51 protein-coding genes and 6 pseudogenes (1 of these 57 running past the window's edge) are annotated in these 55,436 nt (G+C 69.9%); 33 read left to right on the top strand and 24 right to left on the bottom strand.

Translation table 11 applies throughout. The features are described from left to right. Nucleotides 1-766 carry the 5' portion of an arsenite methyltransferase gene (gene arsM / locus ACIRD8_RS35890; RefSeq protein ID WP_404001382.1) on the bottom strand. Its footprint begins 68 nt before the window's first position, so the window shows 766 of its 834 coding nt (coding positions 1-766); its start codon is at nt 764-766; the stop codon falls past the left edge of the window. 104 nt (nt 767-870) lie between these two features. On the opposite strand from arsM, the gene ACIRD8_RS35885 reads away from it, so the two are divergent. The 4 genes from ACIRD8_RS35885 to ACIRD8_RS35870 all read left to right on the top strand — a co-directional run bounded on the left by ACIRD8_RS35885 (nt 871) and on the right by ACIRD8_RS35870 (nt 3,856). Then, nucleotides 871-1,260 (top strand): ArsR/SmtB family transcription factor, encoded by a 390-nt coding sequence (locus tag ACIRD8_RS35885; RefSeq protein ID WP_404001379.1) that lies wholly within the window; start codon nt 871-873, stop codon nt 1,258-1,260. Beyond that, nucleotides 1,257-2,378, top strand: coding sequence for an ACR3 family arsenite efflux transporter (gene arsB, locus ACIRD8_RS35880; protein WP_404001376.1), 1,122 nt, complete (start codon nt 1,257-1,259; stop codon nt 2,376-2,378). The genes ACIRD8_RS35885 and arsB overlap by 4 nt, the downstream gene beginning before the upstream one ends. Next, nucleotides 2,371-2,790 carry an arsenate reductase ArsC gene (locus ACIRD8_RS35875; protein ID WP_404001373.1) on the top strand — a complete coding sequence of 140 codons (420 nt, stop codon included), beginning with the start codon at nt 2,371-2,373 and terminating at the stop codon, nt 2,788-2,790. Before arsB ends, ACIRD8_RS35875 begins: the two co-directional genes overlap by 8 nt. A gap of 139 nt (nt 2,791-2,929) precedes the next feature. Further along, nucleotides 2,930-3,856, top strand: a complete 927-nt coding sequence (locus tag ACIRD8_RS35870) for a MerR family transcriptional regulator (protein WP_404001370.1) — start codon at nt 2,930-2,932, stop codon at nt 3,854-3,856. A gap of 200 nt (nt 3,857-4,056) precedes the next feature. Here the strand turns inward: ACIRD8_RS35870 and ACIRD8_RS35865 are convergent, their stop codons facing one another. Together ACIRD8_RS35865 and ACIRD8_RS35860 are read right to left on the bottom strand one after the other, a co-directional pair. After that, nucleotides 4,057-4,422, bottom strand: a complete 366-nt coding sequence (locus ACIRD8_RS35865; RefSeq protein ID WP_404001367.1) for a DUF4440 domain-containing protein — start codon at nt 4,420-4,422, stop codon at nt 4,057-4,059. Between the two features lie 204 nt (nt 4,423-4,626). After that, nucleotides 4,627-5,538, bottom strand: coding sequence for an alpha/beta hydrolase family protein (locus ACIRD8_RS35860; protein ID WP_404001364.1), 912 nt, complete (start codon nt 5,536-5,538; stop codon nt 4,627-4,629). A 103-nt stretch (nt 5,539-5,641) separates the two neighbouring features. Here ACIRD8_RS35860 and ACIRD8_RS35855 point away from each other — a divergent pair, with 103 nt between their 5' ends. After that, complete coding sequence (locus ACIRD8_RS35855) at nt 5,642-6,211, top strand: TetR/AcrR family transcriptional regulator (RefSeq protein ID WP_404001361.1); 570 nt, start codon at nt 5,642-5,644, stop codon at nt 6,209-6,211. A 126-nt stretch (nt 6,212-6,337) separates the two neighbouring features. Here ACIRD8_RS35855 and ACIRD8_RS35850 read toward each other — a convergent pair whose 3' ends face one another. Continuing rightward, on the bottom strand, nt 6,338-7,618 hold the full coding sequence (locus tag ACIRD8_RS35850; protein ID WP_404001358.1) for an MFS transporter: 1,281 nt from the start codon (nt 7,616-7,618) through the stop codon (nt 6,338-6,340). A gap of 86 nt (nt 7,619-7,704) precedes the next feature. On the opposite strand from ACIRD8_RS35850, the gene ACIRD8_RS35845 reads away from it, so the two are divergent. Further along, complete coding sequence (locus tag ACIRD8_RS35845) at nt 7,705-8,682, top strand: winged helix-turn-helix domain-containing protein (protein ID WP_404001356.1); 978 nt, start codon at nt 7,705-7,707, stop codon at nt 8,680-8,682. Nucleotides 8,683-8,761: 79 nt separating this feature from the next. Here the strand turns inward: ACIRD8_RS35845 and ACIRD8_RS35840 are convergent, their stop codons facing one another. Continuing rightward, nucleotides 8,762-9,478 carry a VOC family protein gene (locus ACIRD8_RS35840; RefSeq protein ID WP_404001353.1) on the bottom strand — a complete coding sequence of 239 codons (717 nt, stop codon included), beginning with the start codon at nt 9,476-9,478 and terminating at the stop codon, nt 8,762-8,764. 367 nt (nt 9,479-9,845) lie between these two features. On the opposite strand from ACIRD8_RS35840, the gene ACIRD8_RS35835 reads away from it, so the two are divergent. Beyond that, the gene (locus ACIRD8_RS35835; RefSeq protein ID WP_404001350.1) at nt 9,846-11,198 is read left to right on the top strand and encodes a serine hydrolase domain-containing protein; all 1,353 of its coding nucleotides are present in this window, start codon (nt 9,846-9,848) and stop codon (nt 11,196-11,198) included. 118 nt (nt 11,199-11,316) lie between these two features. Beyond that, nucleotides 11,317-11,804, top strand: a pseudogene (locus ACIRD8_RS35830) (nucleotidyltransferase domain-containing protein). 36 nt (nt 11,805-11,840) lie between these two features. Here ACIRD8_RS35830 and ACIRD8_RS35825 read toward each other — a convergent pair. Continuing rightward, nucleotides 11,841-12,770 (bottom strand): AraC family transcriptional regulator, encoded by a 930-nt coding sequence (locus ACIRD8_RS35825; RefSeq protein ID WP_404001347.1) that lies wholly within the window; start codon nt 12,768-12,770, stop codon nt 11,841-11,843. Nucleotides 12,771-12,883: 113 nt separating this feature from the next. Between ACIRD8_RS35825 and ACIRD8_RS35820 the strand changes: the two genes are divergently transcribed. Next, on the top strand, nt 12,884-13,564 hold the full coding sequence (locus ACIRD8_RS35820) for an NAD(P)H oxidoreductase (RefSeq protein WP_404001344.1): 681 nt from the start codon (nt 12,884-12,886) through the stop codon (nt 13,562-13,564). 173 nt (nt 13,565-13,737) lie between these two features. Here ACIRD8_RS35820 and ACIRD8_RS35815 read toward each other — a convergent pair whose 3' ends face one another. After that, a complete protein-coding gene (locus ACIRD8_RS35815; protein WP_404001341.1) occupies nt 13,738-13,866 on the bottom strand; it encodes a hypothetical protein in 129 nt (42 codons plus the stop codon). Nucleotides 13,867-13,871: 5 nt separating this feature from the next. Here ACIRD8_RS35815 and ACIRD8_RS35810 point away from each other — a divergent pair, with 5 nt between their 5' ends. Further along, on the top strand, nt 13,872-14,456 hold the full coding sequence (locus ACIRD8_RS35810; protein ID WP_404001338.1) for a DinB family protein: 585 nt from the start codon (nt 13,872-13,874) through the stop codon (nt 14,454-14,456). Nucleotides 14,457-14,755: 299 nt separating this feature from the next. Here the strand turns inward: ACIRD8_RS35810 and ACIRD8_RS35805 are convergent. Continuing rightward, nucleotides 14,756-15,085, bottom strand: a pseudogene (locus ACIRD8_RS35805) (MerR family transcriptional regulator); the annotation flags it as partial. 841 nt (nt 15,086-15,926) lie between these two features. On the opposite strand from ACIRD8_RS35805, the pseudogene ACIRD8_RS35800 reads away from it, so the two are divergent. Then, nucleotides 15,927-16,313, top strand: a pseudogene (locus ACIRD8_RS35800) (ATP-binding protein); the annotation flags it as partial. 745 nt (nt 16,314-17,058) lie between these two features. On the opposite strand, the gene ACIRD8_RS35795 reads toward ACIRD8_RS35800, so the two are convergent. After that, entirely contained in the window at nt 17,059-17,910 is an 852-nt protein-coding gene (locus ACIRD8_RS35795) for a hypothetical protein (protein ID WP_404001335.1), read from the bottom strand. Nucleotides 17,911-18,331: 421 nt separating this feature from the next. On the opposite strand from ACIRD8_RS35795, the gene ACIRD8_RS35790 reads away from it, so the two are divergent. Beyond that, nucleotides 18,332-18,973: a nucleotidyltransferase domain-containing protein gene (locus ACIRD8_RS35790; protein ID WP_404001332.1), complete on the top strand. Its 642-nt coding sequence runs from the start codon at nt 18,332-18,334 to the stop codon at nt 18,971-18,973. A gap of 157 nt (nt 18,974-19,130) precedes the next feature. Further along, complete coding sequence (locus ACIRD8_RS35785) at nt 19,131-19,388, top strand: hypothetical protein (RefSeq protein ID WP_404001329.1); 258 nt, start codon at nt 19,131-19,133, stop codon at nt 19,386-19,388. Nucleotides 19,389-19,402: 14 nt separating this feature from the next. Here the strand turns inward: ACIRD8_RS35785 and ACIRD8_RS35780 are convergent, their stop codons facing one another. The 3 genes from ACIRD8_RS35780 to ACIRD8_RS35770 form a co-directional block, all read right to left on the bottom strand. Further along, nucleotides 19,403-20,773: a hypothetical protein gene (locus tag ACIRD8_RS35780; RefSeq protein WP_404001325.1), complete on the bottom strand. Its 1,371-nt coding sequence runs from the start codon at nt 20,771-20,773 to the stop codon at nt 19,403-19,405. Between the two features lie 22 nt (nt 20,774-20,795). Continuing rightward, complete coding sequence (locus ACIRD8_RS35775; RefSeq protein WP_404001322.1) at nt 20,796-21,515, bottom strand: recombinase family protein; 720 nt, start codon at nt 21,513-21,515, stop codon at nt 20,796-20,798. 541 nt (nt 21,516-22,056) lie between these two features. After that, entirely contained in the window at nt 22,057-22,752 is a 696-nt protein-coding gene (locus ACIRD8_RS35770; protein ID WP_404001319.1) for a TetR/AcrR family transcriptional regulator, read from the bottom strand. A gap of 92 nt (nt 22,753-22,844) precedes the next feature. Between ACIRD8_RS35770 and ACIRD8_RS35765 the strand changes: the two genes are divergently transcribed. The 3 genes from ACIRD8_RS35765 (at nt 22,845) to ACIRD8_RS35755 (ending at nt 25,636) form a co-directional block, all read left to right on the top strand. Further along, complete coding sequence (locus tag ACIRD8_RS35765; protein WP_404001316.1) at nt 22,845-23,792, top strand: NADP-dependent oxidoreductase; 948 nt, start codon at nt 22,845-22,847, stop codon at nt 23,790-23,792. Nucleotides 23,793-23,945: 153 nt separating this feature from the next. Continuing rightward, nucleotides 23,946-24,416: a peroxiredoxin gene (locus tag ACIRD8_RS35760; protein WP_404001313.1), complete on the top strand. Its 471-nt coding sequence runs from the start codon at nt 23,946-23,948 to the stop codon at nt 24,414-24,416. 14 nt (nt 24,417-24,430) lie between these two features. Then, a complete protein-coding gene (locus ACIRD8_RS35755) occupies nt 24,431-25,636 on the top strand; it encodes an FAD-dependent monooxygenase (protein WP_404001310.1) in 1,206 nt (401 codons plus the stop codon). Between the two features lie 77 nt (nt 25,637-25,713). Here the strand turns inward: ACIRD8_RS35755 and ACIRD8_RS35750 are convergent. Both ACIRD8_RS35750 and ACIRD8_RS35745 read right to left on the bottom strand, forming a co-directional pair. Beyond that, nucleotides 25,714-26,281: pseudogene (locus tag ACIRD8_RS35750) on the bottom strand (hypothetical protein). Nucleotides 26,282-26,291: 10 nt separating this feature from the next. After that, nucleotides 26,292-26,729 (bottom strand): DUF6545 domain-containing protein, encoded by a 438-nt coding sequence (locus ACIRD8_RS35745; protein ID WP_404001308.1) that lies wholly within the window; start codon nt 26,727-26,729, stop codon nt 26,292-26,294. Between the two features lie 27 nt (nt 26,730-26,756). On the opposite strand from ACIRD8_RS35745, the pseudogene ACIRD8_RS35740 reads away from it, so the two are divergent. Beyond that, nucleotides 26,757-26,944: pseudogene (locus ACIRD8_RS35740) on the top strand (Tn3 family transposase); the annotation flags it as partial. A gap of 537 nt (nt 26,945-27,481) precedes the next feature. On the opposite strand, the gene ACIRD8_RS35735 reads toward ACIRD8_RS35740, so the two are convergent. Continuing rightward, nucleotides 27,482-28,282: a maleylpyruvate isomerase family mycothiol-dependent enzyme gene (locus ACIRD8_RS35735; RefSeq protein ID WP_404001305.1), complete on the bottom strand. Its 801-nt coding sequence runs from the start codon at nt 28,280-28,282 to the stop codon at nt 27,482-27,484. Nucleotides 28,283-28,814: 532 nt separating this feature from the next. Between ACIRD8_RS35735 and ACIRD8_RS35730 the strand changes: the two genes are divergently transcribed. Then, complete coding sequence (locus ACIRD8_RS35730) at nt 28,815-29,507, top strand: DUF1062 domain-containing protein (RefSeq protein ID WP_404001302.1); 693 nt, start codon at nt 28,815-28,817, stop codon at nt 29,505-29,507. Nucleotides 29,508-29,718: 211 nt separating this feature from the next. Here the strand turns inward: ACIRD8_RS35730 and ACIRD8_RS35725 are convergent. The 3 genes and pseudogenes from ACIRD8_RS35725 to ACIRD8_RS35715 form a co-directional block, all read right to left on the bottom strand. Next, nucleotides 29,719-30,336 (bottom strand): annotated as a pseudogene (locus tag ACIRD8_RS35725) (TipAS antibiotic-recognition domain-containing protein); the annotation flags it as partial. Between the two features lie 299 nt (nt 30,337-30,635). Beyond that, nucleotides 30,636-31,313: a response regulator transcription factor gene (locus ACIRD8_RS35720; RefSeq protein WP_404001299.1), complete on the bottom strand. Its 678-nt coding sequence runs from the start codon at nt 31,311-31,313 to the stop codon at nt 30,636-30,638. Next, nucleotides 31,310-32,470: a sensor histidine kinase gene (locus tag ACIRD8_RS35715; RefSeq protein ID WP_404001296.1), complete on the bottom strand. Its 1,161-nt coding sequence runs from the start codon at nt 32,468-32,470 to the stop codon at nt 31,310-31,312. The genes ACIRD8_RS35720 and ACIRD8_RS35715 overlap by 4 nt, the downstream gene beginning before the upstream one ends. Before the next feature lie 218 nt (nt 32,471-32,688). On the opposite strand from ACIRD8_RS35715, the gene ACIRD8_RS35710 reads away from it, so the two are divergent. The 3 genes from ACIRD8_RS35710 to ACIRD8_RS35700 are packed head-to-tail and all read left to right on the top strand — an operon-like array spanning nt 32,689 to nt 36,043. Continuing rightward, a complete protein-coding gene (locus ACIRD8_RS35710) occupies nt 32,689-33,636 on the top strand; it encodes an ATP-binding cassette domain-containing protein (RefSeq protein ID WP_404001293.1) in 948 nt (315 codons plus the stop codon). Continuing rightward, nucleotides 33,633-35,210: an ABC transporter permease subunit gene (locus tag ACIRD8_RS35705; RefSeq protein WP_404001290.1), complete on the top strand. Its 1,578-nt coding sequence runs from the start codon at nt 33,633-33,635 to the stop codon at nt 35,208-35,210. Before ACIRD8_RS35710 ends, ACIRD8_RS35705 begins: the two co-directional genes overlap by 4 nt. Next, entirely contained in the window at nt 35,207-36,043 is an 837-nt protein-coding gene (locus ACIRD8_RS35700; RefSeq protein WP_182455997.1) for an ABC transporter permease subunit, read from the top strand. The genes ACIRD8_RS35705 and ACIRD8_RS35700 overlap by 4 nt, the downstream gene beginning before the upstream one ends. 226 nt (nt 36,044-36,269) lie before the next feature. On the opposite strand, the gene ACIRD8_RS35695 is transcribed toward ACIRD8_RS35700, so the two are convergent. Together ACIRD8_RS35695 and ACIRD8_RS35690 are read right to left on the bottom strand one after the other, a co-directional pair. Continuing rightward, nucleotides 36,270-36,638, bottom strand: coding sequence for a VOC family protein (locus ACIRD8_RS35695; RefSeq protein ID WP_404001285.1), 369 nt, complete (start codon nt 36,636-36,638; stop codon nt 36,270-36,272). Between the two features lie 209 nt (nt 36,639-36,847). Next, complete coding sequence (locus ACIRD8_RS35690) at nt 36,848-37,756, bottom strand: SDR family NAD(P)-dependent oxidoreductase (RefSeq protein WP_404001399.1); 909 nt, start codon at nt 37,754-37,756, stop codon at nt 36,848-36,850. Here ACIRD8_RS35690 and ACIRD8_RS35685 point away from each other — a divergent pair. Beyond that, nucleotides 37,727-38,083, top strand: a complete 357-nt coding sequence (locus ACIRD8_RS35685) for a TetR/AcrR family transcriptional regulator (RefSeq protein WP_404001282.1) — start codon at nt 37,727-37,729, stop codon at nt 38,081-38,083. The two genes, ACIRD8_RS35690 and ACIRD8_RS35685, sit on opposite strands and share 30 nt — an antisense overlap. Before the next feature lie 203 nt (nt 38,084-38,286). Here ACIRD8_RS35685 and ACIRD8_RS35680 read toward each other — a convergent pair whose 3' ends face one another. Then, the gene (locus tag ACIRD8_RS35680; RefSeq protein ID WP_404001279.1) at nt 38,287-39,918 is read right to left on the bottom strand and encodes a helix-turn-helix domain-containing protein; all 1,632 of its coding nucleotides are present in this window, start codon (nt 39,916-39,918) and stop codon (nt 38,287-38,289) included. Between the two features lie 127 nt (nt 39,919-40,045). Between ACIRD8_RS35680 and ACIRD8_RS35675 the strand changes: the two genes are divergently transcribed. The 9 genes from ACIRD8_RS35675 (at nt 40,046) to ACIRD8_RS35635 (ending at nt 51,135) form a co-directional block, all read left to right on the top strand. After that, nucleotides 40,046-41,911 carry an SIP domain-containing protein gene (locus ACIRD8_RS35675; protein WP_404001276.1) on the top strand — a complete coding sequence of 622 codons (1,866 nt, stop codon included), beginning with the start codon at nt 40,046-40,048 and terminating at the stop codon, nt 41,909-41,911. 43 nt (nt 41,912-41,954) lie between these two features. Then, nucleotides 41,955-42,965, top strand: coding sequence for an ABC transporter substrate-binding protein (locus ACIRD8_RS35670; protein WP_404001273.1), 1,011 nt, complete (start codon nt 41,955-41,957; stop codon nt 42,963-42,965). Next, entirely contained in the window at nt 42,962-44,005 is a 1,044-nt protein-coding gene (locus tag ACIRD8_RS35665) for a FecCD family ABC transporter permease (RefSeq protein ID WP_404001270.1), read from the top strand. The genes ACIRD8_RS35670 and ACIRD8_RS35665 overlap by 4 nt, the downstream gene beginning before the upstream one ends. Next, nucleotides 44,002-45,060 (top strand): FecCD family ABC transporter permease, encoded by a 1,059-nt coding sequence (locus ACIRD8_RS35660; RefSeq protein ID WP_404001267.1) that lies wholly within the window; start codon nt 44,002-44,004, stop codon nt 45,058-45,060. Before ACIRD8_RS35665 ends, ACIRD8_RS35660 begins: the two co-directional genes overlap by 4 nt. After that, on the top strand, nt 45,057-45,911 hold the full coding sequence (locus tag ACIRD8_RS35655; protein WP_404001264.1) for an ABC transporter ATP-binding protein: 855 nt from the start codon (nt 45,057-45,059) through the stop codon (nt 45,909-45,911). The genes ACIRD8_RS35660 and ACIRD8_RS35655 overlap by 4 nt, the downstream gene beginning before the upstream one ends. Next, on the top strand, nt 45,904-47,100 hold the full coding sequence (locus ACIRD8_RS35650; protein WP_404001261.1) for an alpha/beta hydrolase: 1,197 nt from the start codon (nt 45,904-45,906) through the stop codon (nt 47,098-47,100). Before ACIRD8_RS35655 ends, ACIRD8_RS35650 begins: the two co-directional genes overlap by 8 nt. Further along, nucleotides 47,097-48,857: an ABC transporter transmembrane domain-containing protein gene (locus ACIRD8_RS35645; protein WP_404001258.1), complete on the top strand. Its 1,761-nt coding sequence runs from the start codon at nt 47,097-47,099 to the stop codon at nt 48,855-48,857. The genes ACIRD8_RS35650 and ACIRD8_RS35645 overlap by 4 nt, the downstream gene beginning before the upstream one ends. Then, entirely contained in the window at nt 48,854-50,620 is a 1,767-nt protein-coding gene (locus tag ACIRD8_RS35640; RefSeq protein ID WP_404001255.1) for an ABC transporter ATP-binding protein, read from the top strand. Before ACIRD8_RS35645 ends, ACIRD8_RS35640 begins: the two co-directional genes overlap by 4 nt. Before the next feature lie 128 nt (nt 50,621-50,748). Continuing rightward, nucleotides 50,749-51,135 carry a hypothetical protein gene (locus ACIRD8_RS35635; RefSeq protein ID WP_404001252.1) on the top strand — a complete coding sequence of 129 codons (387 nt, stop codon included), beginning with the start codon at nt 50,749-50,751 and terminating at the stop codon, nt 51,133-51,135. Nucleotides 51,136-51,229: 94 nt separating this feature from the next. Here ACIRD8_RS35635 and ACIRD8_RS35630 read toward each other — a convergent pair whose 3' ends face one another. Continuing rightward, entirely contained in the window at nt 51,230-51,457 is a 228-nt protein-coding gene (locus ACIRD8_RS35630) for a hypothetical protein (protein WP_404001405.1), read from the bottom strand. Between the two features lie 108 nt (nt 51,458-51,565). Next, nucleotides 51,566-52,174, bottom strand: coding sequence for a TetR family transcriptional regulator (locus ACIRD8_RS35625; protein WP_404001249.1), 609 nt, complete (start codon nt 52,172-52,174; stop codon nt 51,566-51,568). A 94-nt stretch (nt 52,175-52,268) separates the two neighbouring features. On the opposite strand from ACIRD8_RS35625, the gene ACIRD8_RS35620 reads away from it, so the two are divergent. Continuing rightward, entirely contained in the window at nt 52,269-53,309 is a 1,041-nt protein-coding gene (locus tag ACIRD8_RS35620) for an NAD(P)-dependent alcohol dehydrogenase (protein WP_404001247.1), read from the top strand. A 230-nt stretch (nt 53,310-53,539) separates the two neighbouring features. Here the strand turns inward: ACIRD8_RS35620 and ACIRD8_RS35615 are convergent, their stop codons facing one another. Beyond that, a complete protein-coding gene (locus ACIRD8_RS35615; RefSeq protein ID WP_404001244.1) occupies nt 53,540-54,271 on the bottom strand; it encodes an SDR family oxidoreductase in 732 nt (243 codons plus the stop codon). Between the two features lie 94 nt (nt 54,272-54,365). Here ACIRD8_RS35615 and ACIRD8_RS35610 point away from each other — a divergent pair, with 94 nt between their 5' ends. Then, nucleotides 54,366-55,217, top strand: coding sequence for a LysR family transcriptional regulator (locus ACIRD8_RS35610; protein WP_404001241.1), 852 nt, complete (start codon nt 54,366-54,368; stop codon nt 55,215-55,217). The last annotated feature ends 219 nt before the right edge of the window (nt 55,218-55,436 follow it).

Here is a 55,436-nt window from a genome sequence, read left to right as displayed (position 1 = left end):
CGGCTCCGGTGTCCGCGGTGCGGGGCTTGGCGGCCTTGACGATGGCGGAGTGCATCCCGTCCGCGACCGCGTGGGTCGGGCTGATCTCGATGTCCGTGAACCCGGCCGCTTCGAGCCCCGCCCGGTACTCGGTGAAGGAGAGGGCGCCCGCGATGCAGCCGACGTAGTCGCCGCGCTCGGCGCGCTGTCCGGGCGTGAGGGCGTCGTCGGCGACTACGTCGGAGATTCCGATCCGGCCGCCCGGGACCAGGACGCGGAAGGTCTCGGCGAAGACGGCCTGCTTGTCGGTGGACAGGTTGATCACGCAGTTGGAGATCACCACGTCGATCGTCGCGGCGGGCAGGGGGATCGCTTCGATGGTGCCCTTGAGGAATTCGACGTTCGTGGCGCCGGCCTTCTTCTGGTTGGCGAGGGCCAGGGCGAGCATCTCCTCGGTCATGTCGAGGCCGTAGGCCTTGCCGGTGGGGCCGACCCGGCGGGCGGAGAGCAGGACGTCGATGCCGCCGCCGGAGCCGAGGTCCAGCACCCGGTCATCCTCGTGCAGGTCGGCGACCGCCGTGGGGTTGCCGCAGCCCAGCGAGGCGGCGACGGCCTCGGCGGGCAGGTCGTCGCGCTCGCCGCCGGTGTAGAGGCCGGAGCCGAAGTTGTCGTCGATCTCGATCGCGGCCGGTCCACAGCAGGCGCTGCCGCCCTCGGTGACCTGGACCGCGGCGGCGGCGTAGCGCCGGCGGACGGTCTCGCGCAGGTCGGTGGACTGCTCGGTCATGACGGACTCCTTGAAGACAGGGCATGGCGGCGCTCGGAACAGGCTGTATTTGTGTTCTTCGATTCAACCTTGCGCCTTGGATCGAAAAACGTCAACATAGAAGTATGTCGAAACAAGAGCTGGTGGTGCTCGGCCAGGACACGGCCGACGACTGCTGCCCGACCCTGCTGACCGCCCCCCTGGACGAGGAGACGGCCACCGGTCTCGCCCGTGTCTTCAAGGCGCTGGGCGACCCGGTGCGGCTGCGGCTGCTCTCGATGATCGCTTCGCGGAACGGCGGGGAGATCTGCGTCTGCGACCTCACCCCCGCCTTCGAGCTGTCCCAGCCGACGATCTCCCACCACCTGAAGTTGCTCAAGCAGGCCGGGCTGATCGACTCCGAACGGCGGGGCACCTGGGTGTACTACCGGCTGCTGCCCCGGACCACCGACCGCCTCGCCGCGGTCCTGACCCGCCCCGGCGCCCCGGCCGAATCCGTCGGGACCACCTCGTGAGCGAGACGACCACCACCACGTCGCCCGCCGGGCCGGTGGCCGGGCGGCTGTCGTTCCTGGACCGGTTCCTCGCCGTGTGGATCCTGGCCGCGATGGCCGCCGGACTAGGCCTGGGCCGTCTCGTGCCCGGTCTCGGGGACGCGCTCGCGACGGTCACCGTCACCGGGGTCTCGCTGCCGATCGCGCTCGGGCTGCTCGTGATGATGTACCCGGTCCTCGCCAAGGTCCGCTACGACCGCCTGGACACCGTCACCCGCGACCGGCGCCTGCTCATCCCGTCCCTGGTGCTGAACTGGGTCGTAGGCCCGGCTCTGATGTTCGCCCTGGCCTGGCTGTTCCTGCCGGACCTGCCCGAGTACCGCACCGGCCTGATCATCGTCGGGCTCGCCCGTTGCATCGCGATGGTCATCATCTGGAACGACCTGGCCTGCGGCGACCGCGAAGCCGCGGCCGTCCTCGTCGCCCTCAACTCCGTCTTCCAGGTGTTCGCGTTCGCCGCGCTCGGCTGGTTCTACCTGAGCGTGCTGCCCGGCCAGCTCGGCCTGGAGCAGACCGCGCTCGACGTCTCCGCCTGGGAGATCGCCCGCAGTGTCCTCATCTTCCTGGGCATCCCGCTGCTGGCCGGGTTCCTCACCCGACGCCTGGGCGAGAAGGCCAGGGGCCGCACCTGGTACGAGACCGAACTCGTCCCCCGCATCGGCCCGTTCGCGCTGTACGGGCTGCTGTTCACGATCGTGGTGCTGTTCGCCCTCCAGGGCGACGCCATCACCTCCAAGCCGCTGGACGTCGCCCGGATCGCGCTGCCGCTGCTGGTGTACTTCGCGCTGATGTGGGCCGGGTCCATGGCCGTCGGCCGCGCGGTCGGCCTGGACCACCCGAAGGCGACGACCCTGGCGTTCACCGCGGCGGGCAACAACTTCGAACTCGCCATCGCGGTCGCCATCGCCACCTTCGGCGCCACCTCCGGCCAGGCCCTCGCCGGAGTCGTCGGCCCGCTCATCGAGGTCCCCGTCCTCATAGGCCTCGTCCACGTCGCCCTCGCCGCCCGCCGCTACTTCCCCCGGCCCGCACCCGCGCCCCCCTTGGCCGCCGCCCCGGAAGGCCCCACCCGTGTCTGACCTCCGGCCGAAGCCGTCGGTGCTGTTCGTGTGCGTCCACAACGCCGGCCGCTCCCAGATGGCCGCCGCCTTCCTCACCCACCTTGCCGGGGACCGGGTCGAGGTCCGCTCAGCCGGGTCCGCGCCGGCCGACGCGGTGAACCCGGCCGCGGTCACCGCGATGGCCGAGGCGGGCATCGACCTGTCCGCCGAGACCCCGAAGGTCCTGACCGCTAAGGCCGTACGGGCTTCCGACGTGGTGATCACCATGGGCTGCGGCGACACCTGCCCCGTCTTCCCCGGCAAGCGCTACCTCGACTGGAAGCTCGACGATCCCGCCGGACAGGGCGTCGCGGCGGTCCGGCCGATCCGGGACGAGATCGAGCGGCGCATCCGCGGGCTGATCGCCGAACTGCTGCCCGAGCCCGTCTGATCACCCCTGCTCGATTCATCCTGGCGGTCAGCTGAGATCACGCGACTTACCTTCAGCAGCTCGGAGGACATCTCGGCCGGGGGCCCCGCTGGGGAATGGCCTTGAGTCTCCAGTGACTGGAGACAGCAGAGTGGGAGACATGGACGTTACGACCCTCTACTCGATCGGGGAGCTTTCCCGGCGGACCGGCCTGTCCGTGAGGACCATCCGGTTCTACTCCGATTCGGGGGTGGTAGCGCCGACCACCCGTAGTCCCGCCGGCTATCGGCTCTACGACCTCGACGCACTGCTTCGTCTGGAACTCCTCCGCACACTGCGTGAGCTGGGCATGGGCCTGCCCACGATCCGACGGGTACTGGACCGCGAGCTCTCGGTGGCGGAGGTCGCCGCGGCGCAGGCCGACGCCATGGACGTACAGATCCGGATGCTGCAACTGCGTCGGAGCGTTCTGCGAGTCGTGGCCAGCCGCGGGTCCAGTCCCGAGGAGACCAAGCTCATGCACAGGCTCACGCAGTTGTCCGGCGAGGAACGCCGACGTCTGATCGACGATTTCATGGATGGCGCCTTCGGTACGGAAGACGCCGACCCGGCCGCAGTGGCCATGGTTCGCGCTGCCACTCCTGACCTCCCCGATGATCCGACCGGCGAGCAGATCGCCGCGTGGGTGGAACTCGCCGAGCTGGTCGGCGACGAGGATTTCCGTACCCGGATGCGCCGGGCGGCCGTACGCCAGGCCGCCGGGCGCCCGCTCGACATCGAGCGCGACGCCGGCGAGGAGCTGATGGAGTTCACCCGTCAGAAGGTGGCCGAGGCCAGGGAGTCGGGCAGCAACACGGTCGCACTTGTCATCGACGACCTCGTGCACCGTTTCGCCGAGGTGTTCGGGCGCACCCCTGACACGGAATTCCGGCACTGGATGGCGCAGCAGTTCGAAGAGGCGCACGATCCCAGGGTGGACCGGTACTGGCAGCTGGTGTGGATCGTCAACGGCTGGCAGGCAGTACCGAATCTGAACCCGGTGTACCCCTGGCTCATCCAGGCCCTGCGGGATGACCGCGCCGCATAGTCACCGCAGTGGGCACCGCCCCGGATCCCCTGGACGAGTTCAGGGGATCCGGGGCGGACATGAGACCAGGGCGACCGACGTCGAGGTGTGGCTGACGACCTGGACATCCTCGTTGCCCCGACCCCTACCGCCTCGCCAGCACGCGCGCACGCGAGCACGTGCGCGCCGAGGATCCCGCCACGTCGGCGGACCGCACCCGCTCAGCTCGCCAAAGTGCCCTGGTGGAAGTACAGGCGCCAGCCCGTTCCGGTCATACGCCACAGGGAGCTCCGCCATACTCGGCGCCCGTTGTTGTCTGCGAAGTACGTCAGGTGAACGAGGCCTGGAGCGAGCACGCCCCCGGACATCTCGCTGACCTCGACCGGAGACTCCGGGTCCACTGAACCGCCACTCGTCACGGTGAGGATCGACGCTGCGTCCCAGCGCCTGCCGGACGCCCCGATCTCGGTGAAGTCGGGGTCAAGAAGCTGCAACACCAAGGCCGGCGAGGCGCGCACTGCGGGGTCGAGAAGCCGGAGCTCCGCCTCGATGGCCGCCTGGACTGCCCGCTCGCTCTCGTCTTCCATGGACGCACCCTACGGACTCGACCGCGTGGCGCTCGCGGCAGTTGGCCACCGCGAGCCGCCCGGTTCTTGCAGTTGGGGATCAGGTCGGGCTTCCTCGGAATCGTGCAGCGAATTCCGCCTCGACGCAGGCAGCCGCGGTTGGTGTGGACCGGTGGGCCCGCTCCGCGCGCACCCGGCTCGGTCGACAGCGCGGTCTGGATGGGTTCACTTGCTGGCGATGCTCCACGTGCCGTCGCCGGCCGCAGCGGCGTTGTTGAGGGCGGCCCACGCGGAGTCGTCGAGCTTGAAGGCGTCGTGGAAGTAGGCGGAGATCGCGTCGGCGACGAGAGCGACGCGGGCGGGGTCCTCGTCGGTGGTCTCGGCGACCATCTCGCCGGCGAGGCCGCCCAGGGTGTGCTCGCCCTCGGCGATGGCGAGCAGGCTCTTCGGGGACGGGCTGAGGTGGTAGGCGTCGGTGAACCACTCCGGTCCCCGGGTGGAAAGCTGGGACTGGTCCTTGCCGCCCGCGATGACCAGGGCCGGGGTGGTCATGGTGGAGTAGTCCGGCCTCATGAACGGAAGGTGTTCGACAGCGAACGGGGTGAGCGTGTCGCCGGTTCCGGTCGCGGCGATCAGCGCGCCGGCCGAGACCGCGGAGTGGGAGAAGTCCTCTCCGGAAATGCCGTCGGCGTCGAACACGCGCGCGCCCAGGATCGCGCCAGCGGTTTGGGCGCCCCAGGAGTGGCCGACGATCGCGATGCGCTCATGGTCGACACGGGTCTCCAAGCCGCCGACCTGGAGAAGGATGTCACCGAGGCCGTCGAGGACCGCGTGGAGGTCGGAAATCCGGACGCGCCAGATGGTGGCGAAGCGGGGGTCGTCCCACCCGATGCCGTTGCGGCGGGAGTCCAGGTGGGTGGGCTGCACGACGACGAATCCGGCGGCTGCCCACCGGTCGGCGAGGGGTTCGTATCCGTCCAGGGACCATGCGTTGCCATGGGAGAACACGATGACGGGAAGGTTCTGGCCTGACAGTGGGGCGGTGACCTTCACCTGGAGGTCGACGCCGCGGCCGGGCGCGGGAACGGTGATGGGCTTGACCGCGACGATCCGCTGATCGGGGTGGCTGGAAGACATGGGGGTCCTGCGCCTTCTCTATGGGATCGCTCTGCCATACTTTGGCGGAGCGCCGTTCCGCCAATCTAGCGGAACATTGTTCCGCGAGTAAAGGGAGAGTCTCGTGCCTGAATCGGGCGGAGTACGTCAAGCGCAGGCACAGCGCACCCGCAGCGGCGTGCTGGCGGCCGCATCGGCGGTCTTCGTGACCCAGGGCGTCCAAGCCCCCATCCGTGACATCGCCGAACGCGCCGGCGTCGGCGTCGGCACCATCTACCGGAACTTCCCGACCCGGGCGGACCTCGTCACCGCCGTCTACCGGCACCAGATCGACACCTGCACCGCACTCGCGCCCCAGCTCCTGGAGGACTCGGCCTCCCCGTTCACCGCCCTGACCCGCTGGGCGGACGCGTTCGTGGAGTTCCTGGTAACCAAGCACGGCCTCGGTGCCGCCCTGGGGTCCGGTGATCCAGGGCTGGAGAACCTCCACGCCCTCATGCTCGACACCCTGGTCCCGGCCTGCGCAACGCTGCTCGACGCCTGCACCGCCGCCGACGAACTCAACCCCGGCTTCACCGCCTACACACTCATGCGCGCCATCGGAAACCTCTGCATCACCGGCCCCGACTACGACCAGGCCGATGCCAAGCACATGGTCGCAACCCTCCTCGTCGGATGCCGCCGCACGGCATAGCGACAGGACCTGGTCGCCCGCTGTACGCAACTTCGCCACCCGCCCGCTGTATCGGTCCGCATCGAATCCATGAATCACCACGGGCTCAGAGCCATCGCACCGACCGAACCATGATCGTTCTCAGCGTCAACCGCCGTACCGATGTCCCCCGAGGCCGGAGCAGTTCGGTACGGGGACCGGCGAGGAGGGCGGCTGCCAGGTGAGGATCCAGCCGGCGGTGAGCGCCGCCGCGCCGCCTGCCAGGGCCATTGCGCCGCCTGTTCCGATGCCTGCGGCCACCGAACCGAAGCAGGCCGGCCCGACGCCCTGCAGCGTCATGCCGCCGGAGCCGAGCAGACCGAAGGCCTGGCCCTGGCCGTCTTGCGGCAGGGCTTCCAGGAACGGCCGTTGCAGGCCGAGACCGTAGGCGAATCCGAAGCCGCAGAGCAGCAGCAGACAGGACGAGACGCCCACTCCGGGCTCGGCAGCGAAGCCGACCAGCGGCAGTCCCATCAGCGCGATCAACGGGACCACCAGTCGCTCCCGGGTGAGTGGCCGTAGCAGTCGGCCCACCAGCAGGTCGCCGACCAGCATGCCGACCGGCAGACAGCCCATCAGCACCGCGTACGAGCCGGGCGCGAAGTGGCGTGCTCCGGCGTAGGCGACGATCAGGCCTTCCGCGCCCGCCACGAACGCGGGCGGCAGCCACTGGGCCAGCATCAGTCGTCGCACCGTGCGCCCACGCAGCAGCAGGCCGGCACCGCGCAGGCTTGCCCGGACGGCCCCGCCGTCGCCCCGGGCCCCGCCGAATTCTCCTGGCCGCAGGTGGGGCAGCCGGATGCGGACAGCGAGCGCGCAGCCGAGGTAGAGGGCGGCGCTGACCGCGAGCGCCCGGCGCGGGCCGAGTGCCGCGACGACCGCACCTCCCAGCGCCAGACCGAACAATTGCGCGCCGGAGGCAGCGATGTTGTTCAGTGAACGGCCCAGTACATAGGCGTCGCCCTCCAGCGACTGCGCGACCAGCCGACTCGACGCGCCGTGAAACACGGGTGTGGCGAGGGCGACCAGCGCCACGACACCGAGGCTTGCCGCGATCGGCATCCGCACCAGGGCGAGCAGCAGGGCGGCGGCGCACGTCAAGGCGTAGCCGCCGGTGATGAGCGCACGGGGCGGCAGTCGGTCGGCCAGTGAGCCCAGCAGCAGCGAGCCGAACAGCTGGGGGATGAAGCCGATGCCGAAGGCCAGTGCGCTCAGCAGGGCGGAGCCGGTGGCCGAGAAGACCAGCACCGAGAACGTGGTGATCCGCAGCGCGTCCGCAGTGATCGCGACGGTGCGGGTCGAGAAGAGCAGCCGGAATCGCGGCTCGGCCAGCACCTCCCGATAGGTGGCACGGTGGTTGCCCTGCGCGGGGTCGGCGGTTGAGGTCATGACGGCCAGCCTCGCCGTGCGCCCACGCCGCTCACCAATGATTCGTCGCTGGACGAATCGGAACAACATCTCGGTAGCATGACCGGGTGCTGCGCTTCGAAGTCTCCGTCGAGGACCTGCTGCGCAGCCGCTTCGCACTGTCGCCCGCGCTGGACCTCTGCTTGCTGCTGCGCTCGCTCATCGGCCAGGGCCAGCCGCTGCCGCGAGCTTGGGCCGCCCGGCTCCTGCCGGCCTTTGAACGGCTGCGCCGCGAGACCGAATTGGACGCGGCCCTCGCTCTCCAGGCCCCGCACGGCGGACCGAACTTCGTCGCCCCGCCTCCGCGCGGTCTCAACCAGACCTGGGCGGACGACCTGGCCGTGCTCAGGGCCACACCGCTGGAAGCGGCCCGCCACGAATTCGCCACCACCGCGACCGGCCCGTCCACCCGCGATCCCCGCGTTCGCGCGGTGCTGGACTCGCCGGACGCCGTCTCCAGGATCGCCGAGGCGATGGACCAGGCATGGCACAAGCTGCTCGCCGCGGACTGGCCGCAACTGCGCGCGATCTGTGAGCGCGATGTCGTGCACCGGGTGGGTGTGATCGGCGAACACGGATGGGCCACGACCATCGAGAACCTGCACCCGGGCATCGCCTGGCGCGCCGGCGGTATCGAGATCGACTTCTTCCGAGGCGGAACAGTCCGCCTCACCGGCGACGGGCTGCTGCTGATCCCTTCGGTCTTCGTCGGGCATATCGCCGCCCACCTGGAAGACCCCTGGCCCAGGACCTTGGTCTACCGTGCCCGAGGCACCGCCGCCCTGTGGGGCGGGCAGGAAGCTGCACCCCAACCGGACGCGCTGACCGCTCTGGTCGGCCGGGCCCGAGCACGGCTGCTGTTGGCGCTGGATGCCCCAGCCAGTACCAGCCACCTCGCCCGAAGCCTCGCCATGGCACCCGGCGCGGTAGGAGACCACCTCGCCATCCTGCGAGGCGCGGGGCTGCTCGTCCGCGCCCGGTCCGGACGGTCGGTGCTCTACCGGCGCACCCCGCTCGGCGAGGCGCTGGTCGCGGGTTCGGGCTGACGGCTCGGATCAGCACAGCAGCTCTACGACCAGCAGCTCGTCCGACTCCCGGCCCGCCCGCCACCCGCGACCGCAGCTCCTACCGGTGCGTCCGTACGGAGAACTCGTTGCCGTCGGGGTCAAGCATCAGCACCTGGCTGCCGTCGCCGGTGCCGGCGCGTGTCGCGCCGAGCGAGAGCAGACGGTCGACCTCCGCCTCCTGGTCGGCGTCGGCGGGGAGTGCCAGCTCGAACCGCAGCCTGTTCGGGCCCGTCTTCGGCGCCACCGGGGGGCCGCCCCACGTGATCTTCGTACCGCCGTCCGGGGATTGGATCGCGGTCTCCTGGTCCTGGTCCCAGACCAGCGGCCACTGCAGCGCCTTGCTCCAGAAGTAGCCGACTTCCTGCGTACCGTCGCAGGCCAGCGCGCCGATGAAGCCGGTGTCGGCGAGGAACTTGTTGCCGGCCTCGATGACGCAGAACTCGTTGCCGTCCGGATCGGCGAGCACCACGTGCCCCTCCTCCGGGCGCTGGCCTACGTCGATGTGCTTCCCGCCGAATTCCAGCGCCCTGGCCACTGTTTGCTGCTGGCCCTCCGGGGAGGCGCTCGTCAGGTCGAAGTGTGCCCGGTTCTGGCCGGTCTTCGGCTCCTGGCTCGGCAGGAAACGGATGCGGAACCCGGTGCTGTCGGGGGGCAGGATCGCGACGTCGTCGTCCGGACCGCCGGCCGGCTCCCAGCCCAGGACCCCGGACCAGAACCGTGCCAGGTCCGACGGCCGGGTCGCGTTGAAGCAGATCGCGAACAGTTGACTGGTCATACCCTGTGCATCTCCGATCAACTGACGGTCCATAGAGGGCCTCGATCTCCCCCGAGGGCGCAGCCTAGAGCGCGACCGCTGCACCCGCATTCGAATATCTGCTGAGGGGATCCGGGCCTTGAACCGGCCCCGTCCGCGGAATACGCGATACCTGAACTGCGAGCTCACCAGTCCCGAGGCAGCCGTTCCGTCACGGGGAGATGTGCTGTCCGTCGGCGGCGCGTCCGAAGTCCGGCTCGACGTCCCACTCGCAGTCGAACCCGGGTCCGTATGGATGTGCTAGAAAGCCGCAATGCCGTCTCAGCGCACCCTGCTTCCCCGTTCGGCGCCTGCCGCCTCGGGGATATCGTCCCGTTCGATCTCCGCGATGCTGGACAGGATCGAAGCGCGATCGGGCGAGAGCCACTCCATCATGGTCGTGCACCGCGGTCACGTCGTGGCCGAAGGCTGGTGGGCGCCGTACTCGGCCGACCGCCCGCACCTGCTCTACTCGCTGACCAAGTCGTTCACGTCGATCGCCGTGGGGCTCGCGATCGGCGACGGGCTGCTCTCGCTGGACGACCGCGTGGTGGACGTGCTGCCCGACCGCGTCCCGGCCGACGTCTCGGAGCAGGGGCGCCGCATCACCGTTCACCACCTGCTGTCCATGACGTCGGGGCACCCCACCGACAGCCTCGCCGAGGCGTGGGAGCGGGAACCCGACGACCTGGTGAAGGGCTTCCTGAGCCTGCCGTTCGCCGCGGCTGAGGGAACGCGGCACGTCTACGACAACTCGACCACCTACATCCTGGCCCGGATGGTGGAGCGGGTCACGGGCCGCGGTCTTCCGGAGTTCCTCGACGAGCGCCTCTTTACGCCGATGGGTATCGCCCACGCGGAGTGGGACCGGGTGGCCAGTGGCGCCGCCTTCGGATTCCACGGACTGCACTTGACGACCGAGGGCGTCGCCGCCTTCGGTGAACTGCTGCGGCGCGGAGGCATGTGGGGAGGCCAACAGCTGGTACCACGCGAGTGGGTGGAGCTGGCGACCAGTCGGCACATCGACAGCGAGTGGATCCTGGACGGATCGGACCAGGCTGACTTCTCCTACGGCTACGGCTACCAGTTCTGGATGTCGCGTCACGGCTACCACGGCCATGGCTCCTATGGGCAGCAGTGTGTGGTGGTCCCGTCCCACGATCTCGTCGTCGCCGTGACCGCCCAAGGAGAGTCCCAGGACGTGCTGGACGCGGTCCGGGAGTGTCTGCTGCCCGGCGTGGGGCACGCGGGAAGCGCCCAGGACGACGAGATCCTCGCCGATCGGCTGCGGCAGCTCTCCTTGCCGCCGGTGCTGGGTTCGGCCGACCCGGGGCGTGCGGTCGGCGCGAAACTCGACGCCTCGGCCGAGGGGTCGGCCCTGCCCGACGGAACGACGGTCACCGTCGATCCCACCGACGGCGGATGGCTCGTACGATTCGAGTCGCTCTTCGACATCGAGGTCGGCCACGGTGACTGGCGGGAGAGCGCCCCGCTCGGCCGGCCGGTCGTCGCGGCCGGTGCCTGGCAGGGCAGCGCCTACGTCGCCGATCTGTACGTCATCACCACGCCGCACCGCGTCCGGCTGGCCGTCGACGCCGACGCGGGAACCGCGACGGCGACCTGGAGCACCCCGCCCCTGACCGGCCCCAGCCTGGAACTGCACGTGCGGTCGCCGCTGATGACACGACCTGACGTTGCGTAGGACGCGCTCCAGGACCTCTTGGACGTACAACGGCTCGTGATCAACGACGTGCGATCAACGGCGTTTGATCAACGGGGGTGTACGTCGGCTCAAGGGCAGCCACGGGAGAATGAGCGACATGACACGTCTCCGGGCTCCGTTCGGCAGGTGGGATCCCGCCTCTCTGAGCGAGGTTGTCGCGAGGTTCTCCGGCTTGGATTCCCGCTGGTGGGTGGCCGGAGGCCTTGCGATCGAGCTCGCAGCGGGCCGCCGAATCCGGAGCCATGGGGACGTGGACGTCCTGCTGCTGCGGCGTGACCAGCTCATGGCCCAGCAGGCTCTGCCGGGCCGGCAATGGTGGGCCGCCGATCCACCGGGAAGCCTGCGTCCGTGGGCGTCGGACGAGGTCCTGCCACTGGAACGCTGGGGATGGCCTCGGCCGACGGTGTTCCCTTTCTCGCCCCGGACGTGCAGCTCTACTACAAGGCCAGGGCACCTCGGCCCAAGGATGAAGAGGACTTCGACGCTGCGCTGCCCGTGCTCACGGATCAGCAACGACGTTGGCTCGTCGATGCGATCTCCACGACGTACGGACCTCACCCGTGGATCAGGCGCCTGCAGGCATGACCTCCAGGTCGGCCGGTGTCTCACCGGAGCCGTGACTCACGCCGCCGCGGTGCGGAACGTGCTGGGGCTGAGGCCCTTGTGGCGTTTGAAGGCGGTGCTGAAGCCGAAGGCATCGGCGTAGCCGACGGCCTTGGCGATCTGGGCGATGCTGAGGTCGGTGTCGGCCAGGAGCGCCTCGGCGTCGGCCATGCGGCACTCGGTGAGGTACGTGAGGGGCGGACGGCCCATCAGCTCGGTGAAGCGCCGGGCGAACAGTGCCCGGGAGACGCCGGCTTGAGCGGCCAGCGACGCGACCGTCCAGCTCTCGGCGGGCCGCCCGTGGAACGCGTGCAGGGCGGGGGCGAGGACCGGGTCGGCGAGGCCGCGGTACCAGCCGGGCGCGTCGGCGCCCGCCCGGTCGAACCAGGTGCGCAGCGTGCAGACCAGAGCCCAGTCGAGGAGCCGGTCCATCAGCGCCTGTGAACCGGCGGAGAGCCGGGCGGCATCGGCGGCGGAGCTCTCCAGCCAGGCGCAGACCTCGGCGTCCTCGGCGACGACCAGGACGGGCGGCAGGGCGCGCAGGAGCCGTTCGTGGCGGTGCCCCGAGGCGCGGTAGGCGCCCACGATCAGCGCGGTCGCTCCCTCCGGGCCGGTGCCCCAGTGGATCCCGTCGAGTTCCTCGCCGGTACACGCGGGGTCCGCGGTGAAGCAGTTGATCTCGTACACGCTGTGGGGGCGGTGGACCGTGGCAGGCTCGTCAGCGAGGCGGAACCGTGCGGGGCCCTGGACGATGGCCGTGTCGCCCGGGCCGATCGCCCGCTCGTTGCCGTCGGACAGCAGCAGCGTGCCGCCACCTCGCAGCACGGTGACCATGGTGAGCGGAGCGGCGTCGGCGAAGGTGATACTCCAGGGCGCCGTCAGGACGGCGTGGCTGACGACCGAGCCCTCGGCCCGGATGCCGCTCAGCAGTGAACTCAGAGGATCCACAGCCCAATCGTAGTAGACGATCTCCTATGTCCTGGAGAGTTTCTCCCATGGATCATCTACGGTGCCGCGGTTGTACTGGACTCACCGCACAGATCGAGCCCTCGGGAGACACCGTGCCGCAGCACAGCAGTGACACCAGGACAGCCCTCGTGGTCGTCGCGCACCACCGCAGCGATTCCCTCACCGCCCACACCGCCCGCCGCGCGGCTGCCCAGCTCGAGGCCGCCGGATACCGCATCGACCTGCTCGACCTGCACGCCGAGGGGTTCGACCCGCGGATGAACGTGGAGGACCAGCCGGACTGGGGCAACCGGGAGAAGCCGTACTCGGACGAGACGCACGCCCACATGCGGCGGGTCCTCGACGCCGATGCCGTCGTCGCCGTCTTCCCGGTGTACTGGCAGAGCGTGCCCGCCGTCCTCAAGGGATGGATCGACCGCGTATGGAACTACGGGTTCGCCTACGGCCGCAGCAAGTCCCGCCTGGCGGGCAAGCGCATGCTGTGGCTGGCTCTGGCCGGCGCCACCTCCGACGACCCCATCGCGGAGTCGATGCAGTCCGTCCTGGAGACCAACCTGAGCGACGGCATCGCCTACTACTGCGGCTTCTCCCGTTCCACCGTAGGCCTGCTCCTGAACGCGGAGGAGCGACCGCAGCGCATCGACGCCGAGGGCAACCTGCTGGTCGGCGAAGCGGCCTCCGGCGCCGAGCGGGAGGCGCAGTACACCGATTTCGACCGCCGGGCGCGGAAGTTCGTCGAGGAGTTCCTCGCGGACGAACTCGTCGCGGCCTGACGGCCTCCGGATCCCGTGGGCTGACACTGCAGCCCACTGACGGGTCGATGGACGGGGCGGCGGCCTCGGTGCTGCTACCAGGTTCTTCACGCCTGGTAGCAGCACCCACCGGCGCGTCAGCCCGTGCTGGGCCTCTTACGGTGCTCGCGTGGCCGCCCGACGCACACGTTGTCTCACGTGGCACGTTCCGCGAGCTTCTTGCCGTAGGTCAGGGCGGCGGCCAGTGTCAGGCCTCGGCTCTGCCAGTCGTTGCGGACCACGTAAGGGATCTTGATACCACGGGCAGCCCATGGCAGGCTCATGCCGCATGATCGATGAGTTCGCGAAAGACAATATGCACGGGAGACTGCGGCGGGACCGCGAGGCGCTGCTCTGGAAACTCGACGGCTTGTCCGAATACGACGCCCGCCGACCTTTGACAGCGACCGGGACCAACCTCCTCGGCCTGGTCAAACACGTGGCCGGTGTCGAGGCCAGGTACTTCGGCGAGGTCTTCGGCCGCCCTTCCCCGGAACGGCTGCCCCGGTGGCAGGACTCCGACGGCAGCGATCTGTGGGTGGCCGAGGACGAGACCGCCGATCAGATCATCGGGTTCTACCGGCGCACGTGGGACCACTCGGACGCGACGATCAACGAGCTTCCCCTCGACGCCCCCGGCCACGTGCCATGGTGGCCGGAGCCTTATGCCGACACGAACCTGTTCGCCATCATGGTCCATGTCCTCGGCGAGTCCATCCGGCATGCCGGGCACGCCGATATCCTGCGCGAGGGCCTCGACGGCCGGACCGGGTTGCGCGCCGAACACGAGAAGCAGATCGACGAGGAAGCCCGTGCAGCCCACTGCGCGAAGATCGAGCAGGCCGCCAGGTCGGCCGCACCCATCAAGGCTTAGCGCGGAGCCTCACGGAAGTCTCGTTCGCGGTGGACAGCCTCAATGCGACAGGACATCCGGAATTGGCCCTGGTCTCCCGAGGCTGCCGCGCAGTGACACGTAGCTCTCTGTAGTGGATCTGGGGTGTGCTCGTCAGCGTTTTCGATCTTCTGGGTTCATCGGGGGCCGTGCTCGGCGACGTCGGTCCGGTCATGACGACCGGAGGGAGCCCGGCGTGCGGCAGGAGTGGGAGCCGGAGGACCTGATCGAGGCCTGGACGCTGCTGGAGGTGGAGGCCCGGTTCCCGGAGAACGCCGAGAAGATCCCGGCGCAGGCGACTCGGCGGCGCGGCGGTATTCGGCGTTGATGCGCTGGGCTTCTTCGAGCTGGTCTTCGAGGATGACGATGCGGCAGGCGGCCTCGATCGGGGTCCCGCGGTCGACGAGTTCCCGGGCCCGGGCGGCGATGCGCAGTTGGTAGCGGGAGTAGCGGCGGTGCCCGCCCGCGGAGCGCAGCGGGGTGATCAGGCGGGCTTCGCCGATGGCGCGGAGGAAGCCCTGGGTGGTGCCGATCATCTCGGCGGCCCGGCCCATGGTGTAGGCGGGGTAGTCGTCGTCGTCGAGACGGCCGAAGGTGTCCTCTGCTGTCATTGCACCTCTCTGTGGAACACGCTCGAGGGGCCTTGGTGTCGTACGACACCAAGGCCCCGAAGGAACTGCTACACCATCTGCCGGCCCTGGTACTGCGCCGGCGTTCTGTTTCCGCTGACCCGACGGGAATGCTGTCGGGGGTACGGGGATCGCGGTTGCTTGACCGGAGACCACCTCACTATCGATGTCCTGCGGTACCCGGGCCCAAGACTTCCGCCCGGGCGATCCTGATGGCGCCTGGCTCCTCCGTTCTTTCCTCGGTGATCAACTGCGTACTGCTGGTACTGCGAACTGCTCAGCGGCCTGTGACAGCGCCGCCCTTCGGCAGCCGGCCCCGTCGCCCGTCCTGCGTCTGCTCTGGCTTGGAACCCCACTGCCGAACTTCCCGGTGCGCGCGTCCGCAGCCGACGCCTTCACCGAGGTGCTGCTCACTGACTTCACTGCTGGGTACTGCGTCCCGCACTTACGGGTACTGCGTCAACTGCGGTACTGCTCACGGCGGCCCCTGATCACTGCGGGCCACCCGGTCCGGTCGCCAGTCCCGTCGCCGCCCAACAATCCTGGCTTCGAAACTCCACCACCGCACCGTCCTGCCAACTGCAACTTCGGGCACTACTGCCCGGCAGTTCGTTTCTGCCAGGCCCTGCTGTCTTCCTGGGTTACGAGAGAAACCATAACCAGACCACCACCCAATGTCTACTCCCGTCACCATAGATTTTCGTGCGTTCGACGAAGAGGTAGTTTGACTCGAACAGCGATGACACAGGATTGGCGGACCACAGACCGGGCACAAGCACCGCTCAGACAACCGGGCATGACGATGCAGAGGCCAGGTGACCTGATGGACACGACGAGCGTCACTGTCGTACCCGCGCGATCCGCAACGTCCGTCGCCGTCGCACGCGACATCGCTCGGGACTTCCTTGCGGGTCTCGCGGATCCGCTTCCAGCCGAGGCCGCCGACACCGTGGTCCTGGTCGTCTCGGAGCTCGTCACCAACGGCTTGCGCCACGGCGGCGGCAGCTGCACTCTGGACCTGGCCGCGCACCCGGGCAGCATCGAGGTGGCCGTGCACGACCGGAACCCGCAGGCGCCGCACATGCGCATCCCTGACCTGAACGGCAGCGCCGGAGGCTTCGGCTGGCCCATGGTCAACCGCCTCGCCCACACCACCTCAGTCACCCGCAGACCGTCCGGCGGCAAGACGGTCAGCGCAGTTCTCGCCCGGCAGCGCCAAGGCGCCTCGGTGCCGGACCGCTCCGACCGAACCTCGAAGGCCCTGCGGTCACCCCTCGCTTGACGGTCGGATCGCTTCGCAGAGGCCATCACGGCGTTGTGTTCCCAACCAGCTTGGCGGAGGGGCGGTTGTCCGAGAGGCGTTCGGGGGCCCCGGCGTCGGCACGGTTGCCCGACACGTCGCCGAACGCGACCCTGCCGCACGTCCGGACGTGACACCTCCCGTTCACTGCCCCGTGGTCAGGCCCGGCTCTGAGACGGCGGCTCCTGCAGGACCTCGCTGACAGGGGTGACGCTGATCCTTCCGGTCGGCGTTCAGAGGCACGGGTTCGGAGTACCGGACGGTCTCGCCTGCCACGTACTACGGGCGCACCACTGTGGTGGCGCCAGGTACTAGCCGGGAGCAGGGTGGAGGAATGACTGCGCCCGTGACTGTTCACCAGCTGAGCGCTGATGGTGGCCGCAGAGTGTCTGTACGGACTCGTGGCCGGACACAGGTCATCGGCGTCGCCTACAGCGACCGCGACGTGGTCGAATTCCTGCGAAGAGCGGGCCTCGATGAGGATCCCTCCCTGCTTGATGACCCGGATACGGTCTGGTGGCACGGTGGCCGGCCACACGAATGGGTTGCCGAGTAGCTTCTTTCGTCGGGAGTACGGCGCAGGCGGGAGCGCCGTCCGGTGCTGGTCACCAGCCCGCGCAGTGCGTGCAGGGCCCGTGCTTCCCGCACACCCCCGTCATGGGCGGGACAGCAGCAGAGCCCCGGGGCGCAGGGGTGCTCCGAAAACCTGCAGGACGAGGTTGCGGTGGGCGGAGTGCAGGGTGCGTACGGCGGCCCGGGTCAGTCCGGGCTTGGGGGGTTCCTCGCCGCCGCGGGGGCGGCCGGGTTTCGTGGGGATCCAGAGGTAGCCGGGGTCGGTGCCTTCGAGCTGCCGGGTGATGCCGGCGCGGACGTCGAGCCAGCGGCGCAGGATGTCGGCGGTGTCCTTGTCGAGCGGGTGCGGCCCGGTGTCCAGACCGATCTGGGGGAAGGGCCGGTGCTCGAGGTCGACGTCGGCGACGTCCAGGCGGTGGAGGCCGGGTACGGAGCGGCCCGTGGCGGCGACGAGGGCCGCCACCGCGGCGGTGCGGATCGCGGTGGCGGCGTTGGAGCCGACGGGGCGTTTCACGGCGAGGGTGCGCAGCAGTCTGTGGGACTCCTCGGGCTCCAGCCAGTCGCCGTGTGCGGCCGGGGGCGTCTCCAGGCGTAGGGGGAGGCCGAGGTGTTCGGCGAAGGAGTTCCATGTCTGGATGCGGACGCGCTGGGTGTTGCTGGCGGCGACGGCGTCCGGGCCGGTGAGCGTGTTGCGGCTGCGGGTCCCGCCGGCGGCCGCGGCGGCGAGCCAGGCGTCGGCGCGGGCGGGGTCCATCAGCTCGTCCACGGGGAGCGTGGTGCTCTGCTCCTCGCTCAGGGCGTGCTCCAGATACTCGTTGAGGAAGTGGGCGCGCAGCCGTCGCGTCCCGTGCATGTACCCGCGGGCTTCGAGCACGTCGAGGAAGTGGCCGATCGCGGTGGAGGCGTCGGCCGGGCGGGTACGGGTGGGCGGCATGCGCCCCAGCGTACGGATCCAGTCCTGACATGATGGATAACAGCAAAAAGCGGGAAGGTACCCCCTCCCCTTCTGCTGCAGCTTTCGTATCGGTCCGTGTCGAACCGAATCGCAACATCCCGGTCCGGTACGGTCATTGCGCCCCTCCGAGCCGCCCGGGGCCGGGGTGCCCGGCCCGCTGGCGAAGCGAGGGCTTCTTGCTGTTATCTCTCTCATCGATGTTCACACCGGGGAGAGAGCCTTGCCGCGCTGCTGTCGGCACCCACCCGCCGCGCTCCCCCGCAGCGGTCACTCACGCTGTCCCTGCATCGTCGCCAGCCGGTGGATCACCACGGAATTCAAGGCCGGGTTCGCTGCGGCTGCGTGGGCCGGCTCCGCGTACGGCTCCAGGGACCTTCGACTCGGCTGATAGATTCCCGCGGTGAGCGAGCAACTGCCCGGCGGCGGCATCGAGCTGTCACCCGACGAGATCGAAGCCCTCCACGCCAGGTGGTCATCCTGCTGGACCCCGAGTGAGGTCGCGCAGCAGATGGCCGGGATCAGCACCCCTTGGTACGTGGCCGCGGGCTGGGCGCTGGACTTGTTCCGCGGCATGCAGACGCGCACTCATGGAGACATCGAGATCGCGATTCCGGCCGCGAGCTTTCCCGAGGTTCGCCACCGCTTCCCCGGATACGTCTTCGACGCGGCAGGCAGCGGGCGGATCTGGGAGGACGCCACACCGGAGGTGCTGGCCGCCGTGCATCAGACATGGCTCCGCGATCCGGCCACCGGAAACTACCTGCTCGACGTGTTCCGCGAACCGCACGACGGCGACACCTGGATCTGCCGACGCGATGAGAGGATCCGGCTTCCCTACAGCGACATCGTCCATCACACCCAGGACGGCATCCCGTATCTGGCGCCCGAACTGGTCCTGCTGTTCAAGGCTAAGCACGCCCGCCGAAAGGATCAAACAGACTTCGAGGCGACCGTCCCGCACATGACCTCGGCTCAGCGCGAGAACCTGGCCGAGCTGCTCACCCGCATACACCCGGGGCACCCCTGGATTGCGGACCTGTAGCCGACGCTTGACTGGTAGGCCCACATGTTGAGGTATCGCGTATTCCTCGGTGAGGTCAGTCGTGGTGTCACCGTGTGTGGTCGTCGAAGGTGCCATCATCTGCTGGCACAAGACCCCAGTCGTCCGCTGCCTGTGCGCCCTTCCGTACCATCCGCTGGTGATATCCCGTTCTTTCTCCACGCCGCGCCGCCGAGTCACAGCCGTGCTCACAGTGACGGCCGCCGTCGTCGCGTTCGGGTCGTGGGCGCTGTGGCCGGTCTACGACTCGTCGTGCGTCGTCTACTCCGGGGCCTACATCCCCATGAATGCGCCGAAGGCCGAAGCCGACGCCGCCATGCAGCGGGCTTACGACAAGGCCCTCGCCCACGGCGCGTGCGGTCCCAAGCGGGCGCGCTTCCATAATTGGACTCAGTGAGGTCAATCCTGACGTCACCGTGAGTGGTCGCCAGGGGCGTATCGGCTCCAGGTTCCTCCGGCTTCGGTAAGCAGGCGGGTGGCTGTCTTGTCGTGGTAGCCGAGGGCCTTCGCGATGACGGGAGCCGGGGCCTGGAGGACGAGTTGTCGGATCGCGGAGGTCCTGCCGCGCTGCGGCGGGACGCCGATCTCTCGCAGGTGGACTTGGAGGCTCACCGGGTTCATGGGCTGTCCGGGCTGGCGGCCGGGGAAGAGCCACTGTGAACTTCTGCTGCTGACGTAGGGCAGGTGCTGGCGGGACTGGATGTAGGCCCGCATGAGGTCAGCGACGGGCTTTGGGAGCGGGGACGGCGGATCTCCCAGCCGGACGGCGACGGTGGCCCCGTCGTCGACCGTGAGGCGGACGATGCTGGTGACGGGTTGCGCGTAGAGGAGAACGAGCGCGGCGGCGACCCGGGCCCGCAGGGGCAGAGAGTCGTCGTTGAGTGCCCGCCGGAGAATGGCGAGTCGGCGATGCTGGTGCAGCGGCGCTTGGTCCTGGTTGATGACCTGGGGTGGCAGGGTGAGGCGGGACATCCGGCTCGTCTTCATGCACCAGCGCAGGAACGTCTGGGCCGGGCGCCGGGTGGCCAGCTTCTCTGTGTGCCAGGCGTCGAGGTCGGCCTGCTGGCAGTGTTCGATGGTGCGGCCTCGGTCGGCAAGCCAGGTGAGGAACGCGCCGGCCTGGGTGATCTCCTGTTTCGTCTGGCTCGTCTGGGAGCGTCCCAACGGCCCTTTCTCTGCCTTGCTCCGCAGGCGCCGCATCTGGTGCCAGACGGCGAAGTGCTGAAGATGACGACGGTGTTCGGGGTCCTCGATGGTGGCGAGCCGTTCGGTCAGCCAACGCTGATAGAGCATGAGCTGCCGGTCGACGCGCGGCAGGACGCCGCTGTCCATCAGCAGGTCACGCAGGTGGACGACAGTTCGCCAGGGTGTTTCCTGGTGCAGCCCGTCGTGGGTGAGTGGGACGGTGCCGGTGGCCAGGTCCCGCAGGAGGCGGACGACGTTGGGGTTGCGGAGCCAGATCAGGCGGCTCTTGGGCCCGTCCATCTCCAGCAGGGCATTGACCAACGGTTGTAGTGAAGGAGCGACACGTCCGGTGCCGTCGTCGAGGAGTCGGCCGAGGGTGTCGGCGAGGGTGCAGCGTTCGCAGAGGCGCCTGCCGAGCAAGGGCCCTTCGAAGCCGCAGCGGTCGCAGAGGAAGTTGCGGGTGATGCCTGCGCAGTCGCGGCAGACCGGTGCACCAGCGTCTTTTCTGCCCGGCAACAGTCGGTCGGTTCGGCAGCCGGGGCAGCAGCCGCGGACGCGCATCGCGCGTTCGTGGCCCTGGAGTCCTAGCTCAGACACCAGCCGCAAACTAGCCGGGGGATCACGTGGCTGCCGTCGCGGCGGCCTGTTCGTCGTGTTCGTGGAGCATCCTCATGACGGTAGCGGGCGAGGGGTGCTGCCCTTTCTTCGCGCCGGTGGTGATGACAAGGCGCTTGGCGATGTCGCGCAGGCTCATCTCCTGGTTGCGCAGGTGTAGCGCCATGCCAGACATGGCCGCGAGCACGGTGAACACGATGCCGGACGGCTCGTGTGAGCCCTTCAGTTCTCCGGTGAGGAACTCCAGGCCGACGTCGCTCGCCTTCAGCTCCTCGGCGAGCATGGCGAGTTCGATGCCGCGGCCGAGCCGCTTGTGCTCGTGCACGACGAGGGTGGCGGCGACACCAGAAGAGCGGATCTCCCCGACGAGCTTCACGACGGCCTCCAGCTCGGGGCGCTTGGTGGCGCGGGTGGAGATCTTCTCCGAGAAGACCCGGGTGACCCCGGCCTCGCCGAGCGAGTCGAGCTGTGCGTCCAGGGACTGCCGGGCGGTCGAGGCGCGGGCGTAGCCGAGGCGGACGCGTCCGACCGATTCGGCGCCGACGCGCACGGGCCGGGGTAGTTCGGTCCATGCCGAGCCCGGCTTGCGTACGGCGGGGGTCGGCACGCTCAGAGCCTTGGCGAGTTGGGGCACGAGGCGGAAGCGGGCGGTGTGGTACTGGATGGCCACCTTGCCCTTGCCGGTCCGGCACAGGGAGCCCGCGGGGGCGGCGCAGGTGGACATCAGGCAGGCGTGCGATTCCACCGCTTGAAGTCGTCGCTCACGCCCCAGACCGTTTCATGAGGGCGTTTCAGGCGTCCAGTCGTTTGCAACAACTTATGAAACATGATCGCCGCAGGTGGACCGCCGGGTGATCGCCTGTTTCACGAGTGACCACCTATGAAACAGCAGGACGGTGCGGGCGGGCGTCAACACCTTGCTCGGAAGACCACCCCGCAGACCCCCGGAACCGGCCCGTGGCCCTGCGCCGGGCCGGAAGGATTGGTCGGCATGGCACACAACAAGATCCGGCCCGGTCGAGACTGTTCGGGGGAGCTGCCTGGTCGGAGAGGGACACGCCCGCCTTGAGGAGCGCCCTGACGATCAGCTTCCCGAGTTCGTATGCGCTGCCCGAGATCTGCGCCGGACCGAAGAGTGCGCGGCTGAGCGCGTCGGTGACGTCGGAGCCGCGCAAGGGACTGGGGAGCGCCACAGCGTCCAGTTCCGACGCACAGAAGAGCCCCTCCCTTCCGGGAGGGGTTCTTCCAGCTCAAGCAGCAGTAGCTTATGGACGAGTCCCGCGCGGGCGGTCTGCCAGGTCGGCCAGTTCTACGACGCCTGGGGGCGGGAGCGCGCCGCGGGCCGGGACGGTGCGGAAGGACTCCAGCAGGTAGGCGACCAGCCGGCGCGAGGCTGCGGGATCGTCGGGAAGCGCCGTCACGAGACCCTCGTTGGCGAGCCACACGATTCCCAGATCGGCGGGATGGAAGTCGGGCCGCAGCACACCCGCGGCCTGGGCCCGCCGGACGAGAGCTTTGAGGTCCTCCTGAAGGTCAGAGGGCTCCCGTTCATACGCCGCGTCCACATCGTCGGGGGAAAAGGACGCTATGAATGCCGCAGGAAATCCGCGTTCCTCACGCTGCAGCCGGCACACCGTCTCAATCAGGTCGGTAAAGGCGCGCCAGGGATCAGGATCCGCGGCGGCCCGGGTCAGCGCGGCGGTGCAGGCGGACATCTGCCCCGTGAACGCGGCCCGCGCCAGGTCGTCCCTGGTGGGGAAGTGCCGATACAGCGTCGCCACTCCGACGCCTGCACGCCTGGCCACGGAGGTCATGGGGGCGTTGATGCCCTGGTCGGCGAAGACCTCGCGGGTGGCCTCCAGGAGACGGTCGCGGTTGCGCCGGGCATCGGCCCGCTGACTTCCTGCCGCACTGCTTCCGATATCGACGCTCGCGTCGAAACGAGAGAATTGGGCTGCCATTTCTTCTCACCTCTCACGGAAACGGACGACGTTTTCCGTTTACGAGTTTACGTTGGAGGAACCGAACACCGCATACGCACGAGGTGAGAATTATGAACGACACCATGAAGGCCGCCCTCTACGACAGCTTCGGGGGCCCCGAGGTTCTGTACATCGGCACCGTTCCCGTTCCCGAGCCGAAGGCCGACGAGGTACTCGTCCAGGTGCGTGCGCTCAGCGTCAACGGCGGGGAGACGGCGGCACGGTCCGGCAAGTACGCGGAGCTGTTCGGGGACAACTTCCCGCAGCGCATCGGGCTCGACCTCGTCGGTGTCGCCGTCAAGCTTGGCGACGACGTGACCGACCTGGCGGTCGGGGACCGGGTGTGGGGTGTCCTCGGTGCGGCCTCCGGGTTCGGCAGCGCCGCCGAGTTCGTGGCGGTGCCGGCCGAGCGCCTGGGCATCGTTCCCGAATCGCTCGGCATGGTGGAGGCCGCGTCCCTGCCGATGGGCACCACGGCCATCACCGCGCTGGTGGAGAAGGCCGAGCTGATCCCCGGGGAGTCCCTCCTGGTGCGAGGCGCGTCGGGCGGTGTCGGCAACATCGCCGTACAGCTCGGCAGCGCGCACGGCGCCGAGGTGACCGCACTCACCGGAGAAGACACTCTCGACTTCGTCCGCGAACTCGGCGCCCACCATGCCTACGACTTCCGCACCGTCAAGCTGGAGGAGCTGGGCACGTTCGACGTCATCCTCGACACTGTCGGCTCCGACGTCCCCGCGTTCCGGGCGCTCCTCAAGCCCGGCGGCCGCATGGTCGCCATCGCCCCGGACCCCGCGACCGGCGCCCTCGCCGACACCGAAGCCGACGGCAACGGCCGACTGATCACCTTCATGGGTGACCCCAAGCGTGCGGTCCACGACGTCATGGCCATGGCCGTCGCGGGAGACGCGGTGCGCCCGACCGTCGACACGGTCTTCCCGCTGGAGGACATCGCCGCGGCGCACCAGGCGTTCTCGGAGGGCCGCGGCAAGGGCAAGTACGTCATCAGCATCGGCTGACACCCCCTTGAGCCCCGCTCCCGGGCCTCGGCCGACGGCGGCCGAGGGCCAGGAGCGGCCGTCCGCCCCCGGGGGCCGCGCAGTGGCGCGCCCCGGGACTATTCATCGATTCAGCCTCGAAGGCCTGATCAGTCCGGAAGAGATGAGTACGACATGAAGCAAGGCGACCTTGTACCCGCGTTCGAGCTGCTCGACCAGGACGGCGTGAAGCGCTCCCTGGAAGGGCTGTTGCGGGAAGGGCCGGTGGCGCTCTTCTTCTACCCGGCCGCGATGACGGCCGGCTGCACCAAGGAGGCCTGCCACTTCCGTGACCTGGCGGCCGAGTTCGCCGCTGCCGGCGTCCAGCGGGTCGGCATCAGCCAGGACAGCGTGGCCAAGCAGAAGGAGTTCTCCGACAAGCACGCCTTCGACTACCCGCTGCTGTCCGACGCGGACGGCACCGTCTCCGAGCTGTTCGGGGTCACCCGTCACGGTCTGCTGGGCAAGTTCACTCCGGTGAAGCGGTGGACGTTCGCGATCGGCCCCGACAGCCGGGTCGTCAAGGTCATCAGCAGCGAGACGAGCATGCAGGTGCACGCGGACGACGCCCTGCGCGCCCTCGCCGGGCAGGAATCAGACCGCTGAGCAGGGGCACCGACATGGATACGAGGAGCAAGGGCACCGTCCTGGTCTCGGGCGCCAGCATCGCCGGTCCCGCGCTGGCCTACTGGCTCGACCGGTCCGGCTTCCGGGTCACCCTGGTGGAGAAGGCGGACGGGTTCCGTGGCGGCGGCTACCCGATCGACATCCGGGGAACGGCGTTGCAGGTGACCGACCGCATGGGCATCACCGAGCAGCTGCGGGCGGCGCATGTCGACACCCGCAAGATCACCTTCCACACCGAGGCCGGCCGGAAGCTGACGTCGATCCGGCCGGAGGCGATCAGCGGCGGTGTCCAGGGCCGGGATATCGAGGTCCCCCGTGGCACGCTGGCCACGGCCCTGACCGGAGCGCTCGGCGACGGGGTGGACGTGTTGTTCGGCGACTCCATCGCCGCGCTCGACCAGCACACCGACCACGTGGACGTCACCTTCACCAGCGGCCGTCAGCAGGAGTTCGACCTGGTCATCGGTGCGGACGGGCTGCACTCGAACACTCGCCGGCTCGCCTTCGGCCCCGAGGAGCCCTACCACCGCTACCTCGGCGCCTGCTTCGCGGGATTCTCCATCCCCAACGAGTTCGGTATGGCGCACGAGGCACTGATGTGGAACGCGCCGGGCCGAACCGCGAGCATGCTGTGCCCCGCGGACAGCGACACCCTGCACGCCTTCCTCATCTTCCAGCGCGGCGATCCCCCGCTGCGCGCCCACACCGACCCCGACACGATGCGCCGCCTCGTCGCCGACACCTTCGCGGGAGACGGCTGGCACATCCCCCGCATGGTCGAGGCGATGCTCGCCGCCGACGACCTGTTCTTCGACGTCGTCAGCCAGATCCACATGCCCACCTGGTCGCAGGGACGCGTGGCCCTGGCCGGTGACGCCGCACACGCCACATCTTTCATGTCCGGGCAGGGCTCCAGCACGGCGCTCGTGGGGGCCTACCTCCTGGCCGGCCACCTCGCCACCCACAGCAACCACACCGAGGCGTTCACCGCCTACGAACAACAAGCGCGCCCCTTCGCCGAGTTGAACCAGGCACTCGCCGACGAGGGGAAACGTATTCTCGCGCCGTCCGCCCGGACCCAGTTCTGGTTCCACAACCAGACCCTTCGCCTGCTCCCTCTGCTCGCCCGTACCGGGATCGCGGGACGCAAGGGACGGACCGCGAACTCGGCACTGGACCTGCCGCAGTTCACCCCGTAGACCCGGGACGCACGCACTGCGCCCCCTGCCGTCCCGTTCGAGGGGGGCAGGGGGCTCAGTCCGTTCGCGCCGTAGTCCTACGCCAGAAGGAACGTGGCGGCAGTGGCCGCGCCGAGCGAGGCGCCCGCCACGGTCTGGGCGATCGAGTGGTACGTCAGCGCGACGCGCGACCAGCACACGGCGACGACCAGGGCGTACACGGCGATCCACCACGGGGAATGGACGACGGCGAGCATCGCGACGACCGCGGACGCGACCGCCGAGTCCGCTGATCTTCCATTTGGTGTTCACCGCGAGGAGGACGACGGTCATCGCCCACAGCGCGAGCATCGCAACGAGGATGCCCGTGGGGGCGTGGCCGAGGACCATCACCACGGATCCGACTCCGATGGAGCCGAGGATCACGAAGAAGATCGGGGCGCGCTGGGTGCGGTCGACGACGTGCCGGTCGCCCCAGGTGCCGCGCTTGCGGTGCCACTCGATGAAGGCGGCGGGGATGATCCCGGCGCACAGCGCACCCAGCAGGCCCCAGGGGATCCCGGTCCAGTCGCCGGCGGCGGCAAGGCCGATGGCGAGCATCCCGACGAGCAGCACGTTCCGCGGCTGGAGTACGTCGGTGATACGGCGGGCGGCACAGAGCATCATGCGGGCACCGTCACCAAGTCGAGGAGGGCCCTGGCGTCGGCGTCGTCGGCCTGCTTGTACGCCTTGGCGACCTTGCGGCGCCATGCCGTCTCGCCGTCCTGGTCGGTGGCCTGGGCCTGCTCGAACGCGGCGACCGGTCCGGAGGCGGTGCCCTGTTCCTTCGCGGCGAGTGCGGCCCTGATCCAGAACGCCTCTGCGAGCGGGGCGGCCTTGCCCTCGCGGGCCTCTGGCAGTCGAGTGCTCCCGACGTCGGAAGACTCGCGGTGTGGCGGGTGGAGTTGTACTGCGAGGCGGCCTTGCCCCGGGCGGCGGCCATGAGGTCGTCGGGGACGTAGTGGCGCAGCTTCTCGATCGCGTCGCCGAGGTCGTGGATCCAGCGGTCGAGGCGGAGCTCGACGTCGATGTCGCGGCGGGTCAACTCGTCGCGGCGCGAGCGCGGAGCATCCATCGGGGTGTCGGGGAACGCGGCCATCATCGTGCTCTGGCCCGCAACAAGGTGAACCTGACAAGGTCACCACGCACTGGCCGGACATGCTGCGGGTGGCCGGCTCGCTGGTGACAGGTCAGGTCCGCGCGTACGACTTGCTGCGGATGTTCGGCCGTGAGGGGCGGCCGACCCCCATGGGCCAGGCGTTCGCTGAGTACGGGCAGATCGCCAAAACCCCGTCGGCGTCGGCCGGCTCCATATCCCACAGCGGTCGGCCGAACCAGGACCGCATCTGGTCCAGGTGCCCGACGTCCCCGCGGATCGTGCCGTCCGCCAGACCTGCCGAAGCCCGCGCGAGGACGAACCCGGCTAGCACGTCGGTCTCGAACCGTTCCAGTTCCTCCGCCGAGACCGGTTCGCGGAACTCGCGCAGATCACGTACGGCCGCCAGCGCCAACCCGAGCCTCCTCGCCTTCACCCTGATCACAGATCGATCGGACGAAGTGAGAACGCTTCAAGAATCCTGAAGTTACGTCACCAGCGCGAAGAACACCCCAAGGAGACAGAACCCCCTGGCCACAGGGACAAGGACTCAGCGGGGCTCAAAGGAACTCACGGGATGTCGCACACCTGACCCGCGCTCCGGCCCACCTGGACGACGATGACGCCGCCCTGGCGTTGATCGCGCACTGCCCCGACATCAGCGCCGCCCGTATCAAATGCGGGCTCGCGTGGCGAAGAGCGCGAACAGCAGCCGGCCGGGCCGCTACGTCCTATTTCTCCTCCGGCTCCCAGGCGCGGAGCAGGTCGAGCAGCCCTGCGTCTCCGTCAACGTGCATGGAGGCGGCGGAAATACGGTCGTACAAGTAGAGGACCAACTCACTGGCCGTGCCATGAACAGAGGCGCCGGCTACGTCCGAGTCCTCGTCGGTCGCGGCAGTGTCCGCGGGGATGCGGGTGACGCGTGCACCGCCGCCGTCGACCGTGAGGCGCCAGGAGCGGCCCTCGGCGGCGTGGAAGTCGAAGGCCGTGGGCTTGTGCGGCCAGGCACTCGGCGTCGCGCAGACGGTGAACAGGAACTCCTCCACACCGTCGAGTGCCACCTCGACCGGCAGCGGCTGCGAGGCGCCCCCGGCGAGCTGGGCGTCGTACGTGTGCACCGCGGTCTCCTGGACCCGGTGCCGGGCGACACCGCCGGAGGTTTGCGGTGACTGCGACGCAGGCCACCACGTCCAGCTACCGCTCTCCGGTCCCGCCTCGCGCAGGGCGCTCACCAGAAGCTGCGTCGACGCGGCCAGCCAGGCCGGCAGGGCCTCACGCTCCCGCGGCACTTCCAGAGCGGCGCGCGCAGCGACGGCCTCGGCCGGGGGAGCGTCGGCAGACCCCGCGCCGACGATGGCGGCCCAGAAACGGTCTCCCCCACCCAGGTGCTTCACCAGATCGAACAGCGTCCACCCGGGGCAGGTCGGCACCTGCACATCGAGGCTGGGCGCGGCGGCGACCGCGGCGCGGAAGGCGCCCGACCGTTCGTCTATGAGTCGCAGCAGGTCAGGGAATTCCAGAGTGTTCTGCACGCCGGATGTCTACCACTGCGCCCCGTGCGACCGCACGCGGATTTTCACAGCCGACGCGGCGGGCGGGCGGCACGGGCCGCGCACCCTCGGATGGTGCGGTGCCCTGCTCTCAGGCACAGCATCGGTCGAAGTCGCCCGATCGGGGATTCCCGTTCGACCGACGCCCCTCGACATCGGAACAACGACAACAGCCACTGATCTCTGAGACACCCCCGGGCACGGCAAAGGCCGGTTCGCGGCAGCCCAAGCGATCCAGGCCTTGCCTGCAACGAGGCCGAGGCGCTGCCACGGCCTGTCGGCGGGCGGCCCGTGGAAAACGAGTTGCTCGCGGGCCGTGGCCTCGATCATGATCGCCGGCATGGACCTGTAACGGCTGCCACGTAGCAAAGCCAACCTGTCGCGCGGTTGACCCCGGAGCCCGACGACTCGGCCCCGAGGCGATGACTCGCGCCCTCGTGTGCATCCGTCATATCCCAGGAGCCGCAGCCTCGCCTGCGAGAGCTCCTGGTCAGTCCTGAAAGCAACCACATCCATGAATACTGACCGCAAGGCCCTGTGGGCCGTGCGTGAGTCCGCGCTGCCCACCGTCGTACGCCCCTGCCCGGACTGCTCCGGCAGCCGGCACCGTCCCTCGGGCAAGATCCGTGTCAACGCGAGCGGCAAACTCCTCGACGTCTGGCTTCTCCTGAGCTGTGCAGGGTGCGACCGGACCTCGAAGGTGCCCGTCCACGAGCGCGTCCATGTCTCGTCGCTGGAGCCCGCTCGCCTGGTGGCGTACGAGAACAATGACCCAGCCGTGGTACGGGAGCTGACGATGAGCCAGTCGCTGGCCGCGAAGAACGGATACCGCCTCGACTGGACCGGTACGTGGGAGGTGGAGACCCGCACGCCCCTCTACGCACTCGACGACCCGGCACTGCTCAAGGTCCTGGTCAGCTTCGAGCTGCCCGCGCCGGTCCGGGTCGAGCGACTGCTCATGCTCGGGCTCGGCCTCAGCCGCAGCGGGGTACGACGCATGGTCGGGGACGGGCTCATCCACCTGCCGCTGGCCCTGGACGCCAAGGCGCATCGTGACTTCGAGCTCACCATCCACGATCTCGGTTCCGTCGATGCTGCGAAGCACTCGAAGCTCCTTGGCGCTCCGACCGACGTGCGCACCGACCTGAGCCGCGTCGGGTTCCACGACACGCCGCAGCACTTGTCGCGAGCGGCGGCGGGAGCGTAGGAGCGGGCAGCAGGGCCTTCTGGACAGCCTGTTGGCGTAGACAACCTTCGAGCTGCCAGGAGGCCCTGCTCAGTGCGGCACCCCGACATGGACGACTCGAGAACGGGCAACACCTCGCTCGGCTTCCGGGAAGCCGAGCGAGGTGCTCCTGTCGGTGGGGCATGAAGGGGATGGTTCCCCGTGGTGGGCCCGGTCCTGGGTCAGCTGAGCCGGTGGTGACGTACGCCTCGATGGCGTCCCGCTGGTACGCGGCCAGGCCGGGTGCGATCGCCTCGTACGCCGCGCGCCATGCCTCGTTGTCCACGCAGGAGCGTCCGATGGTGCGGTACTCCTCGGCGGACACGGGCCGCAGTTCGGTCAAGGCCTGGTACTGGGCGTCGATCTGGGCCTGTACGGGCTCGGCGTCGGCCGGGTGGTCGGCGGCCATCAGGTCGGCCAGCAGGATCATCTGTGTCGTGCGCTCGCGCTGCCCGGCCTCGACGTCCTGCGGGGTCATCCCCGCGACCTTTCGGGCGACTTCCTCGGCATGCCCGGGGAAGTCACGCAGGCTCTCCTGGTACTGAGAGGGCTGGATGCCCTCGAACAGGTTCTCCGGTCGGTTGACAGCGGTCATGGGTGTGCCGTCCTTCCTGGACTGCTCCAGTTCGGCGATCGTGCGGGAGACGGTGCCGGCCAGGGCATCGAGCCGGTCACGCTCGGCAAGCAGTCTGCGGTGGTGCCCGCGCAGGGCGTCCACCTCGTCGATCTGCTCAGCCAGGATCCGGCCGACCTCGGGAAGCCCTACGCCCAGCGCCCGCAGTACGAGGATCTGCTGCAGCCGCAGCAGCTGACAACTGCAACCCCGCAAGAGCCAGGATCCTCAGAATCCGGCTCCCGCGTCCTGTGCGGGCGACGCTCCCGGCCCACTCAGAAGAAACCGGCTTCCGTCCCGCTTTTGAGTGAGAACGGGTTCTGCGAACGAATCCAGGCTCGGTGGAGGTCCGGCGGCTCGGTTCTGATCCTGCTCGCGCAAAGGACCGTTTGTGAGAGTAACCGCCCCTCAGTCTCTGAAGTCGGCAGCGCAGATGACTGGAGTCAGGTGCACTGAACACCGCCTCCGCTCGTGGGCCGCCGCCCCCTGTCGGCTGCTCAGTCGGGTGGGGCGGCTGGGTCGATGATCCGATATCCCACGCCGGGTGTGGTGGCGATGACCGGGGGGTCGCCGAGCTTTCGGCGCAGGCGGCTTATGGTCACCGTGACGGTGTTGGTGAACGGGTCGGCGTGTTCGTCCCAGACCTGTTCGAGGAGGCCTTCCGTGCTGAGGAAGGCGGGGCTCGCGTTCAGGAGGGCTTCGAGTACCGCGAATTCCTTGACGGAGAGGTCGAGCCGGCGGCCGTCGCGGCCGGCGGTGCGGCGCATCGGGTCGAGTTCGATGCCCGCCGCGCTCAGGGTGCGGGACCGGGCGGCGGGGCGGCGGCGGGCCAGGGCGCGGATGCGCAGGACGAGTTCGGGAAAGTGGAAGGGCTTGGCGAGGTAGTCGTCAGCACCCAGGGTCAGGCCGCTGACGCGGTCACCGGGTGAGTCGGCGGCGGTCAGCATCAGGACCATCACGCGGTCGTCCCGCTCGGTGATCATCTGGCAGAGAGTGTCGCCGTGGATGCCTGGCAGGTCGCGGTCGAGCACGACGACGTCGTACGCGTTGACGTCCAGCTTGGCCGCGGCGTCGAGCCCATCGTGGGCCACGTCCACGGCCATGCCCTGGTCGCGCAGTCCCTCGGCGATGACTTCGGCGAGGGGGCGGGCGTCCTCGACCACCAGGACTCTCAACGCGCCACGCCCGTCTCTGTGTCGGGGGCTTCCGCCGTCGCCCTGCCGTCCGTACGGGGGAGGGTGATGGTCACGCGCAGGCCGCCGTCGGGGCGGGCGCGCAGTTCCAGGGCGCCGTGGTGAGCCTGGGTGATGGCCGCGACGATGGAGAGGCCGAGGCCGTTTCCCTGGCCGGTGCCGGTCCGGTCGGCGCCGAGACGGCGGAAGGGCTGCACAAGGTCCGCCACCCGCCGCTGGTCGAGGACCGGTCCGCTGGACTCGACGACGAGGGACACCGCGCCTGCGTCGTCTCCTTCGGCCCCTACCGCGACACTGATCCAGCCCCCGGGGTCGTTGTGCGCGATCGCATTGTCGACCACATTGTCGGCCACACGGCGCAGCAGCGTCTGGCTGCCCCACACCCACGCGGAGTCGTCGATCCGGTTTTCACGCACGGTCAGTCCCTTGGCCGTGATGTCCTTTGCCCGTCCGGTCAGGGCGGTCAGCGCGAGCTGGCTGAGGGCGAGGCGCGCCAAGTCGGTGAACTCGCCGTGCTGGGTGCGAGCCAGGACGAGGAAACTCTCCAGCAGCCGGTCCACCTGGTCGAGTCCGGCGCGCATCCGGGCGGCCAGCGTGGCCGTGGTCGCTGGTACCGGGCCCGGCTTGGCGAGGGCCACGTCCAGGGAGGCCCGCATCGTGGTGAGCGGGGTGCGCAGCTCATGGGAGGCGTTGGCGACGAAGAGTCGCTGGGCGTCGAAGGAGCCCTCCAGGCGGCCGAGGAGGTCGTCGATGGTGTCGGCGAGGTCTTTCACCTCGTCGCCGGGGCCGCCGATGGCCAAGCGTTCGTGCAGGCTGTCGGCGGTGATCCGGCGGGTGGCCGCTGTCATCACGCGCAGCGGGCGCAGCACCCGGCCGGCGATGAACCAGCCAAGGCCGACCGAGACCACCGCCATGATGCCGAGGGCTGTGACGGAGGCGATCAGGATCTGCCGGGACTGGGTGTCGTGCGCCTGGGCCAGCTGCTGCTCCAGCTCGTCGATGCGGCCCTGGGCCTGTGCCGCCGTGGCGGGCTGACCGGTGCCGGCATCGGGGCCGATCCGGCTGTCCCTCGATCCTCCGGATGCCACCACGGCCGCGATGGCGAGCAGCGCCGTTCCCGACAGCAGGAACAGAGTCACGTACAAGGCGGTGAAGCGGGTGCGGGCAGTGCCACGGCGCAGGCCGAACCGGGCAGTCAGGCCCGCGAGCCGTCGGGGCGGACCCCATTTCATCCGCATGCTCCCTTCTCGCCACCGCACGAGGACACGTACCGGGCCAGGCTAAGCCGAGGCGCCTAACAGCGAGATGACAGTGACCGTTCGGCCCCTGTAACTCGCTCCGTCACAGGGTGGGGCCCATGAGCGATGAGAGTACGAAGGCGACGATCGAGGTCATCGGTCTGCGTAAACGCTTCGGGCCACAGCTGGCTCTGGACGGTATGACGTTCACCGTGCAGCCCGGACGGGTGACCGGCTTCGTCGGCCCGAACGGCGCGGGCAAGTCCACCACCATGCGCGTGATCCTGGGCCTTGACGCGGCGGAGGAGGGTAAGGCCCTGGTCGGCGGAGTGCCGTACCGCACCCTGCGTCGCCCGCTTCGGCATCTGGGGGCACTGCTCGACGCCTCCGCGCTGCAGCCGAGCCGCACCGCCCGTAACCACCTGCTGTGGCTGGCCCACTCACAGGGCGTGCCGCCCCGGCGGGTGGACGAGGTCATCGACCAGGCCGGCCTGGGCACGGCGGCCCGGCGCAAGGCCGGCGGCTTCTCGCTGGGCATGCGCCAGCGCCTGGGGATCGCAGCGGCGTTGCTCGGTGACCCGCCGGTCGTCATGCTGGACGAGCCGTTCAACGGCCTCGACCCCGACGGCATCGTGTGGATGCGCGGCTTCCTGGCGTCGTTGGCCCGGCAGGGCCGCGCCGTCCTGGTCTCCAGTCACCTGATGAGCGAACTCGAAGACACCGCGGACCATCTCGTGGTGGTCGGCCGCGGCCGGGTCGTCGCGGACACCAGCGTGTCCGAGCTGCTCGCCGAGGCGTCCGGCGGCCGGGTCACCCTGCGTACCTCCGCGCCTGCGCGCGCCACCCAGGTCCTGCACGGCGCGGGCGCCACCGTTCTCGCCACCGGCCCCGACACCCTCGGAGTCACGGGCCTGCCCGACGAGGAGATCGTGGCACTGCTCGCCCGGAACGGGGTGCCGTTCTCCCAGGTGTCCGCGCACCGGGCGACGCTCGAAGAGGCGTACATGGAGCTCACCCGGGACGCGGTGGAGTACCGGGGCATCCCGGCGGGGGAGGCTACGCGATGACCGCCACCGTCACCCCTCGTCCCCCGGCCACTCGTCCCCCGGCCACGAGGCGCGCTGAGCAGAGTGGGTTCCTCAGGACGCTGCACTCCGAGTGGACGAAGTTCCGTACGGTACGTGGCTGGGTCCTCGCCATGGCGGGGGCGCTCCTGGTGACGATCGTGGTCGGCCTGCTCGGCACGGCCGCCCCCGCCCCCGGCGGTCGCGGCTCCGACTCCGCCTCGTACCCGAAGGGACCCGGCGGCGAGGCCGTCAACGACAGCTTCTACTTCGTCCACAAGACGCTCACCGGCGACGGCACCCTCACCGTTCCCCTGCGGTCGCTGACCGGTGTGGCCGACACCGGGCCCGGCAAGACGGCCCAGGGCGTCCAGCCCTGGGCGAAGGCCGGGATCATCGTGAAGGAAAGCCTCGCCCAGGGATCCCCGTACGCGGCGGTCATGGCCACCGGCGGCCACGGTGTGCGCATGCAGTACGACTACACGCACGACACGGCGGGCCCTTCCGGCAAGGTCACCCAGGAGTCCCCGCGCTGGCTGCGCCTGGTCCGGTCCGGTGGCAGCCTCACCGGTTACGCCTCCACCGATGGCTCCCACTGGACCGAGGTCGGCCATGCGAAGCTGCCGGGGCTTGCGCACACCGTGCAGGCCGGGCTCTTCGCCACGTCACCGCAGGCGAAGCAGGACACCGCGGCGGGCACGGGCTTCAGCCCCGCCGTGGCCACGGGCACCTTCGGCCTGCCCGCTCTCACCGGCGGCTGGTCCCGGGGCGCGTGGCGCGGCACACAGGTGGGCGGCGACGCGGGCACCTCCGGCAGCTACACGAACACCACCAAGGGCGGCTTCACCCAGACCGACGGCGGCGGGTTCACCGTGACCGGGGCCGGTGACATCGCACCGGTCGTCGGCGGACCCGTGATGGGCGTCGGCTTCTCCGTCGAGAACTTCCTCGTCGGCACCTTCGCCGGGCTGATCGTGGTGATCGCCTTGGGCGCGGTGTTCATCACCGGCGAGTACCGGCGCGGTCTGCTGCGTACGACCATGGCGGCAACCCCCCTGCGGGGCCGGGTGCTCGGTGCCAAGGCGCTGGTGGCCGGGGGCGTCGCGTTCGCCATCGGCCTGGTGGCCGCCGCGATCACCATTCCCGTCGGGGAACGCAGCGCGCGCGGCAGGGGCTTCCATGTCTTCCCCATCACGTCGGCGACCGAAGTGCGCGTCATGGTCGGCACCGGCCTGCTCTGCGCAGCCACCGCCGTACTCGCTCTCGGCGTCGGCGCCCTGCTGCGGCGCAGCAGCACGGCGGTCGCCCTGGTCATCGCGTCGATCGTGCTGCCCTTCCTGCTTGCCGCCTCCGGCGTACTGCCCCCGGGCGTCTCGGAGTGGCTGCTGCGGGTGACCCCGGCTGCGTGCTTCGCCATCCAGCAGACCCTGCCGCAGTACGCGCAGGTGCTCAGCGTGTACGAACCGTCTACCGGCTACTACCCGCTGGCGCCATGGGCCGGCCTCGCCGTGCTGTGCGGATACGCCGCGCTCGCCTTCGGTCTGGCCGTGGTGCGGCTGCGCGGGAGGGACGTATGAGTCTCCTGAGAAGTGCACGACTCACGAGCACGGCTGACGGCGCGTGGCGAGGGGACTTCGGCCGCGCCCTGCGCGCGGAGTGGACAAAGCTGCGCACCACAGGGGACATGGGCAGGTTGCTCCTGCTCGCCGTCGCGCTGACCGTGGCCCTCGGCTGCGGAACCGCCAAGGCCGTGAAGTGCCCGGATACGGGGTGCGGCCAGGACGCCGTCAAGCTCGCCCTGACCGGCGTCACCGTCGGGCAGGCGGTCATCGCCGTCCTCGCGGTGCTGGCCGTCAGCGGCGAGTACGGCACCGGAATGATCCGCACCACACTCACGGCGGTGCCGAACCGGCTCACCGTCCTCACCGCCAAGGCGACGGTCCTCACCACGGTCGTCCTGATCTCCGGGACGGCTGCCGTCCTCGCCTCGCTCCTCGCCGGCCGCTACATCCTGCCCGGCAACGGATTCACCGAGGCCCACGGCTATGCCCCGCTGTCCCTGGCCGACGGCCCGACCCTGCGCGCGGCCGTGGGCTCGGTTCTCTACCTCGTCCTGATCGCCCTGATCGGCCTCGGCGTCGCGACGGCGGTACGGGAGGCGGCGACTGCCATCGGGATCGTACTCGGGCTGCTCTATCTCTTCCCGGTCGTCACCCAGGTGGTCAACGACCCGGAGTGGCAGCGGCACCTCCAGCAGATCTCGCCCATGACCGCCGGACTCGCGGTCCAAGCCACCGTCCATCTGCACGAGCTGCCCATCGGCCCATGGGCCGGCCTGGGCGTACTCGCCACGTGGGCCGCGGCCGCGCTGCTGGTCGGCAGCCTGCTGCTGCACAGGCGCGACGCGTAGCCGAATCGAGCCGAGCGGGCCGAGCGGGACGAGCTCGCCGTGGCCGAGCGAGTTCTGCAGCGGATGGGCGAGGAGCGGGCGGCGGCCGGCTCGCCGGTCGTCCAGGTGGCGGGGCGGTCACGACCCGGCAGATCGGTGAGGCGCTGGGGCTGTAGGTCGGGGTGCGGGGCAGGCTGGAGCCGCTGCGCGGAATAGCCCACGATCAGCACATGCCCCAGGATCAGTGTCACCGGGCCGGGATCGGCTGAGTGAGGTTCACCGGGTTGCCGTCGGGGTCCTTGATGTGGGCGACGCGCTGTCCCCACGGCATGTCGTTGGGGCCTCCGCTGACCGAGCCGCCGAGCGCCTCCACCCGGGCGAGCGTCTCGTCGACGTCGTCGACACCGATGCTGAGCAGGATCCGCGGCGCCGCCCCGGTCCCCGGGTTCGCCTTGGCCACCAGCCCGAGGTCGGTGTCGCCGATGCGCAGGCCGAGGTAGAAGGCGGCGCCTTCCTCCGGTACCCGGAAGATCTTCTCAGCGCCGAACAATTTCGTATAGAAGCCGAGCAGAACGTCCTGGTCGGCAGTCAGGATCACGGGCTGGATGGTGGACATGGCACTCCTGTCGAGAACGGTCGTGTCGCTGGGCAGACCGTTCGAGGACGGTGAACTCATCGGCAGAACCACCCCGCCGGACGATCTACAACACAGACGGCCGGCAAGGACACCGTGCCCTACTGAACAGGTCTTAGGTTTCTCTTTCGGATCACTCTCACGCGCGTGCGGCACATTGCCCTGGTGCGGCACGCTGTGGCGAAGAGGGGTCAGACGCGGAGTAGGCCGATCGAGACGGCACAAAGGTGCTGGGCAGTGGCGGGGTCGAGCGCCCATTCCTTGACACCATGCGGGTGCTGCGCGAGGTCGGCGTCGTTCGGCACGGTGTAGGCCTCTTGCGCATCGTCGAGGTAGTGGCCTCCGGAGTGAGCGAACTCGGGGGCGACGGCCGCGACGATACTGGTGGCGGCCCCCTGCTCGACCGTTTTGTACGTGAAGACTCCGGCGGCCTCGGCCGCGTCGAGCGATGCCTTTTGTTCTGGTGTGAAGTTCCGCTGCAGTCCCGTCGCGATACCGCCGGGGTTCACCGCATTGGCGACGATGCCGTCGGCAGCCCAGAGGCGGGCCGCCTCGACGGCGAAGAGGGAGTTTGCCGTCTTCGACTGGGCGTAGGCGATCTGCGGGTCGTAGCTGCGGCGCTCGAAGTGCAGGTCGTCGAAGTCGATGCCGGACCGCATGTGCGCCGTCGAACTGACCGAGACGATTCGTGCTCCGTCACGGTCCGCCGCTCCTCGGGCCAGGGCGTGGTGAAGGCCGGTGGCCAGCGCGAAGTGGCCAAGATGGTTCGTCGCGAATTGCAGCTCCCAGCCCTCACGCGTTCGTTCGAGGCCGCCGGTGACCACGCCGGCGTTGTTGATCAGCAGGTGAAGCGGGCCGCTCCACGCATCGACGAACCGTGCGACGGTGGCCCTGTCGGCGAGGTCGAGTCGGACGACGCGGGGCCGACTTTCTCCGGTCGACCTGCCGATCGTCTCGGCGACGGCGTCACCAGCCGTCGTGTTCCGGACGGCGAGCGTCACTTCCGCCCCGGCAGCGGTCAGCGCACGAGCCGTCTCGATCCCGAGTCCGGAAGAGGCTCCACCCAGGCCTTGGATCGCGACATCGCCACGGTCGAACAGGTCCTGGCCGACAGCGGCCGCCCCCTTCCAGAGCGCCTCACTGAAGCATTCGACCAGTGGGCGGGCCGCTACATCGGTCCGCTGACGCGCGATGTCGCGACGGTCATCGAGGACAATCCCGACCTGCTCGGAGAGATCGTCAAGACCGCACCGCGACGTTTCGAGGAACTGATCACAGACGCCATCGCCGTCGAGTCAGGACGAGAGGCGGCCCTCCCTGCCGCGCAGACGATGATCAGCGCATCGATCGGCCTCAAGCATCAGGCCCCATCCCGGGAGTTCTACCTCGAACGACTGGCAGTCGCTATCGGTCTCCTGGTGCGCTGAAGACGCTTCGACGACGGACTGAGCCTCCGTGCGGCAGCACTGGGCGACATGGACATCCGCACTGCCCGCAGGTATGCGGCTAGGCCGCAGAGGCGGGAAACAGGCACTGCACTGCCGTCACGATGACCGTGCGGCGGGCGGCGAGGAAAGGCGTGCGCTGTTGCTCGTCCGCGGGCGGGCCGCTTCGCACCACAGCAACGGCGCTACTGGTTCCGCTCGGACTCGCGCTGCTGGTAGTCGCGTGGAGACAGTCCGTGGAAGCGGGAGAAGGCGGCACTGAACGTGGGTAGGTGGGCGTAGCCGGTCCGGCGCGCGACGGCGCTGGGCGGGGCGCCTCCGGCGAGCAGGTCGCGAGCGATGCGCATACGGGCGGCATAGCGCCAGCGCCCCAGTGTCATGCCTGTCTCGTCACGGAAGGCACGGTGGATCTCGGCGCGGACATCAGCATCATGCGTCCCGTCAGGCTCGCCGATACGACGCAAGTACTCCATCGCGACGGCACGCGCGCGCGGATCGGTGGGCATCGGCACCGACAGCGCTCGCTGCGCCGCGACCTGTTCCGCGAACAGGTCGAGGATGTGGCGGGGGTTGTGGTCGTCAGGACGCAGTCCTGACCGGGCGCTGATCGAGCAGAACATCAAGTAGTCGTCCCACGCAGGCGAGAACCGCACCTGCAGCGGCATGGTCAGCTGGAGGTCGCCGGTACTCGCGTTGCCCAGCGGCAGGGAGACGGAGTTCTCGCGGAGGCCGGTGACATGCTCCATTCCTGCGGGGATCCAGGTCGCCACCCCTCGCTCCCGCTCGTAGCGCCGGTCGCCGATGTCCAGGTACCCGCTGCCTCGGTACATCCAGCTGAGGACATGGATGTCGTTGGTGTGCGACGGCGTGCTGGCCGCGGGCAGCATCTCGGGCGCAGCGGGGGTGTCCGTCTTGCGCATCATCCGGATCAGGTCGTCGGTCTGCCGTGCCGCCGCTGCCCGTTGCGTCAGTCCGCCGGCGCCAGGTCGAGCGGAGAGCTCCCGTCCGAACTCGTGAGGGGTCAGTCCGAACCGTCCCTTGAAGGCCCGCGTGAGGCCGTTGCGGCTGGCGAAGCCCACTCGGGCGGCCACCTGGTCCACGTCGTAACCGGCGGAGAGGAGCTCCACGGCAGCGCCGAGTCGGCAGAGCAGTCGCCACTGCTCGAACGTGAGCTCGGTGTCGGCGAGGAAGTCACGGCGAAGGGTGCGCGCGCTGGAGAGCACCCGCGCAGCCCATTGCTCGACCGTGAGGTCGAGCGCGGGGTCCCGCATCAGTTCTTCGGCAACCGCTCCGGCGCCGAGGGCTCGTGGCATCGCCGGCGAGGCGAACCCCTCCGGGATCGCCTCTGAGATCGCCTCTGAGAGAGGCCTTCGCCCGACACCGGCGGGCGTCGGCGAGCGCGAGCCAGGGCGCCGAAGGAGCTCCTCGATCGCCTCGGGGGAGTATCCGCGGCCGCTGAAGGGAGTGACCTGGAGGTTGAAGAGCTGGATCAACCAGTCCTGCCAGCCACTGGGTACGTCGAACCGCGTCAGTTCCGACGGTCCCCAAGCGCCGACGCCGGCGTGGGGCCACAGCGGGAAGGCGACAGTGCCCGGCTCAGTGGTGATCGCGCGCTCCGCCCAGCCGTCTGCGGGGATCCAGGCGCCTTCGCCGGCCTCGAGGTGGAGCACCGGCCCGCCGTCGAGGCGCACGTGCGCCGCGCCGGTGCGAACCCAGAGCAGCAGCGGCCGAACGGACGCATCCGCCGGACCCAACCGCGCGGACGGAATCGGCGGCGGGTCACCGGTGCCTGCGGCGAACGAGAAGGGAACCACCATGTCCTAACTCTACGGCAGCCTGCGCACACCCTTTCAGGTAAGGTTCACCTAACTTTAGCAGTGCGCCCTCAGCCGATGCCGGTGCGCGACCCCTGCCCTCGAAGCGACCGGAAAGGTCAGTTCCCGCATGCCCAAAACCTCGCGCCGGCTCACCGTGCGCCCGCCGACCCTGCGTCAGGTCGAGGTGGTCCGGACCGTCGACATCACCCCGGGAATGCGGCGGGTCACGCTGAGCGGCGAACAGTTGCGTGCGTTCACCACTGCGGAGGGCCTCGTGCGGCCGGCCTTCGAGTCCCCGGGCTTCGACGACGACCTCGCGTTCTACTTCCCGTACCCGGGCCGGCGCGATCCGGTGCTCCCGGTCCAGGCCGAGGCCAAGTTGATCGTGCCCAAGGATCCTCGGCCTCTGTCGAGGGCCTACACGGTCCGCCGGTGGGACCCCGAGGCCGGCGAGCTGGACGTGGACTTCGCCAAGCACGGGGTGGGCGCGGGAACGACGTGGGCCTGTCGCACCCAGCCGGGTGACCGGATCCATCTCAGCGGCCCGAGCACGTCCAAGGCGTTCCCGGCCGGCGCCGACTGGTTGCTCGTGGCGGGTGACGAGACCGCGCTCCCCGCGATCGGCCGCCTGCTCGACGAGCTCCCGTCCGACGCCCGCGCGCAGGTGTTCATCGAGATCGCCGAGGACGCCCACCGCCAGGAGCTGCGCGAGCTGCCCGGGGTCGACGTGACGTGGCTGGTCCGCCCCGGCGCGGCAGCCGGGACCGTGCCGCTCCTCACCGAGACCGTCCGCGGTGCGGAGTGGTGGCCGGGCCAGGCGTTCGCATGGCTGGCCGGCGAGCACACGGCCGTCCGGGACATCCGCCGTCACCTGGTCGAGGACCGCGGCATGCCCAAGGAGGACATCGACTTCGCCGGCTACTGGCGTCGCTCCGAAGTCGTCGCACTGGAGACCGACGGGGCGGTACCCGACCCGGAGAGGACGGTCACCCCGTTCCAGAAGCTCAACGGCCTGACCGAGTTCGTCGCGCCGATCGCGATCCGCACCGCCGTCGAGCTGGGCGTTCCCGATCTCGTCTCCCGCGGCGTGACCGGCGTGGCCGAACTGGCCGCCAAGACCGGCGCCGACGAGCGCGCTCTGGGCAAGCTGCTGCGTTACCTGCACACCCTGGACGTGGTGACCGAGACAGAACCGCGGCACTACGCCCTGACGCCGGTCGGCGACGTCCTCACTCTCGAATTCATCGCCGACCGGCTCCACTCCGCCGGGGTGGTCGGTCGCCAGATGCTCGGGATCCACGGCCTCACGGAGTCGGTCCGCAGCGGCCGGCCCGCCTACGCCTCGGTCACCGGGCAGACCTTTGCCGACGTGCGAGCCGAACAGGACTACGAGAACCGTCACCTGGAGCGCCTGGCGAAGTTCCAGCCCGCACTGGCCGAACCGATCGCCACGTCCGGCCTGCTCGCCGGAGTCGAGCACCTGGTGGTCCACTCCGGTGGTGCCGGCGCCCACGCCCGTGAGTACGTCGCAGCCCACGAAAGGCTGCGCGTGACGATCTGCGCCCTGCCCGCCCAGGCCGACTGGCTGCGCCGCGACCTGCCCGCCACGATTCCCGACGAGCAGCAACGCACGCGGGTCAGCGTGCTGGAGCAGTCCGTCTTCGAGCCCAGCCCGGCGGCCGACGCCGTGCTCGTCAGCCGCGCCTTCAAGACCCTGCCCGACGCCGACGCTGCTCACGCACTACGCCGGGCAGCCGAGAACCTCGTCCCTGGCGGACGGGTGCTGCTGATCGAGGAGGTCTTCGACACCGACGAGCTCGACGAGCACGACGGCGAGGAAGACCTGATCGGCCTGGTCTGCCACGGCTCCGGCCTTCGCACCTCAGCGGAGCTGGACGCCGTCATCACCCGGGCCGGCCTCACGCGCAGGTCGGCGCACGCCGTCGGCCTGGGCGCCACCGTCCACGAGCTCCTCCGCTCCACCGCCGGCTGAACCCCTCACTCCGAGAACCAACACCGAGAAGAAGAGAACGCCCATGAGTAACACGCCCCTGATAAGACGCGGCGCAGCCCTTGCCGCCGTGCTGATGAGCGCGTCGCTCGTCCTCACCGCCTGCGGCGGTGACGGCGACGACACCGGCGGCAAGGCAGCCGCAACCCGCGGCGACAAGGCCGCCGAGACCCACAGCGTCAAGGCCGAGAACGGCACCATCGAGGTTCCCGTCGACCCCCGGCGCATCGTGACGATCGGCAACACGAACCTCCCCTTCATCGATCTGGGTGGCGAGCCGGTGGGCGTCACCGAGGTGTCCGACTCCGACCTCGACGTGCTGCCGGCGGAACAGAGGACTGCGTACGAGGCAGCCGAGATCGTCGGCAGCAGCGGTGGCGAGGTGGACCTCGAGAAGCTCGCCACCCTCAAGCCGGACCTCATCCTGGTCCAGTTCTCCTCGGACGACTGGGACAAGGTCGGCAAGCGGCTCGAGGCAATCGCCCCGACCGTTTCCTGGGGGCTCGACACCGAGTGGAAGGCCTTCGCCGACGCCATCGCGCAGGCCGGCAACGTCGCGGATGCACTCAGCCAGCAGAAGGCGGAGTTCAAGGAAAAGGTCACCACGATCCAGGAGACCTACGGCAAGATCATCAACGGCACCTCGTTCGTCGACGTCTCCCGCGGAGACTGGAGCGATCCCGGAACGTTCTACATCGCGGACATCGGTTGCTCCGAGATCGCCCGGGACGACATCGGGCTGGATCTCCCCGAGGCGGCCGAGGGCAAGGACCCGTTGGCGTACGAATCCCTGCCGTTCGAGCGGATCGGTGAGCTGTCCCGGTACGACGTGATCACCTACCCCGTCGACGCGGAAGGCCGGCCGGCAGAGCCGTTCAAGCCGGTGGCCGGGACCAACACCTGGAAGGCGCTGCCCGCCGTGAGTTCCGGTCGAGCGCTGGGAGTCTTCTGCCCCGGCAACAACTCCTACGGGCCCGTCAACCAGTACCTGGACTCGCTCGGCAGCGCGCTGGCGACCCTCCCCGGCAAGCAGTGACAGCCCTCGCCGTGCGGCAGGACGGTCCGGGCACCGAGAGAGTGCCCGGACCGCCTCGTCGTCTGCTCGGCCTGGTCGTCGCCCTGGTGGTACTGGTGGGCCTGCTGGTGCTGAGTGTCATGATCGGTTCGACGGCGATCGCGCCGTCAGTGGTGTGGGACGCGCTGTTCCACTCCTCGGCCGACATCGACCAGTTCGCGATCCGCGATTTCCGGCTGCCGCGCACGATCGTGGGTCTGGTCGTCGGCGTAGCCCTCGGTCTGTCGGGTGCGTTGATCCAGGCGCTCACCCGCAATCCCCTGGCCGATCCGGGTGTCCTCGGCGTCCATGCCGGTGCGTCCGTCGCGGTGACGGTCGCCGTGGGCCTGCTCGGGGTCCGCGACGTCCAGGGCTACATGTGGTTCGCGTTCGCGGGGGCACTGGTCGTCACGCTCCTGGTGCTGGCCTTCGGGTCGACACGGCAGGGCTCCTCGCCGGTGGTCATGGTGCTCGCCGGCGTCTGCGTCGGTGCCGTGCTCGGCGGTGCCAGGGAGGCGCTCCAGTTGTCGGATCCGGACGCCTTCGACGCGATGCGGAACTGGAACGCCGGGTCGATCGCGGGTCGCCCGCTCGAGGTCGTGTGGCCGGTCCTGCCGTTCTTCGCGGTGGCCCTCGTCCTGGCCTTCGCGGTGTCGGGCCCGCTCAACGCTCTGGCCCTGGGTGACGAGCTGGCGGTCGCCCAAGGGGTCCGGCTGGTACGCACCCGTGTTCTCGCGGTGATCGCACTCACCCTCCTTGCCGGTGGCGCCACCGCGATCGCCGGACCCATCGGATTCATCGGGCTCATGGTGCCGCACGTGGCCCGCTGGATCGTCGGCCCGCACCAACGCTGGATCTTCGCCTACAGCATTCTCCTCGCCCCGAGCCTGCTGCTGGGCTCCGACATTCTCGGCCGCCTCGTGATGAGTCCCGGCGAGATCCCCGTGGGTATCGTCACCGCCTTCGTCGGCGCCCCCGTCCTCGTCGCGCTGGTGCGGCAGAAGAAGTCGAGCGGACTATGAGCACGCACATGTCGCGGGTGGACTTCGGGCGGCGGGTGCTGGTGCTGAGGCACCGGCGTATCGCGGTACGGCTCCAGTGGCGCTCGGTCGTCATCTGCGCGGTGCTCGCGATCACGATCGCCTGTACAGCGGTGCTCGCCCTGATGACCGGCTCGTACGCGCTGGGCCCAGGGCAGGTGCTCGCCGCACTGACCGGCCGGGAGACCGGCGTCGTCCATGAGGTCGTGGTCGAGTGGCGGCTGCCCCGGGTGGCCGCGGCGCTGGTGTTCGGCGCGGCTCTGGGCGTGAGCGGCGCGGTCTTCCAGTCACTGATGCGCAACCCTCTCGCCGACCCCGGCATCGTCGGGTTCTCCCAGGGCTCCTACACCGGCGCACTGATCGTGATCCTGGTCGTCAACGGCACCTACGTACAGCTGGTCGGCGGGGCGCTGTTGGGCGGGATGGCCACCGCCGTCGCCGTGTACGTGCTGGCCTACCGGCGAGGGGTGCAGGGATTCCGGCTGATCATTGTCGGTATCGGCGTCTCGGCGATGCTCGGGTCGCTCAACACCTGGCTGATCCTCAAGGCCGACCTGGACCAAGCGATGTCCGCGGCCGCGTGGGGTGCCGGGTCGCTCAACGGCGTGTCCTGGGACCAGGTCGTCATCGGCGGCGCCTGCATCGCCGGACTCCTGCTGCTGGCCGGGATGTTGAGCCGGCCGATGCGGCAGATGGAGCTGGGTGACGACGCGGCCGCCTCACAGGGGGTACGGGTCTCGCCCGCACGCCTCGGCCTGATCCTGGTGGGAGTGGCGCTGACGGCGACGGTCACGGCCGCGTCGGGGCCGATCGCGTTCATCTCTCTGGTCGCCCCGCAGATCGGACGCCGGCTCGCCCGCACCGCCGGGATCACCCTCGCCCCCGCCGCCTTCGTCGGCGCGCTGCTGTGCCTGGCGTCGGACTACCTCGCCCAGCACGTCGCCCCCACCCCGCTGCCGGTCGGCATCATCACCGTCGTGCTCGGCGGCGGCTACCTCGGATACCTGCTGTTCACCGAAGCCAGGAGACGCCTGTGAGCGCAACCCCGGCCGACACCCCGCGCCTCCGTGTGGAGTCGGCGACGATCGGCTACGACAAGCGGATCATCTCCGAGCAGCTCTCGGTGGCGATCCCCGACGAGTCGTTCACGGTCGTCGTCGGCCCGAACGCGTGCGGCAAGTCCACCCTGCTGCGCAGCCTGTCCCGGCTGCGGAAGCCGTCGGCCGGTCAGGTCGTCCTCGACGGTGCCGACATCAGCTCCTACAGGACCAAAGAGGTGGCGCGGCGGGTCGGACTGCTGCCGCAGACCTCGATCGCCCCGGACGGGATCACCGTCGCCGACCTCGTGGCCCGGGGACGCTACCCCCACCAGGGGTTCATCCGGCAGTGGACCGAGGACGACGAGCGGGCCGTGCTCAGGGCGATGCAGCGGACCTCGGTCGCCGGCCTGTCCGGGCGCCTGGTGGACGAGCTGTCGGGCGGGCAGCGTCAGCGCGTGTGGGTGGCGATGGCGCTCGCGCAGCACACCGACATCCTGCTCCTCGATGAACCGACCACCTTCCTCGACATCACCCACCAGATCGAGCTGATGGAGCTGTTCACCGACCTGCACCACGTCGGCCACACCCTGGTCGCGGTCCTGCACGACCTGAACCACGCTGCCCGCTACGGCACCCATCTGATCGCCATGAAGGACGGCGCCGTGGTCGCCGAGGGCACTCCCGACGAGGTCGTCACGGCCGAGCTGGTCGAGGAGGTGTTCGGCCTGCGCTGCCTCGTGGTGCGCGATCCGGTGGCCGGCAGCCCCCAGGTGGTGCCGCTCGGCCGCGAACGGACCCGGCAGAGGTACGCCGACGACACAGGCATGGAGAGTGCGCGAAATGGCTGATCCGTCGGTCGCGAAGCTGTCGGCCGGTGAGTGGAGCCCGGAAAGGTTCAGACGGCACGTCGAGGAGGCGGGTGCACCTCTTGTCGAGCGGGTCTCTGCGGACGAGGTGGAGGTGACGTTCGTCGACGAGCCCGGGGACGACACGGCGGTCACCCTCGCGGTGGTGATCGGGCCCAGAATCGGCTTCAACCCGATCGAGGGGGAATTCGCCCCGGTGGCGGGGACGCCGTTCCGCGTCCTCACCCTGCGGATGCGCTCCGACCTGCGTTTCTCGTACGTGTTCGCACGACGTGGGCCGACGGGTGGGGTTGAACGGGTCCCGGACCCGTTCAACCCGCCACCGAGGTTCTCGGAGTGCTCGGTGGAGCGGTTCTCCGGGGCCTCGGTGGCGGTGCTGCCCGACGCGGCGCCGTTGCCCTGGCTCGATCAGGCCGAGGCGCGGCCGGCCCCGGCAGTGGAACCTGCCGTGCTGGCGAGCCAGTTCCTGGGAGACGAACGCCGCATCTGGGTCTCGATGCCGCCGGGAGAGTTCTCGGACGAGAGCGCACTGCCCTTCGTGATCCACTTGGACGGGACGCCGGAACACAGCGCGCCCAGCGTTCGTGACGCCCTGGTCCGGGCAGGACTGATCCGCCCCTGCGCGGTGGTCCTGGTCGGCCAGCCCGCACCGCAGCGCGACAAGGAGCTGCTCTGCAACCCGGCGTTCTCCCGGATGCTGGTCCAGGAACTGCTGCCGTGGCTCCACGACCGGTATCCGCTCTCGCGGGACCCCGGTGACGTCGCGCTGGCCGGCGAGAGCTTCGGCGGTCTGTGCGCCGGCTGGACAGCGCTCCACCACCCGGCGGTGTTCGGCAACGCCATCCTCCAGTCCCCGTCGTGCGGGTACCACCCTGACCTCAGGTGGGGCACCGGGTCCGGTGAGCTGCTGCGCCGCACCCCCGTACCGACGCTGATCGACGCATACCTGACCGCGGAAACGGCACCGGTCCGCATCTTTCACGACGCCGGTGAGCTGGAGGGCTCGAACACCCACAGCCGCTGGCTGGACCACGTACTCACCGGAAAGGGCTACGGCACCCTCTACAGGGAGTTCGCCGGCGGACACGACTACGCGTGGTGGCGAGGACTCTTCGCCGACGCCCTCCTCTGGTGCTTCCCGCTCAGGAGCAGGGATCGGAGCCGGGCATGAGGAACTCCCGGCGCTTCCCGGGCGCCGACACCGCAGGCCTGGGGCGGGGACCGCTGACCCGCCGGCTGCCGGTGCTCCTGCTCGCTCCCGCCGAACCACTCGGTGCCCGGCCGTTCGAGTCCGGGCCGGGGACCACCCCGGACCGGTTCCTGCTGCGCGTGATCTTCTCGGTGAGGCGGGTCAGCGTTCCCGCGATGCTGCTGGCGATCGTGTGGCAGGTGGGCGAGTCCGCGGTCCCGGTGGTGATGGGACTCGCGATCGACCGGGCCGTCGCGACCGGGGACGAGGGACAACTGGTCCTGTGGCTCGGCGTGCTGGGGGCCCTCTACACCGCGCTGACGTCGGCGGCGAGGCTCTCGCTGCGGCTGACCGCCCATGCGGTGCAGGTACTGCAGCACCGACTCCGCGGCACCCTCTCCACGGGCGTGCTGCACCCGGTCGGCGGCACCGCCCGTGCGCCGGGCGGCAACGTGGTCTCGGTGATGACGAGCGACGTCGCGCGCCTGTCCAACGCGGTGATCCTGACGATCATCCCCGTCTCGAGGATCACAGCCATCGGATTCATCGCGGTGTCGCTGCTGGCGACGCACTGGCTGCTCGGACTGGTGGTGCTGTTCGGGGCGCCGGTCGCGGTCTGGTCGATGGGCGTGCTCAGCGAGCGGCTCTCCCGGGACACCCGCGCGTACCAGGAGCTGCTGGCCTCCACGGTCGGCAAGGCCACGGACCTGGTCACCGGCTACCGGGTGATCAAGGGGATGCGCGCCGAGGCCGAAGCGACCAGCCGGTACCGGCGGGCGAGCCAGGAGACCCTTGCCGGCGCCAGGCGCAACGCGGGCCTGCTGGGAAGGTTCCTCGTGGGCTCGGGCGTGGTCAGCGGCACGTTCGTCGCCGCGGTGCTGGGGCTGGCGGGCTGGTTCGCCGTGGACGGACAGCTCAGCATCGGCGGGCTGATCACCGCCGTCGGCCTGGCCCAAGCGCTGCTGCCGCAGATCCAGGCGATCGCGAGCACATCCGTCCCCAACCTCGCCGGCGCCCGCGCCTCATCCGTGCGCGTCCTCGACGTGCTGCGGGACAACGCCACGTCGACGGCCGGATCCGATGACGCGACCCGGCGGGAGGTCGCCGCGCTGCCGGAGCTGGACGTGTTCGTGCCGAGCATCTCCGGGCCCGGCGTGACGATCCGGGTCGCGCCCGGCGAGCTCGTGGGCGTGTGCGCCGACGACAGGACCGCCGCCCGGGTCGTCGAGGCGCTGCTGGACCCGCGGGCCGAGGGAGGGGCCGTGGCGCGGCTCGACGGGATCGCGGCGCGGGGGCTGTCCCCCGTCGAGTACCGGTCCCGGGTCACCGTCGCGCCGCACCACGCCACACTGTTCAGCGGCACCCTCCGCGACAACATCGCCGTGCTCGCGGGCGGGCCCGAACACGTGGACGCCGCAGTGCGGGCCGCCGCTTGCGACGACTTCGCGGCCGACCTCGACGTCCCGGCCGGCGAGGGCGGCAACCGGCTCTCGGGCGGCCAGCGCCAGCGGGTCGCGCTCGCCCGGGCCCTGGCGAGCGACGCGCCGGTGCTCGTCCTGCACGACCCGACCACCGCGGTCGACTCGGTCACCGAGCACACGATCGCAGGCCGGCTGCGCGGCATCCGGGCAGGCCGCTCGACGCTGCTGATCGCCTCGGCCCCGGCGCTGCTCGCTGCCTGCGACCGCGTCGTCGAGCTGCCCGACAACGTACCCGCGACCTCAAGGACGGTGCTGTGAACGGCACTTACGCAGTGCCCGGGACCGCAGTGCCCGAGACCGCGGCTTCCGATGCCGGGCTGCCCGGGCTGCCGGTCGCGAGCGGCCGCGAGACGGCCAGGGAGCTGTGGCGGCTCAGCCGCGGGTACCGGCTCCGGCTCGCCGCGACCGGGGTGCTGGGGATCGTCAGCACCGGCGTCGACCTGATCGTTTCCGTGACGATCGGATTCCTCGTCGACCGCGTCCAGGCCGGCACCGCAGACCTCGCCACCGTACTGACGGTCACGGTCGTCATGGCGCTCGCGGCAGTTCTCGGCGCTGCGGGCACCGCGCTGACGATCGTGCTGGCCACCCGCGTCTACCACTCCATCCTCGCCGCGCTGCGCGAGCAGCTCGTGAGCCGCGCCATGACGCTCCCCCAGCACCTCGTCGAGCGCGCCGGCACCGGAGACCTGATCTCCCGGTCCAGCGACGACGTCACCGCGGTCGCCGACGCCGCCCCCGCCGTGATCCCGGTGCTCACGGTCACCGCCTTCACCGTCGTCGTGTCGCTGGGCGGGCTCGCGGCGCTGGAATGGCCCTACGCGGCCGCCTTCGCCGTCGTGCTGCCGGTCTACGTGCTGGCCGTGCGGTGGTACCTGCGCATCGGACTGGGGGTCTACCGCGCCGAGCGCACGGCGATGAGCGCGCGTGCCCAGCAGATCCTCGAGTCCCAGCGCGGCTACGCCACCGTGCTCGGCTTCGGGCTCGCCGAGCAGCGACACCGGGCGGTGATGACGGACTCCTGGCGCGTCGCGCGGCAGTCGCTACGCGCACGCACCGTGCTGAGCATGCTCAATGCCCGGCTCAACCTCGGGGAGTGCCTGAGCCTGGCCGCCGTACTCGTCGTCGGCTTCGTCCTCGTCGACCACAACGCATCGACCGTCGGCGGCGCCACCACCGCCATGCTGCTCGTGCTACGCCTGCTCGGACCGGTCAACCAGCTGCTGCTGGTCATCGACACCCTCCAGTCCGCCCTCGCGTCGCTGAGTCGCATGATCGGGGTCGTCACGATTCCGTTCAGCTCGTCGGATGTACCGGCGCAGGCCGCGAGCACCGCCGTACAGCTCGACGAGGTCTCATTCCGTTACGGTCAGGGGCCACGGGTGCTCGACGACATCACCCTCAGCATCCCGTCCGGTCGGCGCGTGGCCGTGGTCGGCGTGTCCGGGGCAGGCAAGACCACGCTTGCCGGCGTGGTCGCCGGCACCCATCTGCCTGAGGCCGGGAGGGTGACTCGCCCCAGCCGCACCGCGATGATCAGCCAGGAGGTCCACGTCTTCGCGGGCACCCTGCGCGACAACCTCACCCTTGCCGCGCCCGGGGCCACCGACCGCGACCTCCATACAGCGTTGGAGGCCACAGGCGCCGCATCGATCCTCGATGTCCTCCCCGACCGGTTGGACACCCTGCTGGGTGTCGGCGGACACCCGCTCACCGACGCACAGGCGCAGCAACTCGCCCTCGCCCGCCTGCTGCTCACCGACGCCGATCTGGTGATCCTCGATGAAGCGACCGCCGAGGCCGGATCCACGTACGCCGGACAGCTCGACCGCGCTGCCGACGCCGTCCTCGCCGGGCGCACCGCGGTCGTAGTCGCGCACCGTCTCTCCCAAGCAGCAACCTGCGACCGGATCATGGTGATGGAGCGCGGCAGGATCATCGAGACCGGCACCCACGGAGAGCTGGTCGATGCCGGTGGTGTGTATGCCGGGCTGTGGACGGCCTGGGAGGCCGCTCGGTGACACCAGCATGACCAGGCCAGGATTCGCCGCAGTCCGCTTGGCGGTAGCTGTACGGGAACAGGGCCCCGTGGGGGTGCTCCCGGCCTTGCCGCCGTGTCCTCTCCGCTCCCCCGCGGTGTTGGGGGTACATGCGCAAAATCCTGTACTTCGGTGCCGCCCTGGCCTTGCCGCTCGTGATGACTACCGCCGGGCCCGCAATGGCCGACAGCAGCTCCTGCACACACCATTTCGGCGGACCTCAGATCTGCATCCGTCTGGAGGGCCGTAACGACTACAACGCTGTGACGGCCATCTGGTCGAACCCGCCGAAGAAGATCAAGAGCAGGGCCGTGAGCCTGTACTGGAACGGGGACCATTACGACAGCGCAACCGCGAAGCGAGTGGGCAAAACCCTCAGCTACAGGTGGTCGACCATGGACACCGGCACCAACACCAGGCTCTGCGTACGGTTCAAGGGCAGCAACCGCATGGCCTGCGAGACGACCAAGTACATCGGGAACCGGGTCAATCTCTGAGGGTCCGCCAATTCCTCGCGCCCGTAGGGCCGGCTGCAGCCGTGGGCGCCCGCAGCCGGCTCGAAGGGCTGCGGGCGCCTCGCCGGGCCGGACCTCAGCGGTCGACGCCGTCCTTGTCGAGGTCACGGTGGACCAAGCCGACGACCGGGTGGTGCCCACCCGGGTCATGCCCCGGATCCTCCGTCACGGGCACGCACTCGGCGAGCAGGTCGACGACGTCGCGCCAGGCTCGCTGCGCGTGCCGTGGGTGGTAGCCGACGCCGTCGGCCCCGAGCAGGCTGCCCCGGACCTGTCCATCCGGGGCGACAGAACCCGGGCCCACGTGCCCCGCAGGGGGAAGTAGCCGCAGTTCCGGCGTGAGACTGGACTCCGGTCCTGGCCGGAGCCCCAGGCAACGTGCGTGAGCGTCACCAGGGGGTGTCGGTGGCAGTCATGAGGGGGATGCTTCGCCTCTGCCGGCCGCGGTGGCGCTCTGGACGCAGTCGCGGAGCAGGGCTCGGCGCCGGTCATGTACGTCATCGGGTTCTTGGCTGCTGGCCGCATATACGTTGCTGACCGGTGACCAGGCCATGGACATGGCGATGACCATGGCCATGATGTCGAACGGGTCACCTGCGCGGACCCGCCCCGCGGCCTGGGCCTCGGCGATGGCCGTGAGCTTGCGGTCGTCGTAGTGCTGGTGGGTCTCGACGAGGTGCCCGGCAGGCCGCCGCTCCAGTCGCGTCCAGGTCGCAAGGCGGATGAGGTCGGGGCGGCGCAGGTATTCGTCGTAGAGACGAACGGCCCACTCCGCGAGATCGTCGGCGTCGATGGGCACGACATTGGTGATGCGCTCCAGCGAGCCGAGGAAGATCGCGTCGAAGAGTCGCTCCTTGTCGCCGAAGTAGGCGTAGAGCTGCGCCTTGTTGGTGCGCGCCGCCGTCACTATGCGCTCGATGCGCGCTCCGGCGATGCCGTGCTGGGCGAACTCTTCGGTGGCGGCGTCAAGGATGCGCTGGTAGGTCGCGGCGCCTCGCGAGGTCTGGGGCTGTTCCGGCATGCCCGCAGCCTACCAAACAGAACAGTTGGTTTGCCTTGGGGTGCGGTCGGGCTTACGCTGGAACAGACAGAACAGTCTGTTTAAGGAGTCACGTATGCGAACGCCCACCGGATGGCAGGCGGCCGGCCCGACGGCGCTGCGGCGCGCGTCGCTGGAGCGCCGTGACCTCCGCCCCGATGACATCGCGGTGCGGGTCGACTACTGCGGCGTGTGCCACACCGACCTGCACGCCCTGGACGCCTACGACCAGCACGCGGAAGCGCCCCTGGTCCCCGGTCACGAATTCACCGGCGTGGTGACCGGGACCGGCCCCGAGGTGACCGCCTTCTCGGTCGGCGACCACGTCGCGGTGGGCAACATCGTCGACTCCTGCGGCGTGTGCGCCATGTGCGAAGCCGGACAGGAGAATTTCTGCCACTCCTTCCCGACGCTGACCTACGGCGGCACCGACCGGCAGGACGGGTCGGCCACCCTGGGCGGCTACTCCCGCGAGTACGTCGTGCGCGACGCCTTCGCCTACCCGCTCCCCTCCGGCCTCGACCCGGCCGCGGCCGCCCCGCTGATGTGCGCCGGCGTCACCGTCTGGGAGCCCCTGCGCGCCCTCGGCGTGGGCCCCGGCAGTCGCGTCGCCGTGGCCGGCCTCGGCGGCCTGGGCCACCTCGCGGTCAAGATGGCCGTGGCACTCGGCGCCACCACGACCGTCATCAGCCGCACCCGGGACAAGCGCGACGACGCCCGCAAGCTCGGCGCTCACGACCTCATCGCGTCCACCGACACCGAGCAGATGGCCGCGGCACTCGACACCTTCGACGTCGTCATCGACACCATCTCCGCCCCTCACGACCTCGCGCCGTATCTGAAGCTGGTGGCGGTGGACGGCACCCTCAGCCTCCTCGGGTACCTGGGCCCCATCACGGTCGAGGCCATGGACCTGCTCATCGGCCGCAAGAAGCTCAGCTCCGCGGGCAGCGGAGGCCGCCCGGCGACAGCCGAGATGCTCCAGTCCTGCGCCGACAACAGCATCGCCGCCGACGTCGAGGTCCTCCCGTCGTCACAGGTGGACACGGCACTCGACCGCCTCCGGCGAAACGACGTCCGCTACCGCTTCGTGCTCGACATGTCCGACCTGGACTGAGGCGACAGCGCGACAGCCGGCCGGGCCATGGGGTGGGCGGCGGCCGAATTCACCGCGAGACGGTCGGGTTGTCGAGGTGGCAGCGGGCGTTCAGGCGTCAGGGTCGACCTCGGAGTGAGCACCTTATGCGACGTACGACGCCGCGGGCACCGAGATCTCCCCAGCGTCCCCCGGGGCCCACGGCTTGTTCCGAAGCCGCCCACTCCGGCGGGTGATGACCGCCGCGCACTTCACCAGGGCACTGCGCCGGCGTCGTCGAAGAACCCGCCGGTCGGACCGTCGTCGGGCAGGGTCGCCAGCGTGATGGCGATCGCCGCGCCCTGTTCGGGGGTGCGCACGCCGCGGTGGCCGTTGAGGTCGGTCGCGACGTAGCCGGGGCAGCCCATGTTGATCAGGATGTTCGTGCCGCTCAACTCCCGGGCGTACTGCAGGGTGACGGCGTTCAGGAACGTCTTCGACGGCGCGTACGCCACGGCCACCGGCCCCGCCGTCAGCTCAGCGGAGGTTCCTGACTGCCGGGTGAGGGAGCCGACACTGCTGGACATGTTCACGATCCGCGGCGAGGCGGAGCGGCGCAGCAAAGGCATCATCGCGTTGGTGACGCGGATGACGCCGATCACATTGGTCTCCACGACCGTCCGGATGGTGGCGGGATCGACCAGGGTGGGATCCTGCGGCATCCCGCCGGTGATAGCGGCGTTGTTGACGAGCACGTCGAGGTGCCCCGCCTGTTCCTCGATCAGCCGCGCGGCGGCGGTCACGCTCGCGTCGTCGGTCACGTCCAGTGGTACGCCGAACGCGTCGACGCCGGCCGCGCGCAGTCGCTCCACCGCTGCCTCACGGCGCCGATCGTCTCGGGCACCGACGCCAACGCTCCAGCCGAGGGCGCCCAGGCCCACGGCGATCTCGTAGCCAATTCCCTTGTTCGCACCGGTGACCAGCGCAGTCGTTCGTTCGCTCATGGGGACCATGCTGTCCTTGGAACCCGCCGGGGGTCCAAGACCGATCCGATGGTCAACGATACCGACAGGGTATTGAACCGGGTAGCGTGGCTGCATGGAGACCCGGGAACTGCGGTATTTCGTCGCCGTCGCCGAAGAGCTGCACTTCGGGCGCGCAGCCCAGCGACTCGGAATCGCGCAGCCGCCCTTGTCACGGGCCATCCAGCAACTGGAACGCCGGCTCGGGGCAGTGCTGCTGGATCGGACCAGCCGTACCGTCACGCTGACCGAGGCCGGCTCGGTGCTCTTGGTCGAGGGCCGGGCAGCCCTCGCTGCGGTCGGCGCCGCCGAGCGTCGGACCCGCCGCGCCGCCCTTTCCGCGACCGGCGGTCCCGGCCTGGTCCTGGTGGCGAAAGCCAGCGCGTCCCGCGAACTGCTGGCGAAACTGCTCGACGCGTACGCCGCCGAACCCGGCGCGGTCCCCGTCGACGTCATCCTGTGCGGCCCGGCCGAGCAGGAACGACTCCTGCGCGAGGGCCGGGCCGACGTGGCGCTGCTGCACCGGCCGTTCGACTCGACGGCTGGGTTCCACACCGAGGAGCTCAGCGCGGAGGGCCAGGTGGCGGTCCTGCCTGCCGGGCATCCGCTCACGGTCCGAGACCATGTGCTCATGGCCGACATCACCGGGCTGCCGGGCCTGCCTCTGCCGCGCTGGCCCGGCCCCGACGGCACCTGTCCGCCCGGCCCCGGCCCGCAGGTCCGCGACCAAGCGCAGTTGCTGCAGCTCGTCGCGCTCGGCCGGGCCTGCGCGGTCTCACCGGAGTCGTGCCGGGCCCAACTGCCCGGTGACCTCGCCGCCGTGCCCGTGCTGGACGCGCCGAAAGTCACCACCGTCATCGCCTGGCCCCCGCACAGCCGGTCCAGAGCCGTCGCCGACCTTGTCCGCGCTGCGACACGTCTCCAGTAGTTCCAACGAGCCTGGCTGGTTCCACCTATAGCGGCCCGTGAGCCCCCGCTGAGCATTCGGGTCACCGGACACCCTGCATGAGACACCGTCAGCGCAGGTCGATCATCCCGGCCGAGCCGGTGTCAGAAGCCGTTTCTCTACCGGGCGTGATCGTTTGATTGTCGCTGGTCAGGCATGGTTTCGGAGGAGGTGAGGGAGAGTCTCGACGTTCTGTTCCGC

Source organism: Streptomyces sp. NPDC102451, from assembly GCF_044765485.1.
In the GTDB taxonomy this organism is placed as follows: Bacteria; Actinomycetota; Actinomycetes; order Streptomycetales; family Streptomycetaceae; genus Streptomyces.
The sequence above is the reverse complement of the archived record's forward strand: the minus strand, read 5'-3'. Positions and strand labels throughout refer to the sequence as shown.

What these genes read in the sequence shown, in the direction of transcription:
- ACIRD8_RS35695 (WP_404001285.1), bottom strand. Translation starts at nt 36,638, where the DNA reads ATGTCCACCATCCAGCCCGTGATCCTGACTGCCGACCAGGACGTTCTG.
- ACIRD8_RS35765 (WP_404001316.1), top strand. Translation starts at nt 22,845, where the DNA reads ATGAACGACACCATGAAGGCCGCCCTCTACGACAGCTTCGGGGGCCCC.
- ACIRD8_RS35770 (WP_404001319.1), bottom strand. Translation starts at nt 22,752, where the DNA reads ATGGCAGCCCAATTCTCTCGTTTCGACGCGAGCGTCGATATCGGAAGC.
- ACIRD8_RS35710 (WP_404001293.1), top strand. Translation starts at nt 32,689, where the DNA reads ATGAGCGATGAGAGTACGAAGGCGACGATCGAGGTCATCGGTCTGCGT.
- ACIRD8_RS35675 (WP_404001276.1), top strand. Translation starts at nt 40,046, where the DNA reads ATGCCCAAAACCTCGCGCCGGCTCACCGTGCGCCCGCCGACCCTGCGT.
- ACIRD8_RS35835 (WP_404001350.1), top strand. Translation starts at nt 9,846, where the DNA reads ATGCTGGACAGGATCGAAGCGCGATCGGGCGAGAGCCACTCCATCATG.
- ACIRD8_RS35645 (WP_404001258.1), top strand. Translation starts at nt 47,097, where the DNA reads ATGAGGAACTCCCGGCGCTTCCCGGGCGCCGACACCGCAGGCCTGGGG.
- ACIRD8_RS35615 (WP_404001244.1), bottom strand. Translation starts at nt 54,271, where the DNA reads ATGAGCGAACGAACGACTGCGCTGGTCACCGGTGCGAACAAGGGAATT.
- ACIRD8_RS35625 (WP_404001249.1), bottom strand. Translation starts at nt 52,174, where the DNA reads ATGCCGGAACAGCCCCAGACCTCGCGAGGCGCCGCGACCTACCAGCGC.
- ACIRD8_RS35755 (WP_404001310.1), top strand. Translation starts at nt 24,431, where the DNA reads ATGGATACGAGGAGCAAGGGCACCGTCCTGGTCTCGGGCGCCAGCATC.
- ACIRD8_RS35760 (WP_404001313.1), top strand. Translation starts at nt 23,946, where the DNA reads ATGAAGCAAGGCGACCTTGTACCCGCGTTCGAGCTGCTCGACCAGGAC.
- ACIRD8_RS35810 (WP_404001338.1), top strand. Translation starts at nt 13,872, where the DNA reads ATGATCGATGAGTTCGCGAAAGACAATATGCACGGGAGACTGCGGCGG.
- ACIRD8_RS35670 (WP_404001273.1), top strand. Translation starts at nt 41,955, where the DNA reads ATGAGTAACACGCCCCTGATAAGACGCGGCGCAGCCCTTGCCGCCGTG.
- ACIRD8_RS35745 (WP_404001308.1), bottom strand. Translation starts at nt 26,729, where the DNA reads ATGGATGCTCCGCGCTCGCGCCGCGACGAGTTGACCCGCCGCGACATC.
- ACIRD8_RS35865 (WP_404001367.1), bottom strand. Translation starts at nt 4,422, where the DNA reads ATGGAAGACGAGAGCGAGCGGGCAGTCCAGGCGGCCATCGAGGCGGAG.
- ACIRD8_RS35775 (WP_404001322.1), bottom strand. Translation starts at nt 21,515, where the DNA reads ATGTCCACCTGCGCCGCCCCCGCGGGCTCCCTGTGCCGGACCGGCAAG.
- ACIRD8_RS35620 (WP_404001247.1), top strand. Translation starts at nt 52,269, where the DNA reads ATGCGAACGCCCACCGGATGGCAGGCGGCCGGCCCGACGGCGCTGCGG.
- ACIRD8_RS35850 (WP_404001358.1), bottom strand. Translation starts at nt 7,618, where the DNA reads ATGACCTCAACCGCCGACCCCGCGCAGGGCAACCACCGTGCCACCTAT.
- ACIRD8_RS35660 (WP_404001267.1), top strand. Translation starts at nt 44,002, where the DNA reads ATGAGCACGCACATGTCGCGGGTGGACTTCGGGCGGCGGGTGCTGGTG.
- ACIRD8_RS35795 (WP_404001335.1), bottom strand. Translation starts at nt 17,910, where the DNA reads ATGCCGCCCACCCGTACCCGCCCGGCCGACGCCTCCACCGCGATCGGC.
- ACIRD8_RS35840 (WP_404001353.1), bottom strand. Translation starts at nt 9,478, where the DNA reads ATGACCAGTCAACTGTTCGCGATCTGCTTCAACGCGACCCGGCCGTCG.
- ACIRD8_RS35650 (WP_404001261.1), top strand. Translation starts at nt 45,904, where the DNA reads ATGGCTGATCCGTCGGTCGCGAAGCTGTCGGCCGGTGAGTGGAGCCCG.
- ACIRD8_RS35700 (WP_182455997.1), top strand. Translation starts at nt 35,207, where the DNA reads ATGAGTCTCCTGAGAAGTGCACGACTCACGAGCACGGCTGACGGCGCG.
- ACIRD8_RS35870 (WP_404001370.1), top strand. Translation starts at nt 2,930, where the DNA reads ATGGACGTTACGACCCTCTACTCGATCGGGGAGCTTTCCCGGCGGACC.
- ACIRD8_RS35815 (WP_404001341.1), bottom strand. Translation starts at nt 13,866, where the DNA reads ATGAGCCTGCCATGGGCTGCCCGTGGTATCAAGATCCCTTACGTGGTC.
- ACIRD8_RS35705 (WP_404001290.1), top strand. Translation starts at nt 33,633, where the DNA reads ATGACCGCCACCGTCACCCCTCGTCCCCCGGCCACTCGTCCCCCGGCC.
- ACIRD8_RS35885 (WP_404001379.1), top strand. Translation starts at nt 871, where the DNA reads ATGTCGAAACAAGAGCTGGTGGTGCTCGGCCAGGACACGGCCGACGAC.
- ACIRD8_RS35680 (WP_404001279.1), bottom strand. Translation starts at nt 39,918, where the DNA reads ATGGTGGTTCCCTTCTCGTTCGCCGCAGGCACCGGTGACCCGCCGCCG.
- ACIRD8_RS35635 (WP_404001252.1), top strand. Translation starts at nt 50,749, where the DNA reads ATGCGCAAAATCCTGTACTTCGGTGCCGCCCTGGCCTTGCCGCTCGTG.
- ACIRD8_RS35610 (WP_404001241.1), top strand. Translation starts at nt 54,366, where the DNA reads ATGGAGACCCGGGAACTGCGGTATTTCGTCGCCGTCGCCGAAGAGCTG.
- ACIRD8_RS35860 (WP_404001364.1), bottom strand. Translation starts at nt 5,538, where the DNA reads ATGTCTTCCAGCCACCCCGATCAGCGGATCGTCGCGGTCAAGCCCATC.
- ACIRD8_RS35730 (WP_404001302.1), top strand. Translation starts at nt 28,815, where the DNA reads ATGAATACTGACCGCAAGGCCCTGTGGGCCGTGCGTGAGTCCGCGCTG.